Annotated in this window: 52 protein-coding genes, 5 pseudogenes and 1 riboswitch (2 of these 58 only partly in view); of the genes and pseudogenes, 30 read left to right on the top strand and 27 right to left on the bottom strand. The window is 73.5% G+C overall.

Going from position 1 to position 57111, the window contains the following annotated elements:
- A protein-coding gene (locus tag L6E17_RS01525) for a glycoside hydrolase family 6 protein (RefSeq protein WP_236238984.1) crosses the window boundary here: on the bottom strand, positions 1-523 show its 5' portion. Its footprint begins 443 nt before the window's first position; the window shows 523 of its 966 coding nt (coding positions 1-523); its start codon is at positions 521-523; the stop codon falls past the left edge of the window.
- Between the two features lie 296 nt (positions 524-819).
- Here L6E17_RS01525 and L6E17_RS01530 point away from each other — a divergent pair, with 296 nt between their 5' ends.
- From L6E17_RS01530 to L6E17_RS31320, 5 genes are all read left to right on the top strand, one after another.
- Entirely contained in the window at positions 820-1833 is a 1014-nt protein-coding gene (locus L6E17_RS01530) for a LacI family DNA-binding transcriptional regulator (RefSeq protein WP_236238985.1), read from the top strand.
- A gap of 149 nt (positions 1834-1982) precedes the next feature.
- On the top strand, positions 1983-3296 hold the full coding sequence (locus L6E17_RS01535) for an extracellular solute-binding protein (RefSeq protein ID WP_236238986.1): 1314 nt from the start codon (positions 1983-1985) through the stop codon (positions 3294-3296).
- 186 nt (positions 3297-3482) lie between these two features.
- Positions 3483-4487, top strand: coding sequence for a carbohydrate ABC transporter permease (locus tag L6E17_RS01540; protein ID WP_236238987.1), 1005 nt, complete (start codon positions 3483-3485; stop codon positions 4485-4487).
- Positions 4488-4607: 120 nt separating this feature from the next.
- On the top strand, positions 4608-5408 hold the full coding sequence (locus tag L6E17_RS01545; RefSeq protein ID WP_236239598.1) for a carbohydrate ABC transporter permease: 801 nt from the start codon (positions 4608-4610) through the stop codon (positions 5406-5408).
- 105 nt (positions 5409-5513) lie between these two features.
- The gene (locus L6E17_RS31320) at positions 5514-5738 is read left to right on the top strand and encodes a family 1 glycosylhydrolase (RefSeq protein WP_374108993.1); all 225 of its coding nucleotides are present in this window, start codon (positions 5514-5516) and stop codon (positions 5736-5738) included.
- Positions 5739-5804: 66 nt separating this feature from the next.
- Here the strand turns inward: L6E17_RS31320 and L6E17_RS01555 are convergent, their stop codons facing one another.
- Positions 5805-6530, bottom strand: a complete 726-nt coding sequence (locus L6E17_RS01555; RefSeq protein ID WP_236238988.1) for a TetR/AcrR family transcriptional regulator — start codon at positions 6528-6530, stop codon at positions 5805-5807.
- 172 nt (positions 6531-6702) lie between these two features.
- Here L6E17_RS01555 and L6E17_RS01560 point away from each other — a divergent pair, with 172 nt between their 5' ends.
- Positions 6703-8439, top strand: coding sequence for an amidase (locus L6E17_RS01560; protein WP_236238989.1), 1737 nt, complete (start codon positions 6703-6705; stop codon positions 8437-8439).
- Between the two features lie 107 nt (positions 8440-8546).
- Here L6E17_RS01560 and alaS read toward each other — a convergent pair whose 3' ends face one another.
- Genes alaS through tsaD form a run of 3 tightly spaced genes read right to left on the bottom strand, consistent with a single transcriptional unit; the run spans position 8547 to position 12873 of the window.
- Complete coding sequence (gene alaS, locus L6E17_RS01565; protein WP_236239599.1) at positions 8547-11189, bottom strand: alanine--tRNA ligase; 2643 nt, start codon at positions 11187-11189, stop codon at positions 8547-8549.
- Positions 11190-11194: 5 nt separating this feature from the next.
- Complete coding sequence (locus tag L6E17_RS01570; RefSeq protein ID WP_236238990.1) at positions 11195-11803, bottom strand: GNAT family N-acetyltransferase; 609 nt, start codon at positions 11801-11803, stop codon at positions 11195-11197.
- On the bottom strand, positions 11803-12873 hold the full coding sequence (tsaD, locus tag L6E17_RS01575; RefSeq protein WP_236238991.1) for a tRNA (adenosine(37)-N6)-threonylcarbamoyltransferase complex transferase subunit TsaD: 1071 nt from the start codon (positions 12871-12873) through the stop codon (positions 11803-11805). Before tsaD ends, L6E17_RS01570 begins: the two co-directional genes overlap by 1 nt.
- A gap of 702 nt (positions 12874-13575) precedes the next feature.
- Here tsaD and L6E17_RS01580 point away from each other — a divergent pair.
- Complete coding sequence (locus tag L6E17_RS01580; protein WP_236238992.1) at positions 13576-15411, top strand: thiamine pyrophosphate-requiring protein; 1836 nt, start codon at positions 13576-13578, stop codon at positions 15409-15411.
- A 15-nt stretch (positions 15412-15426) separates the two neighbouring features.
- Here the strand turns inward: L6E17_RS01580 and L6E17_RS01585 are convergent.
- A pseudogene (locus L6E17_RS01585) lies at positions 15427-15654 on the bottom strand (FAD-binding protein); the annotation flags it as partial.
- Positions 15655-15911: 257 nt separating this feature from the next.
- On the opposite strand from L6E17_RS01585, the gene L6E17_RS01590 reads away from it, so the two are divergent.
- Complete coding sequence (locus L6E17_RS01590; protein ID WP_236238993.1) at positions 15912-16616, top strand: nitroreductase family protein; 705 nt, start codon at positions 15912-15914, stop codon at positions 16614-16616.
- Between the two features lie 280 nt (positions 16617-16896).
- Here the strand turns inward: L6E17_RS01590 and L6E17_RS01595 are convergent, their stop codons facing one another.
- Positions 16897-17151 (bottom strand): WhiB family transcriptional regulator, encoded by a 255-nt coding sequence (locus L6E17_RS01595; RefSeq protein WP_236238994.1) that lies wholly within the window; start codon positions 17149-17151, stop codon positions 16897-16899.
- Between the two features lie 366 nt (positions 17152-17517).
- Here L6E17_RS01595 and L6E17_RS01600 point away from each other — a divergent pair, with 366 nt between their 5' ends.
- The 10 genes and pseudogenes from L6E17_RS01600 to L6E17_RS01640 all read left to right on the top strand — a co-directional run bounded on the left by L6E17_RS01600 (position 17518) and on the right by L6E17_RS01640 (position 21511).
- On the top strand, positions 17518-17796 hold the full coding sequence (locus tag L6E17_RS01600; protein ID WP_236238995.1) for a GlsB/YeaQ/YmgE family stress response membrane protein: 279 nt from the start codon (positions 17518-17520) through the stop codon (positions 17794-17796).
- A gap of 197 nt (positions 17797-17993) precedes the next feature.
- Positions 17994-18257, top strand: coding sequence for a gas vesicle protein GvpO (gene gvpO / locus L6E17_RS01605; protein WP_236238996.1), 264 nt, complete (start codon positions 17994-17996; stop codon positions 18255-18257).
- A 23-nt stretch (positions 18258-18280) separates the two neighbouring features.
- Positions 18281-18688 carry a gas vesicle protein GvpJ gene (gvpJ, locus tag L6E17_RS01610; protein WP_236238997.1) on the top strand — a complete coding sequence of 136 codons (408 nt, stop codon included), beginning with the start codon at positions 18281-18283 and terminating at the stop codon, positions 18686-18688.
- Positions 18685-19401 (top strand): GvpL/GvpF family gas vesicle protein, encoded by a 717-nt coding sequence (locus L6E17_RS01615; protein ID WP_236238998.1) that lies wholly within the window; start codon positions 18685-18687, stop codon positions 19399-19401. Before gvpJ ends, L6E17_RS01615 begins: the two co-directional genes overlap by 4 nt.
- 159 nt (positions 19402-19560) lie before the next feature.
- Positions 19561-19797 (top strand): gas vesicle protein GvpG, encoded by a 237-nt coding sequence (locus L6E17_RS01620; RefSeq protein WP_236238999.1) that lies wholly within the window; start codon positions 19561-19563, stop codon positions 19795-19797.
- Positions 19794-20108, top strand: a complete 315-nt coding sequence (locus L6E17_RS01625; protein ID WP_236239000.1) for a gas vesicle protein — start codon at positions 19794-19796, stop codon at positions 20106-20108. The genes L6E17_RS01620 and L6E17_RS01625 overlap by 4 nt, the downstream gene beginning before the upstream one ends.
- Positions 20105-20509 (top strand): annotated as a pseudogene (locus L6E17_RS30370) (GvpL/GvpF family gas vesicle protein); the annotation flags it as partial. The gene L6E17_RS01625 and the pseudogene L6E17_RS30370, both read left to right, overlap by 4 nt.
- Before the next feature lie 23 nt (positions 20510-20532).
- Positions 20533-21027, top strand: coding sequence for a GvpL/GvpF family gas vesicle protein (locus L6E17_RS30815; protein WP_308315830.1), 495 nt, complete (start codon positions 20533-20535; stop codon positions 21025-21027).
- On the top strand, positions 21024-21239 hold the full coding sequence (locus L6E17_RS01635; RefSeq protein WP_236239001.1) for a gas vesicle protein: 216 nt from the start codon (positions 21024-21026) through the stop codon (positions 21237-21239). Before L6E17_RS30815 ends, L6E17_RS01635 begins: the two co-directional genes overlap by 4 nt.
- Positions 21236-21511 carry a gas vesicle protein K gene (locus L6E17_RS01640; RefSeq protein WP_236239002.1) on the top strand — a complete coding sequence of 92 codons (276 nt, stop codon included), beginning with the start codon at positions 21236-21238 and terminating at the stop codon, positions 21509-21511. Before L6E17_RS01635 ends, L6E17_RS01640 begins: the two co-directional genes overlap by 4 nt.
- A gap of 568 nt (positions 21512-22079) precedes the next feature.
- Here the strand turns inward: L6E17_RS01640 and L6E17_RS01645 are convergent.
- A complete protein-coding gene (locus L6E17_RS01645) occupies positions 22080-22307 on the bottom strand; it encodes a DUF5133 domain-containing protein (RefSeq protein WP_236239003.1) in 228 nt (75 codons plus the stop codon).
- A gap of 1043 nt (positions 22308-23350) precedes the next feature.
- Between L6E17_RS01645 and L6E17_RS01650 the strand changes: the two genes are divergently transcribed.
- The 5 genes and pseudogenes from L6E17_RS01650 (at position 23351) to L6E17_RS01670 (ending at position 28341) form a co-directional block, all read left to right on the top strand.
- Positions 23351-24184 (top strand): hypothetical protein, encoded by an 834-nt coding sequence (locus tag L6E17_RS01650; RefSeq protein ID WP_236239004.1) that lies wholly within the window; start codon positions 23351-23353, stop codon positions 24182-24184.
- 310 nt (positions 24185-24494) lie between these two features.
- Positions 24495-24956, top strand: a complete 462-nt coding sequence (locus L6E17_RS01655; RefSeq protein WP_236239005.1) for an SRPBCC family protein — start codon at positions 24495-24497, stop codon at positions 24954-24956.
- Between the two features lie 674 nt (positions 24957-25630).
- A pseudogene (locus L6E17_RS01660) lies at positions 25631-26284 on the top strand (DPP IV N-terminal domain-containing protein); the annotation flags it as partial.
- 645 nt (positions 26285-26929) lie between these two features.
- Positions 26930-27747 (top strand): annotated as a pseudogene (locus tag L6E17_RS01665) (alpha/beta hydrolase family protein); the annotation flags it as partial.
- Positions 27748-27822: 75 nt separating this feature from the next.
- On the top strand, positions 27823-28341 hold the full coding sequence (locus L6E17_RS01670) for a Rieske (2Fe-2S) protein (protein WP_236239006.1): 519 nt from the start codon (positions 27823-27825) through the stop codon (positions 28339-28341).
- Positions 28342-28563: 222 nt separating this feature from the next.
- Here the strand turns inward: L6E17_RS01670 and L6E17_RS01675 are convergent, their stop codons facing one another.
- Complete coding sequence (locus tag L6E17_RS01675) at positions 28564-29574, bottom strand: LysR family transcriptional regulator (RefSeq protein WP_236239600.1); 1011 nt, start codon at positions 29572-29574, stop codon at positions 28564-28566.
- A gap of 277 nt (positions 29575-29851) precedes the next feature.
- Between L6E17_RS01675 and L6E17_RS01680 the strand changes: the two genes are divergently transcribed.
- The gene (locus tag L6E17_RS01680) at positions 29852-30985 is read left to right on the top strand and encodes an EamA family transporter (RefSeq protein WP_374108994.1); all 1134 of its coding nucleotides are present in this window, start codon (positions 29852-29854) and stop codon (positions 30983-30985) included.
- On the opposite strand, the gene L6E17_RS01685 is transcribed toward L6E17_RS01680, so the two are convergent.
- Complete coding sequence (locus tag L6E17_RS01685; RefSeq protein WP_236239008.1) at positions 30976-32307, bottom strand: aminotransferase class I/II-fold pyridoxal phosphate-dependent enzyme; 1332 nt, start codon at positions 32305-32307, stop codon at positions 30976-30978. The two genes, L6E17_RS01680 and L6E17_RS01685, sit on opposite strands and share 10 nt — an antisense overlap.
- A 35-nt stretch (positions 32308-32342) precedes the next feature.
- Between L6E17_RS01685 and L6E17_RS01690 the strand changes: the two genes are divergently transcribed.
- On the top strand, positions 32343-33068 hold the full coding sequence (locus tag L6E17_RS01690; RefSeq protein ID WP_236239009.1) for a pyridoxamine 5'-phosphate oxidase family protein: 726 nt from the start codon (positions 32343-32345) through the stop codon (positions 33066-33068).
- A gap of 406 nt (positions 33069-33474) precedes the next feature.
- Here the strand turns inward: L6E17_RS01690 and L6E17_RS01695 are convergent, their stop codons facing one another.
- From L6E17_RS01695 to L6E17_RS31325, 3 genes are all read right to left on the bottom strand, one after another.
- Positions 33475-34443: a DMT family transporter gene (locus tag L6E17_RS01695; RefSeq protein ID WP_236239601.1), complete on the bottom strand. Its 969-nt coding sequence runs from the start codon at positions 34441-34443 to the stop codon at positions 33475-33477.
- Between the two features lie 300 nt (positions 34444-34743).
- On the bottom strand, positions 34744-35757 hold the full coding sequence (locus L6E17_RS01700) for a DMT family transporter (protein WP_236239010.1): 1014 nt from the start codon (positions 35755-35757) through the stop codon (positions 34744-34746).
- Between the two features lie 23 nt (positions 35758-35780).
- Positions 35781-36458 (bottom strand): peptidase, encoded by a 678-nt coding sequence (locus L6E17_RS31325; protein ID WP_374108974.1) that lies wholly within the window; start codon positions 36456-36458, stop codon positions 35781-35783.
- A 196-nt stretch (positions 36459-36654) separates the two neighbouring features.
- On the opposite strand from L6E17_RS31325, the gene L6E17_RS01710 reads away from it, so the two are divergent.
- Together L6E17_RS01710 and L6E17_RS01715 are read left to right on the top strand one after the other, a co-directional pair.
- The gene (locus L6E17_RS01710) at positions 36655-36837 is read left to right on the top strand and encodes a hypothetical protein (RefSeq protein WP_236239011.1); all 183 of its coding nucleotides are present in this window, start codon (positions 36655-36657) and stop codon (positions 36835-36837) included.
- 433 nt (positions 36838-37270) lie between these two features.
- The gene (locus L6E17_RS01715) at positions 37271-38080 is read left to right on the top strand and encodes a PhzF family phenazine biosynthesis protein (protein ID WP_236239012.1); all 810 of its coding nucleotides are present in this window, start codon (positions 37271-37273) and stop codon (positions 38078-38080) included.
- Positions 38081-38382: 302 nt separating this feature from the next.
- On the opposite strand, the gene L6E17_RS01720 is transcribed toward L6E17_RS01715, so the two are convergent.
- Positions 38383-39120, bottom strand: a complete 738-nt coding sequence (locus tag L6E17_RS01720) for a CPBP family intramembrane glutamic endopeptidase (protein WP_236239602.1) — start codon at positions 39118-39120, stop codon at positions 38383-38385.
- A gap of 527 nt (positions 39121-39647) precedes the next feature.
- Positions 39648-41171 carry a glutamate-cysteine ligase family protein gene (locus tag L6E17_RS01725; protein WP_236239013.1) on the bottom strand — a complete coding sequence of 508 codons (1524 nt, stop codon included), beginning with the start codon at positions 41169-41171 and terminating at the stop codon, positions 39648-39650.
- A gap of 493 nt (positions 41172-41664) precedes the next feature.
- Between L6E17_RS01725 and L6E17_RS01730 the strand changes: the two genes are divergently transcribed.
- Positions 41665-42246, top strand: a complete 582-nt coding sequence (locus tag L6E17_RS01730) for a hypothetical protein (RefSeq protein ID WP_236239014.1) — start codon at positions 41665-41667, stop codon at positions 42244-42246.
- Between the two features lie 403 nt (positions 42247-42649).
- On the top strand, positions 42650-42856 hold the full coding sequence (locus tag L6E17_RS01735; RefSeq protein ID WP_308315807.1) for a DUF5999 family protein: 207 nt from the start codon (positions 42650-42652) through the stop codon (positions 42854-42856).
- Between the two features lie 226 nt (positions 42857-43082).
- Here L6E17_RS01735 and gcvP read toward each other — a convergent pair whose 3' ends face one another.
- Positions 43083-45968, bottom strand: coding sequence for an aminomethyl-transferring glycine dehydrogenase (gene gcvP / locus L6E17_RS01740; protein WP_236239016.1), 2886 nt, complete (start codon positions 45966-45968; stop codon positions 43083-43085).
- Between the two features lie 182 nt (positions 45969-46150).
- A riboswitch (glycine riboswitch) is annotated at positions 46151-46259 on the bottom strand.
- Positions 46260-46372: 113 nt separating this feature from the next.
- On the opposite strand from gcvP, the gene L6E17_RS01745 reads away from it, so the two are divergent.
- On the top strand, positions 46373-46744 hold the full coding sequence (locus tag L6E17_RS01745) for a PRC-barrel domain-containing protein (protein WP_236239017.1): 372 nt from the start codon (positions 46373-46375) through the stop codon (positions 46742-46744).
- Here the strand turns inward: L6E17_RS01745 and L6E17_RS01750 are convergent.
- From L6E17_RS01750 to L6E17_RS01800, 11 genes and pseudogenes are all read right to left on the bottom strand, one after another.
- Positions 46666-46941 (bottom strand): annotated as a pseudogene (locus L6E17_RS01750) (DNA polymerase IV); the annotation flags it as partial. The gene L6E17_RS01745 and the pseudogene L6E17_RS01750 overlap by 79 nt on opposite strands.
- Complete coding sequence (locus L6E17_RS01755) at positions 46901-48916, bottom strand: DNA polymerase IV (RefSeq protein WP_236239018.1); 2016 nt, start codon at positions 48914-48916, stop codon at positions 46901-46903. The gene L6E17_RS01755 and the pseudogene L6E17_RS01750, both read right to left, overlap by 41 nt.
- 82 nt (positions 48917-48998) lie before the next feature.
- A complete protein-coding gene (locus L6E17_RS01760) occupies positions 48999-49592 on the bottom strand; it encodes a MerR family transcriptional regulator (RefSeq protein WP_236239019.1) in 594 nt (197 codons plus the stop codon).
- A 216-nt stretch (positions 49593-49808) separates the two neighbouring features.
- Positions 49809-50282, bottom strand: coding sequence for a bifunctional nuclease family protein (locus L6E17_RS01765; protein ID WP_236239020.1), 474 nt, complete (start codon positions 50280-50282; stop codon positions 49809-49811).
- A 55-nt stretch (positions 50283-50337) separates the two neighbouring features.
- The gene (locus tag L6E17_RS01770; RefSeq protein WP_236239021.1) at positions 50338-51093 is read right to left on the bottom strand and encodes a MerR family transcriptional regulator; all 756 of its coding nucleotides are present in this window, start codon (positions 51091-51093) and stop codon (positions 50338-50340) included.
- A gap of 44 nt (positions 51094-51137) precedes the next feature.
- Positions 51138-52082, bottom strand: coding sequence for an FHA domain-containing protein (locus tag L6E17_RS01775; RefSeq protein ID WP_236239603.1), 945 nt, complete (start codon positions 52080-52082; stop codon positions 51138-51140).
- A gap of 238 nt (positions 52083-52320) precedes the next feature.
- Positions 52321-53094: a DUF881 domain-containing protein gene (locus L6E17_RS01780; RefSeq protein ID WP_236239022.1), complete on the bottom strand. Its 774-nt coding sequence runs from the start codon at positions 53092-53094 to the stop codon at positions 52321-52323.
- 5 nt (positions 53095-53099) lie between these two features.
- Entirely contained in the window at positions 53100-53432 is a 333-nt protein-coding gene (locus L6E17_RS01785; protein WP_071266610.1) for a small basic family protein, read from the bottom strand.
- The gene (locus L6E17_RS01790; RefSeq protein ID WP_236239023.1) at positions 53429-54358 is read right to left on the bottom strand and encodes a DUF881 domain-containing protein; all 930 of its coding nucleotides are present in this window, start codon (positions 54356-54358) and stop codon (positions 53429-53431) included. Before L6E17_RS01790 ends, L6E17_RS01785 begins: the two co-directional genes overlap by 4 nt.
- 110 nt (positions 54359-54468) lie before the next feature.
- Positions 54469-56964: a mannose-1-phosphate guanyltransferase gene (locus tag L6E17_RS01795; protein ID WP_236239024.1), complete on the bottom strand. Its 2496-nt coding sequence runs from the start codon at positions 56962-56964 to the stop codon at positions 54469-54471.
- 116 nt (positions 56965-57080) lie between these two features.
- Positions 57081-57111 carry the 3' portion of a CDP-alcohol phosphatidyltransferase family protein gene (locus L6E17_RS01800; protein WP_236239025.1) on the bottom strand. The gene runs 578 nt beyond the window's last position, so the window shows 31 of its 609 coding nt (coding positions 579-609); its start codon lies off the right edge, out of view — the gene reads right to left on this strand; it ends in the stop codon at positions 57081-57083.

The following is a 57111-nucleotide window of genomic DNA, read 5'->3' on the forward strand; positions in this document are numbered from 1 at the left end:
CGGCGAGGGCTCCGCCGAGCATGCCCTGGCGTTCGCGGATCTGGGCCTGGTTCAGGCACCCGTAGTCCGCGAGGGAGTCCGGTTCGAGGAGGACGACGGCCGGGCGGTCGGCGATTCCGCCGGCGAACTGGGCGATCCAGGTCGCGTAGGCGGACGGGGAGGCGGCACCGCCCCCGGAGTGCCCGCCGCAGGAGTCACGGAGATAAATGTTGTACGCCACCAGGATGGGGAGTTTGTCCGAGTGGTCGGCCGCTCCGACGTACGCACCCGTGGCGGTGCCGATGGTCCCGCTCCAGGCACCGAACCACCGGGCCATGGGCGTGTTGGCCACGGAGGCGTTGATGGCGGGCGCCCGGCCGTCACCGGGGTGGGCGGCGACCCACTGCTTCGCACTGGAGTTCGGGTCCACGTAGAACCCGCTGGTCATGGCGGTCGGGTCCGCCGCGTGGGCGGACGGGGCGGCGGTGAGCGCCAACGGCAGCGCGATGACGGCTGCCGCGAGGGCACGGATGCTGCGGCGCATGGCGGTACCTCGATTCCTGACGAGGGAGCGCCGCACGTTCTCGTCCCGAGCGGGCGGCGCACTGAGGTAGTGCGGGGGTACGGCACCCCTGAGAGTGGAAGCGCTCCCACTGGAAGCGATCCCAGCATGCACTTCGGCGCCCTGGGGTGTGGCCGGTATCGTGTGATGCCCTGTTCAACCTGTCAAGTGGGCGCGCTTGACCGGCACTTCACATCGCTGCGGGAAGGCTTTACAGTCGGGGAACTGGAAGCGCTCCCAGTCTTCCATGTGCTCTGGATGGACAGGAGAGGCGGATCATGGCCGAAGGCGTGTCACGCCGGCAGTCGACACTCGAAGAGGTGGCCGAACTGGCGGGCGTCTCACGGTCGGTGGCCTCCCGTGCCCTCAACAACGCCCCGCACGTCAGCCGCGCCAAGCGCGAGGCGGTCGAACGGGCCGTCCGTCAGCTCAGTTACGTGCCCAATCCGACCGCCCGCGCGCTGGCGACCCGCCAGACCGGCGCGGCCGCCCTGGTCGTGTCCGGGGAGGATCCCTCGATCTTCGCGGATCCGTTCTTCGCCCAGGTGATCGTGGGGGCTTCGGCCGCCCTGGAGGACGCGGATCTGCATCTCATGCTCTGCCTGGCAGCCTCCGACCGGGGCCGCAGGCGCGTGGAGCAGCTCCTGCGGTCCAAGGGCGCCGACGGTGTGATGCTGATGGCGCTGCGCGAGGACGACCCGCTGTCCCGCATGGCCGAGGAGGCGGAGATGCCCGTGGTGTTCGGCGGCCGCCCGGTCGGCTTGAACCCCCGCTGGTACGTGGACGTCGACAACGTCGGCGGAGCCCGCGCGGCGACCGAGTACCTGATCGCGGCCGGCCGGACCAGGGTGGCCACGATCTGCGGGCGTCTGGACACCGAGGTCGGGCGAGCCCGGTACCGCGGCTACCAGGACGCCATGCTGGCGGCGGGGCTCGAACCGTACCCCTCGGAGGGCGGCGACTTCACCGAGCCCAGCGGTGCCGCTGCCATGGCCGCGCTCCTCGCGAACCATCCCGACCTGGACGGGGTGTTCGCCGCCAGTGACAACATGGGGGCCGGGGCGCTGCGCACACTGCGCAAGGCCGGCCGCCTGGTCCCCTCCGATGTCGCCGTGATCGGCTTCGACGACCTGGACGTGTCCCGGATCGCCGACCCGCCGCTCACCACCGTGCACCAGCCCATAGAGGGTCTCGGCCGGGAGATGGCGCGGATGCTCGTCGCACTCGTCGACGGCCAGGACCCCACCCCTCTGATCCTCCCCACGCGTCTGGTCATCCGCGCCAGCGCCTGACGAGCCGGCCTCGCCGCCCACCCCGCGGCGAGGTCCCCTCAACCCTTCTTTGGGAGCGCTCCCAGGGTTTCCTCCGCGCCGACCGCCGACGAGGCGAGGCTCTGCCCGGCGCACCCCTCCCTCCCACCCTGACGCATCGAGGAGATGCCATGTCCCGCTCGTCCGTGCCGCCCACCCGTACCCGCCGCTCCCCGGTCCTCGCCCCGGCGGCCCTGGCCCTCGCGCTCGCCCTCACCGGCTGCTCGTCCCCCGGAGGCGGCTCCGCCTCCGCAGACGGGAAGATCACCCTGACCGTCGGCACCTTCGGGACCTTCGGATACAAGGAGGCCGGCCTGTACGACGCGTACATGGAGCAGCACCCCGAGATCGTCATCAAGGAGAACCCGACGACCGTGGAGGGCAACTACTGGACCGCGCTGCAGACCCGGCTGTCCGGCGGCGGACTCGACGACGTCCAGGCACTGGAGGTCGGCCGCATCTCCCTGGCCACGTCCGAGGACCTCGCCGACGCCTTCGCCGACCTGTCCGACGCCCCCGGCGTCGAGAAGGAGAACTACCTTCCCTGGAAGTGGGAGCAGGCCACCACCGAGGACGGCAGGACGATCGGGCTGGGCACCGATGTCGGCCCGATGGCCATCTGCTACCGCCAGGACCTGTTCAAGGCCGCGGGCCTGCCCTCCGACCCCGAGGCGGTCGGCAGGCTCTGGGCCGGCGACTGGGCGAAGTTCGTCGAGACGGGCAAGCGGTACCAGGCCAAGGCCCCCCGCGGCACCTACTTCATGGACAGCGCCACCGGGCTCTTCAACGCCGTCGTCTCCAGCAGCCCCGTCCAGTACTACAAGGACGGCGAGCTCGCCTACAAGGAATCGGTCGGCGTCAGGACCGCCTGGGACCTGGCCGTCGAGGCCGTCCAGGGGAAGACCAGCCAGGGCCTGAAGATGTTCGACACCCCCTGGCAGACCGCGTTCTCCAAGTCCACCTTCGCCACCACCGTCTGCCCCTCCTGGCAGCAGGCCAACATCCAGCAGTTCTCCGGCCCGTCCAACAAGGGCAAGTGGAACATCGCCCAGCCCCCCGCCGCAGGCAACTGGGGCGGCTCCTTCCTCGCCGTGCCGGCCTCCGGCAAGCACGTCGACGAGGCCAAGAAGCTCGTCGCCTGGCTCACCGCACCCGAGCAGCAGGCGAAGGTCTTCCAGAAGGTCGGCAACATCCCCGCCAACCAGGCCGCCCACGACCTGCCCGGCGTCGTCGACTACAAGAACCCCTACATCGGCCCCGACGCGGCCACCGGACGGATCTTCTCCACCGCCGCCCAAGCCATCAAACCCGCCGAGACCGGTCCCCGCGCCGGCGACCTGACCGGGGCGTTCGGCACCGGCGTCCAGCTCATGGAACAGAACGGCAAGAGCCCGGAAGAGGCCTGGAACGCCACCGTGCGCCAGATCGACAGCACCGTCCGGTAACGCTCCCGCCTCGCCCCGTGCCTCTCCCCGGCCGCCGTCGCAGGGAAGGGGGCCGGTCCACCGGGACCGGCCGAGGGGGCCGGCCCACCGGGAAGCCGGCCACGGAGGCCGGACCGCCCGAGAGCCGGCCGCCCCTCCCCCTCCCTTCCCGACGACACCGGCCGTGACCACCGAAGGAACCCGCCCGTGGCCTCCACGACCGCACCGAGCCGCACCGGCCCCGCCGACCGGCAGGACACCCCACCGCCCACCCCACGCGCCGCGGGCCCCTCGGCCTGGCGCAGCCGCCTTCACCGCTGGGACACCAAGGGCACCCCGTACGCCCTCGTCGCGCCCTTCTTCCTCGTCTTCGCCGCCTTCGGCCTCTTCCCGCTGCTCTACACCGGTTGGCTGTCCTTCCACCGGGTCAGCCTCTACAACGTCGACCGCGCCGAATGGGTCGGCCTGCGCAACTACGCGGACCTGTTCACCGGCCAGGTCAGCCACTACTTCTGGAACGCCCTCCTCAACACCTTCACCCTGGGGGTCCTGTCCACCGTCCCCCAGCTGCTGATGGCACTGGGTCTCGCCCACCTCCTCAACTACCGCCTCCGCGCCCGCGGATTCCTGCGCACGGCTCTCCTCGCCCCGTACGCGACCTCCGTCGCCGCGGCCACCCTCGTCTTCGCCCTCATCTTCAGCCCGGAGGGCGGCATGGCCAACTGGCTCCTCGGCCTGTTCGGGGCCGGACCCGTGCACTGGGAAGCCGGCCGCTGGAGCTCGCAGTTCGCGATCTCCGTGATCGTCACCTGGCGCTGGACCGGCTACAACGCCCTGATCTACCTCGCCGCCATGCAGGCCGTGCCGCGCGAACTGTACGAGGCCGCCGCCCTGGACGGCGCCAACCGCTGGCAGCAGTTCCTGCACGTCACGGTCCCCGCCCTGCGCCCCACGATCCTCTTCACGGTGATCGTCTCGACCATCGGCGCCACCCAGCTCTTCGGCGAGCCCTACCTGTTCGGCGGCCAGAGCGGCCATCAGGGCGGCACCGACCACCAGTACGAAACCCTGGGGATCCTCATGTACGACCAGGGCTTCCACTCCAGCATGCTCGGGCGCGCCAGCGCGGTCGCCTGGATCATGTTCGGCCTGCTGCTGCTCATCGGGCTCGTCAACGCGCTGATCACCCGCCGCCTGCGCGCCTCCCAGTGACGTGGAGTACGACATGACCACCACCACACCCCTGTCCGACCGCCCTCGCCGGACGGCGGCGCGACCGCCCGCCCGCGCCGGCCGGCCGGCGGCCAGCACCGGGCCGGGCCGCTCGCCCGCATCGTCCTCGGACTCGCGGCCCTGGCCTCGCTGTTCCCGCTGTACTGGACGCTGGTCGCGGCGTCCACCGACAGCCACGCGGTCGTCTCCAGCCCACCTCCGATACTGCCCGGCGGCAACCTCTTCGAGAACCTCACCTACGTCTGGCACAACGCCGGCGGGCGCGGCATGGGCGTCGCGCTGCTCAACTCCACGCTCGTCGCCGCGACCGTCACCGCCAGCACGGTGACCTTCTCCGTCCTCGCCGGCTTCGCCTTCGCCAAACTCCGGTTCCGGGGGAAGAAGGTCATGCTCGGCCTGGTCCTGTCCACCCTCGCCGTGCCCGCCCAGCTCAGCGTCGTACCGCTGTTCATCCTCACCAGGCACCTGGGACTGGGGAATCACCTCGGGGCGCTGATCCTGCCTGTCCTGGTCACCGCCTTCGGTGTCTTCTTCATGCGCCAGTTCCTCGCGCAGGCCCTGCCCACCGAACTCCTGGAAGCCGCCCGCGTCGACGGCGCCAACTCGCTGCGTGTCATCTGGCACGTCGTCTTCCCGGTCGCCCGCCCGGCGATGGCGGTCCTCGGCATGCTCACCTTCGTCCAGTCCTGGAACGACTTCCTGTGGCCGATCATCGTGATGAACGGCTCCACCAACCCCACCGTCCAGGTCGCCCTCGCCGGACTGGGAACCGGCTGGTCGACCGACTGGTCCGTGATCACGGCCGGAGCGCTCCTGGGCACCCTGCCCCTGCTCCTGGTCTTCGTGCTCTTCGGCCGTCACATCGTCGGCGGCATCACCCAAGGCGCCGTCAAGGGCTGACCCGCTCCTTCTCTCCGTATCCCAACCCCTCTGCCAACACGGAGGCCCCGTCATGCCCGCAACCCCGCCAACGCCCCCGTCACCGCGCCCGCGTCCGTCGACGGACTGCGCTTCCCGCCCGGCTTCCTCCGGGGCGCGGCCACCGCCGCCCACCCGATCGAGGGCGCCGTCGCCGAGGACGGCCGCACCCCCTCCCTCTGGGACGCCTTCTCCCGCGCCCCCGGCAAGGCCCGGCGCTACTGCTCCGACCGGTGCGCCACCCGCACCGGTGCGGCCGCGCACCGGGCGCGCCGGCGCCAGGTGGAGCAGGGCGTCATGCCGCGGGTCTGACGCCCCGAGTGCAAGGGTGCTCCTTGAGAGCGCGCGTTCGGTTCCGCTGACGGTCCACGCCGGTCGTCAGCCCTGGCCGGTGGGACGCAGCTCGCGTTCGAGGGCAGCCAGGGCGAACGCGTGCGGGGAGGCGTCCTGCCAGCGGGCGCGTCCGAACATCACGTCCTCGGAGAGACCGCTCAACATGGCCACAGCCCGGATGACGAACCCGGGAAGGTCCACGGCGGCGAAGTGTCCCAGGTCCCGGCCCTCACGGACGATGGCCTCCAGACGCTCGTCCCAGCCGTCCAGCAGCTCGGTGAGGATCTGCCGGCCTGCTTCATCGTGGCGCTGTGCCAGCACCTGCGTCCACAGCGCGTAGCGCTCGTCGCCCTGATGGCTCGGCAGGTAGAAGCGTACGAAGAGGTCCAGCTTCTCGGCGGGGGACGCGGCCCGCTCGACGGCCTTCCGGAACCGGGCCCAGAGGTCCGCCTGGCTCCATGCGAGGACTTCGAGCAGGAGCCGGTCCTTCTTGCCGAAGTGGTAGAGGATGTGCCCGGTGCTCATGCCGGCCCGCTCGGCGATGTCCGTCATCCGCAGGGCCGCCGTGCCCTTCTCGGCGATGACGCTGATGGCGGCCCGCATGGCCCGCTCCCGCGCCTCGTCCCCGCTGGGCTGACGCTTCCTGTCGATCGGGACCCGGGCCGCGGGTCGAGAGGCGGTGCCCCCGGTCCCGACGCTCCCCGCACCGGTCACGCCCCCCGGCGGGGGGACGCGGTCGGGCAGCGCGGGCCCGGTCTCTGTCGACGCCATGAGCTCACTCCAGGTCCGGAATCAAGGCTCCCAGTTTAGGTTCCCTGAATCTAGACTCTTAGTCTAGATTGAAAATCTAGCCAGTGCGCTGGGGTGTGTGCCGACCGGTTGTGCCCGGTCGCCCCGACTGGCCAGCGGCCCGCCTGCCCCATCAACCCCGGGAGACACCCTCATGACGCGCGGATTCGATGTCGTGGAGACCTGTATCGCCGACCTGCGCGCAGCGCTGGAGAAGGGCGAGACGACCGCGGTGGAGCTGCTCGACGCCTACCTCGCGCGGATCGAGGCGTACGACCGGCCCGGTACCCCCACCGCTCTGAACGCGATGGTCGTGATGAACCCGCGCGCCCGGGAGGAGGCGGAGGCGTCCGACGCCCGCCGCGCGCGCGGCGAGACGCTGGGCCCGCTGGACGGCATCCCGTACACCGCCAAGGACAGCTACCTCGCGAAGGGGCTGACGGCCGCATCCGGCTCCCCGGCGTTCGCGCACCTCGTCGCCCAGCGCGACGCCTTCGCCATCGAGCGGCTGCGCGCCGGCGGCGCGGTGCTCATCGGCCTGACCAACATGCCGCCGATGGCGAACGGCGGCATGCAGCGCGGCCTCTACGGGCGCGCGGAGAGCCCGTACAGTGCCGACTGGCTCACCAGCGCCTACGGCTCGGGCTCCTCCAACGGCTCCGGCACGGCGACGGCGGCGTCCTTCGGCGCGTTCGGCCTCGGCGAGGAGACCTGGTCCTCAGGCCGGGCCCCCGCCTCGAACAACGCGCTGTGCGCCTACACCCCGAGCCGCGGCGTGATCTCGGTCCGCGGCAACTGGCCCCTCGTACCGACCATGGACGTCGTGGTCCCGCACACCCGCACCATGGCCGACCTGCTCGAAGTGCTCGACGTCATCGTCGCCGACGACCCGCACACGCGCGGGGACCTGTGGCGCGCGCAGCCGTGGGTGGCACTGCCCCCGGCGTCGCAGGTGCGCCCCGCCTCCTACCCGGCCCTCGCACCCGCCGACACCGAGGCCGCGTCCGACGCGCTCGCCGGCAAGCGCGTCGGCGTGCCCCGGATGTACATCAACGCCGACCCCGACGCCGGAACGAACCCCGACGGAGGCATCGGCGGCCAGACCGGGCAGCGCATCGACACGCATCCCTCGGTGATCGCCCTGTGGGAAGCCGCCCGCCGTGACCTGGAGGCCGCCGGAGCCGAGGTGGTCGAGGTCGACTTCCCCGTGGTCTCCCGCTACGAGTCCGACCGCCCCGGAGCGCCCTCGCTGCTCACCCGCGGACTGGTCAGCCGCGAGTACCTGACATTCGAGATCGAGGACCTGTCCGCCTGGGCCTGGGACGACTTCCTGCGCGCCAACGGCGACCCGGCGCTCTCCACCCTGGCCGACGTCGACGGCGACCGCATATGGCCCAAGCAGGAGGGCGAGCTGCCCGACCGGTACGACGGCTTCGACGACACGATCAGCGACTACCCCCGCTTCGTGCGCGAGCGCCCGTACGCCTCCCTCGCCGACATGCCGCTCCTGGAGCAGGGGCTGCGGGGCCTTGAGGAGACGCGGCGCGTCGACCTGGAGCTGTGGATGGACGGGCTGGGCCTGGACGCGGTGGTCTTCCCCGCGGTGGCCGACGTGGGCCCCGCGGACATGGACGTGAACGTGGCCTCCGCCGACCTCGGCTGGCGCAACGGCGTCTGGGTCGCCAACGGCAACCTGGTCCCCCGCCACCTCGGCATCCCGACGGTGACCGTGCCCATGGGCACCATGGCGGACACCGGCATGCCCGTCGGGCTGACCTTCGCGGGCCGCGCCTACGACGACAACGCCCTCCTGGCCCTCGCGGCGGCCTTCGAGAAGACCGACAGCCGGCGCACGGTGCCACCGCGCACCCCGCGCCTGCCGGCGCAGTGACCTGACGGAGGCACCCGGGCTGATCGAACAGCCGACAGCAGAAGCGGGCAGCCGGCCGCACCAGGGGGAGGGCGTCGGCATGCGGCCACGCCCTCCCCGCGCTCGGATCAGCGGGCGCCGATCACGCGGGGCAGTTCCGCCAGGGTTTCGGTGAGGCGGTCGGCTGCCCCGCCGCCCTGCGCCAGCTGCGGGGAGCCGCCGCCACGTCCGCCGAGAAGCTGCCTGACCAGCGAGGCAGCGTTCAGGCCCGCCTCGCGGGCGGCGTCGTTCAGCGCGACGACGACCACGCCGGCTCCTGTACCGATGCCGACGGCGCCGGGAGTGCCGGCGGGCAGGCGGTCACGGACGGCGGCGGCCAGGGCCCGGGCCTCATCCGCTGCGCCCTCGGCGGTGGCGGTGACGACCTGAACGCCGTCCACGTCGACCGCGCCCCCGACGAGTTCGGCGGCGCGGGTGGTGGTGGCCTGCTGCTTGAGGCGGGCGTTCTCGCGGTCGGCGGCCTTGAGGCGGTCGAGGAGGCCGGCGATCTTCTCGGGGAGTTCGGCGCGGGGCGCGCCGAGCTGTTCGGCGATGCGGGCGACGAGGTCGCGTTCGCGGGCGAGGTAGCCGAAGCCCTCGATGCCGACGGCGGCCTCCAGACGCCGCATGCCCGCGCCGACCGATGACTCCGAGGTCAGGGCGACCGTGCCGATCTGGGAGGCGTGCTCGACGTGCGTCCCGCCGCACAGCTCGCGCGACCAGGCGCCGCCGATCTCGACGACCCGGACCTTCTCCCCGTACGTCTCGTCGAACAGGGCGAGCGCGCCGATCTCCTTGGCCTCGGGCAGCGTCATCCAGCGCACGCCGACCGGCAGGTCGCGGCGCAGGGCGCGGTTGGCGGCCTCCTCCACCTCGGAGCGGACGGCGGGGGTGAGGGCGCCGCGCCAGGGGAAGTCGAGGCGGAGGTAGCCGGGCCGGTTGTAGGAGCCGGACTGGAGGGCGGTCGGGCCGAGGATCTCGCGCAGGGCGGCGTGCAGGACGTGGGTGCCGGAGTGGGCCTGGCGGGCGCCGAGCCGCCACTCGGCGTCGACGGCCGCGTGGACGGTGTCGCCGGTGGCCAGTTCACCGGCGGTGATGCGGACCTGGTGGACGACGAGGCCGGGCAGCGGGCGCTGGACGTCGATGACCTCGGCCTCCGCGGAGGCGGCGGAGAGGAGCCCGGCGTCGCTGTCCTGGCCGCCGGACTCGGCGTAGAAGGGGGTGCGGTCCAGGACGACGGAGGCGATGTCCCCGGTCCGGGCGACCGGCACCGGTCCTTCGGCGCCGATCAGGGCGAGGACGCGGGACTCGGTGGTGAGGGCCTCCCAGGCGCGCCAGTCGGTCGGCCCGTGCGCGTCCAGAACGGTGCGCAGGGCTGCGGTGTCGGTGGCGCCGCCGGACTTGCGGGCCCGGGCGTCGGCGCGGGCGCGCTCGCGCTGGGCGTTCATCAGGGCGGTGAAGCCGTCCCGGTCGACCTCGACGCCCTGTTCGGCGGCCATCTCCAGGGTGAGGTCGATGGGGAAGCCGTAGGTGTCGTGGAGGAGGAACGCCTGCGCGCCGGGCAGCGAGCGGCCGCCGTCCTCCTTGACCTTGGCGACGGCGGTGTCGAGGACGGTGGTGCCCTGTTTGAGGGTGGCGCGGAAGGCGTCCTCCTCGCCGTACGCCTGATCCGAGATGCGGGCGAAGGACTCCGCTACCTCCGGGTAGGAGGGGGCCATGCAGTCGCGGGCGGCGGGCAGCAGCTCCGGCAGAGCCCGGTCGTGGAAACCGAGCTGGCGCATGGCGCGGACGGAGCGGCGCAGGATGCGGCGCAGCACATAGCCGCGGCCCTCGTTGCCGGGGGCGGTGCCGTCGGCGAGGAGCATCAGCGCGGTGCGGACGTGGTCGGCGACCACGCGAAGCCGCACGTCGGCCTGGGCGTCGGCGCCGTACCGTACGCCGGCGAGTTCGGCGGCGCGGTCGAGGACCGGGCGGGTCTCGTCGGTCTCGTAGAGGTTGTCGACGCCCTGCAGGAGGGTGGCCATCCGCTCCAGGCCCATGCCGGTGTCGATGTTGCGGCGCGGCAGCTCGCCGAGGATCGGGTAGCCGGACTTGCCGGGGCCTTCGCCGCGCTCGTACTGCATGAAGACGAGGTTCCAGAACTCCATGTACCGGTCCTCGTCGACCGCCGGGCCGCCCTCGCGGCCGAGGGCCGGGCCGCGGTCGTAGTACAGCTCCGAGCACGGGCCACAGGGCCCGGGGACGCCCATGGACCAGAAGTTGTCCTCGTCGCCCCGCTCGACGATCCGCGCGTCCGGCAGGCCGGCGACCGCGCGCCAGATGCCGCGCGATTCGGCGTCCGAGTGGTGGACGGTCACCCAGATCCTCTCGGGGTCGAGCCCGTACCCGCCCTCTGCCTGCGGCTTGGTGGACAGGTCCCAGGCGAAGGCGATGGCCTCCTCCTTGAAGTAGTCCCCGAAGGAGAAGTTGCCGTTCATCTGGAAGAACGAGCCGTGCCGGGTGGTCTTGCCGACCTCCTCGACGTCCAGGGTCCGCACGCACTTCTGCACGCTCGTCGCCCTCCCCCACGAAGGCGCGGCCTCGCCGGTGAAGTACGGCTTGAACGGCACCATCCCCGCGTTGACGAACAGCAGGGTCGGGTCGGGGGTGGGCAGCGGCGCGCTGGGGACGACGGTGTGGCCGCGGGCGGCGAAGTAGTCCAGGAAGCGCTGGCGGATGTCGGCGGTACGCAAGGTTCTCACTGCTCCGGTCGAAGGGATGCGAGCCCACGGGGCTCGAAGGGGCGAGGGGCGGCTGTGCGGGCCGGATGCCGGGGGCCGAGGAAGGCGGCATGGCCGGCTCCCCCGGGCGCGGGATGGGTGACCTGGGTCCAGCCCTCCCGCTCGTAGAAGGAGAGGGCTTCGTGAGCGGCGACCGAGGTCAGCAGCCAGCAGCGGCCGTCGGCCCGGTCCTCGGTCACCGCCGCCAGCAGTAGCCGCCCCAGGCCGACGCCGCGCGCATGCCGGGCGACTGCCAGCTCGTCCACCTCGCGGGCCCCGCACAACCACTCGGCTGTCCACGGCCCGCCGAGGGCGGCGGATACGCCTGGGTGACAGCGGTCTGCCGGGAACGGGTCAGGGGTCGTCCAGGCGGTCGCCCAGCCCAGGACGGTGCCCCCGTCGAGTGCGAGGGCGGCGGTGAAACCCGGCCGGTGCACGTCGTCCGCCAGCCGCTCCAGGTAGGCGTCGGCCCGCTCGGGCCCCTCGCCCCAGGGCGGGCCGCCGAACGCGTCCGCGTACACCGCCCGGACGCCTTCCGCGTACACCGGCAGCTGCTCGCCGGAGACCGCCCGGACGACGACGGCCATCAGGTCACTCCCGCGGCCGGGGCGGCGACCGGGGTCAGGGAGGCGTACTCCAGCGGCGCGGACGGGTCGATGGAGACGTCCAGCGGGGCGGGCTCGGCACCGGAGCGGACGAGGAGGTCGCCCACCGCCGCGATCATGGCGCCGTTGTCCGTGCACAGCGTCATCGGCGGCACCCGCAGCTCCACGCCGGCGGCGGCGCACCGACGCTCGGTGAGGGCGCGGACGCGGGAGTTGGCCGCCACGCCGCCGACCACGATCAGCGTCTTGACGTCGTACGCCGTGCAGGCGGCGAGCGCCTTGCGGCTCAGCACGTCGGCGACGGCTTCCTGGAGCGCGGCGGCACCGTCGGCGACGGGCACGTCGATGCCCTGGAGGCGGTGCTTCTCGACCCAGCGGGCTGCGGCGGTCTTGAGGCCGGAGAAGGAGAAGGCGTACGGGTCGTCACCGCCCCGGGTCAGCGGACGCGGGAAGTCCACGGCCCGCGGGTCGCCGTCCCGGGCGGCCCGGTCGATCGCGGGCCCGCCCGGATACGGCAGGCCGAGGATGCGGGCGACCTTGTCGAAGCACTCGCCCGCCGCATCGTCCAGAGTGTCCCCGAGATGCAGGATCGGGTCGCGCACCAGGTCCCGCACGAGGAGAAGGGAGGTGTGGCCGCCGGAGACGATCAGCACCACACAGGGGGCGGGCAGGGGTCCGTGCTCCAGTGTGTCGGCGGCGACGTGCCCGGCCAGGTGGTGCACCCCGTACAGCGGCACCCCGGCCGCGTAGGCGAGGCCCTTCGCCCCGGCCAGGCCGACCTGCAGGGCGCCCGACAGCCCCGGTCCGGTGGTGACGGCGACCGCGTCGATCTGCCCCAGCCTCAGCCCCGCCTGGTCAAGCGCCCCGATGACGACCGGGTTGAACGACTGGAGGTGAGCCCGGGCCGCGATCTCCGGCACCACACCGCCGAAGAGGGCGTGCTCGTCCATGCTCGACGCCACCACGTGCGCGAGAAGCTTCCCGTCCCGCACGATCCCCGCGCCGGTCTCGTCGCATGACGACTCGATTCCAAGGACGACCGGTCCACCCACTGCACCACTCCTTTTGCACTGCCATCGCACTTGCAATATATGTGCAATAAGAGCGCAGCGCGTCGCCCCCGGCAGTACGCCGGGACGCGGCCGGCGCGCGCGGCCACGGGGTGGACACCGCAGGCGCCCATACGACCGGGTCCCACAGCGACGCTCCGGGCCTCACCACCGATCCCCGGAGCGGCGATCAACACCTCCGCGACATCGCCCGCCACCCTCCCGCTCGACCGCATCCGCCCCCGCCGGCACGCCGACTCCGAGGACATCGTCGTCGTCTCCGCTCCCGCGCCCTCCAGGATCACGGCCTCCTGGCCGGCCACCGCAGCAACCACGACACCGTGACCACCGGCATCCTCGAAGTCACGGTGGGAGACCTGCTGCTCCGCGACGAACCCGCGGACCGCCTCGCGCACGAGGGCATCCCCCTGCACGAACCGACCGGTACGGGGGCGCGGCGACGCCGAACGCTGCGCGCCCCTACGGCCGGCTCACTGCCGTCGGCCGGTCGGCCGCCGAGAGCCGGCGCGCCCCCGGCTTCAGCCCCCTGCGGCAGGAGCGGGGACGCCGCCTGGAGCGCCCGTGCCGGCGGCGACGAGCGCCGTGGCGTTTGGCCCGGTCGCCGACCGGTAACCCGTCGGGTCCCCCGGTGCGGCAGGAGCCCGGGAGGAACAGGCGCGGCATCAGCGGAAGGTCGAGGGCGTCATGAAGGTATCCGACCACATCCTCCAGCGGTTGCGTGAATGGGGCGTGGACCACGTGTTCTCCTATGCGGGCGACGGCATCAACGGTCTGCTGGCGGCATGGGGACGCGCCGGCAACCAGCCGAGGTTCGTCCAGTCCCGGCATGAGGAGATGTCGGCCTTCCAGGCTGTGGGCTACGCGAAGTTCTCCGGCAAGGTGGGCGTGTGCGCGGCGACCTCCGGCCCCGGTGCGATCCACCTGCTCAACGGCCTGTACGACGCGAAGCTCGACCATGTCCCCGTGGTCGCACTGGTCGGGCAGACCAACCGCAGCGCGATGGGCGGCTCGTACCAGCAGGAAGTCGATCTGCAGAGCCTGTACAAGGACGTGGCCTCGGACTTCTGCGAGACGGCGATGGTGCCCGAGCAGCTTCCGAATCTGATCGACCGGGCGATACGCACGGCGTACGCCAAGCGGACCGTCACGGCCGTCATCATCCCCGCTGACGTGCAGGATCTGGACTACAGCCCGCCGTCGCACGCCTTCAAGATGGTGCCCTCCAGCATGGGGCTCAGCCACTACGCCCCGGTGCCCGCCGACACGGACATCAAGCAGGCCGCCGATGTCCTCAACGCCGGTGAGAAGGTGGCCGTCCTCATCGGGCAGGGCGCCCGAAGCGCCCGTGCCGAAGTGGAGGAGCTCGCGGACATCCTCGGCGCCGGTGTGGCCAAGGCGCTGCTGGGCAAGGACGTCCTCCCCGACGATCTGCCCTACGTCACCGGAGCCATCGGCCTGCTCGGCACCCGCCCCTCGTACGAGCTGATGCGGGACTGCGACACCCTGCTCATGATCGGCTCCAGCTTCCCTTACACGCAGTTCATGCCGGAGCTGGACCAGGCCCGGGCGGTGCAGATCGACATCGATCCGCACATGATCGGCTTGCGGTACCCCTTCGAGGTGAACCTCGTGGGCGACGCGCGCGAGACACTGCGCCGGCTGCTGCCGCACCTGCGCCGCAAGGAGGACAGGGCCTGGCGCGAGAAGATCGAGAAGGATGTGGCGCGCTGGTGGGAGGTCATGCAGCGCCGCGCCGCCGTCGACGCCGACCCGATCAACCCGGAGTACGTGGTGCACGCCCTCGACGGCAGGCTTCCCGATGACGCCGTCATCACCGCCGACTCCGGTTCGGCCGCCAACTGGTACGCCCGTCACCTGCGGCTGCGCGGTCGGATGCGTGGCTCCTTGTCAGGCACGCTGGCCACCATGGGGCCGGGGGTCCCCTATGCGATCGGTGCGAAGTTCGCCCACCCGGACCGTCCGGCCATCGCCCTCGTCGGTGACGGTGCCATGCAGATGAACGGCATGATGGAGATGGTCACGGCCGCCAAGTACTGGCCGCAGTGGTCCGACCCGCGGCTCGTCGTGGCCGTCCTCAACAACCACGACCTCAACCAGGTCACCTGGGAGATGCGGGCGATGGAGGGCGCGCCCCAGTTCGAGGAGTCGCAGGCGATCCCCGACCTGCCGTATGCGGAGATCGCGCAGCGCATCGGGCTGGAGGGGGTCCGGGTGGAGAAGCCCGAGCAGGTCGAGGCGGCCTGGGACCGGGCGCTGTCGGCCGACCGCCCCTTCGTCATCGACTTCCGCACCGACCCGGCTGTGCCGCCCATCCCGCCGCACGCGGACCTGGATCAGATCGAGGCCGCCGCCGCGGCGATTCTCCGGGGCGACAGCGACCGCGGTTCCATGATCAGGCAGGGCGTCAAGGCGAAGGTGCAGGAGATGCTGCCCGGTACCCGGCACCGGGAGGACCGGCCCGGCGCCGGCCCCGACGACAGCGCCGGCGGGAAACCCTGAGTTCGGGTGCGTGGCGGGCCTCGGCCCGCACTCCGGGCCGTGCTCGGCGGGCTGCCGGTGCAGACCGTCCGGCATGATGCCCGGTTCGGCGACGCACCGCCGCCGCTCGGCGTCCACCGGCACCGGCCGGTTGCAGTACTTGTGCCAGTCCACGACGACGGCGGTGTTGCAGCGCTCCCCGGCCAGGCTGGTGCCCCCGCCCCGGGACAGCAGGGGCACGTCGTGCTCCGGGCACACCGCCACGGACCATGGACCTCCCGCCCCAGGACGTCATCACCAAGGGCAACGTCACCGTCCGGGCCAGCGCGTCACCTCGCGTGGAAGCCGCGCACTCTCGCCGCCGCCCCACCGTCGCAGCCGGCTCCGCCGGCCTCCGCGGATGACGGGAACTGCCGGCCGGAACACGGCCATCCCGGCCGGCGGGTCACAGATCCACGGGTGCGGCTTCCTGTCCGTCCTCCCCCTTGGAACCCGGGGCCGGTGACACCAGACTCTCCTTCATGACAGCCCACATCGAAGAGCGCTGGGAGCCCGTCCACGGCGCCCCCTACCGTCCGGTCCCCTACCGCCCGGAGCGGATGGAGCCCGCCGAGTCCCTCGCGCGCTCGGCGGAGCTGCGCGACCGGATGCGGCAGCGGCGCACGGTCCGCCGGTTCTCGTCGGACCCCGTGCCGGAGCAGGTCGTACGGGACGCCATCGCCTGCGCGGCCACGGCTCCGTCCGGTGCCCACCAGCAGCCCTGGACCTTCGTCCTGGTCCGCGACCAGGAGATCCGCGGGCGCATCCGCGAGGCGGCCGAGCGTGAGGAGCGGATCTCCTACGACGGCAGACTCGGCGAGGAGTGGCTGGCCGCCCTGCGTCCGCTGGGCACGGACGCGGTGAAGACGCACCTCACGGACGCCCCGGCGCTGATCGTGGTGTTCCAGCAGCGGTACTGGCTGGCTGAGGACGGCGAGCGGCGGAAGCACTACTACGTGGACGAGTCCGTGGGCATCGCGGTCGGCATGCTGCTGACCGCCCTGCACCTGTCGGGCCTGGCCGCACTGGTCCACACGCCGAGCCCGATGCGCTTCCTCTCCGAGGTGCTGCGGCGGCCCGAGAACGAGAAGGCGTTCGCGGTGATCCCGGTGGGTTACCCGGCGGAGGACTGCCAGGTGCCGGACCTGAAACGGAAGTCGCTGGACCAGGTGATGGTGGAGGTCTGACGGAGCCCCCGGCGGCCCCGACCCTCCCCGCGGGGAACGGCCCCGCCCGGCCTGCGGCTCCGGCGTGTCCGCGACTCGGCGCGGACTGCGGCCTCAGCTCGTCTGCGGCTTCAGCTCGTTGCGGCCGGGACTCGGTGCCTCACGGCGGGCGTGCTTCCGCAGTGCCGAGCGAACGCCGCCGCCGTGCGCCTTGCGTATCAGTCGCACGGTCGCGGCAGTCGCTCCCGGTAGCACCGCCGCGGCCGCGCCGCGGCGCCTGCGCCGGTCACCCCCGCGCGGATCAGCCGGCCTTCCGCTGGGCGCGGGCCGCGCGCCGGCGCAGGGTGCGGCGTTCGGCCTCGTCGGCGCCGCCCCAGATCCCGTGGTCCTGCCCGGTGTCCAGGGCCCAGCGCAGGCACTCGCTGCGGACGGGGCAGCGGTGGCAGATCCGCTTGGCCTCCTCCGCCTGCATCAGGGCGGGAACCCCCGTGCCCAGGGGGAAGAACAGGTCCGGGTCCTCCTCACGGCACACGGCCGCCAGTCGCCAGTCCTCCACGGTGGACCTCCTCACTCGTCAGTCGGTGTACGGCTTCAGGACAGGACCGCACTGTGTGCGCCTGACCGTCTCCACCGCATTGAAACGGCCCCGTTCACGCTTCGGACGGGATCGGGCGAAATCGCCCCGCCGGCACCGTCCGTGCGCTACGGGCGGTGTCTGGGGGCGGTGGAGCGGCACCGCCGGGACCACCGAACGCGCCGCGGCGATCGGCGACTCGACGACTCGACGACTCGACGACTCGACGACTCGACGACGTGCGGGAGACGCCTCCGACACGCGGGAGGTTTCGAATCGGCGGGAGCGCGCAGGCGTTGAGAAACCCCGATTGTCCAGTTTGCCGCACAACGGTGAAGGAGAAATCTCATGGGCGTCATCGCGTGGATCCTCATCGGTCTTCTCGCCGGGCTGATCGCCAAGTCCCTCATGCCGGGTCGCGACCCGGGCGGCGTCATCCTCACGATGCTCCTCGGTATCGCCGGCGGTCTGCTCGGCGGCTGGCTCGGCAAGGTGCTCTTCGGCGTCGACTCCATCGACGGGTTCTTCGACCTGTCGACCTGGGTGGCCGCCATCGCGGGTTCGGTGATCCTGCTCGCGCTCTACCGGCTGTTCAGCGGCCGCACCTCCGCCGGCCGGCACGGCTGAAGCGCCCGCCGACGGCCGCCGACCGCCTGCTGCGCACCGCTGCGGCGCCCGGTCCGCTCACCCCAGTGACCGGTACGCCTCCCCTGACGGACCGTACGCACGACCGCCGCCCACGGGTGGGCCCCGGGCGCGCCCCGGGGCCCGGCCCGTACGGCGACCGGTACGCGTACGCACGAGACGGCAACCCGGAGCCGACCATGACGAACACCTCGGACATCCTGCGCCTGGCCTGCGAGGAGCTCACCCGGCTCACCGGGTGCCCCGCCGAGACCGTCTCCTCGTTCGAACGCGCGGACGGCAGATGGCGGTTGACCGTGGAGGTCCTGGAGCTTCCCCGGGTCCCCGACACCGTCAGCCTCCTCGCCACGTACGACGTGGAGATCGACGGCGAAGGACAGCTCACGTCCTACCGGCGCATCCGGCGCTACGAACGCGGACGGGCGGACGAACACGTCCGCTGACCACTCCCAGGAGGGATACGCACATGACCGTCGCCACACGCACTGGTCCCGCCGGCGCCGTCGGCACCGGCGGGTCCGGCGGCACGAGCGGGCTCTACGACGTCCTCGAACTGGTCCTGGACCGGGGGCTCGTCATCGACGCCTTCGTCCGGGTCTCGCTCGTCGGCATCGAGATCCTCAAGATCGACGTACGCGTGGTCGTCGCCAGCGTCGACACCTACCTCCGGTTCGCGGAGGCATGCAACCGCCTCGACCTGGAGGCCGGCCCCCGCAAGGACCCGGGTCTGCCCGAACTGGTCGACGACATCACGGAGTCCGGGGCCCAGAGCAAGGCCAAGGGCGCGCTGCAGGGGGCGGCGCAGTCCCTGTCCGAGAGCCTGGGCGGCAGCCGGTCGTCGTCGTCGCGGCGCAAGGAGGAGGAGAAGAAGTGACCACGTACGTCTACGGGATCGCCCGGGGCACCCACCCGGGGCTTCCGGAGCGGGCGGACGGCATCGGGGACCCGCCGCGTCCCGTGCGCGTCCTCGACGGGGGCGCCCTCGCCGCGCTGGTCAGCGACGCCCCGGAGGACCTGCGGCCCAAGCGGCGCGACCTGCTCGCGCACCAGGGCGTCCTCGCCGGTGCGGCGTCCGGGGGGACCGTGCTGCCGATGCGGTTCGGTTGCGTCGCGGAGGACGACGAGGCGGTCATCGCCGCCCTGCGCGACCGCGAGGAACACCATCTGGAGCGGCTCCGCGCCCTGGACGGCAAGGCGGAGTTCAACGTGAAGGCGGCGCACGACGAGGATGCGGTGCTGCACCAGGTCCTCGCCGAGGACGCGGACCTGCGGGAGCTCGGACGGCGCAACCAGGAGGCGGGCGGCGGCACCTACGAGGAACGGCTGGCGCTCGGCGAACGCGTCACGGCCGCCGTGCAGCAGCGCGCCGAGCGCGACGCGGTGCTGGTGCGCGAGGCGCTGGAGACGGCTGCCGTCGGGTGCCGCCCCGGCCCCGAGGGTACGGGCGGCCTCGCGAACCTCTCCTTCCTCGTGGACCGCGCGGGCGCCGAGGCCTTCACAGCCGCCACGGAGTCGTTCCGCGAGCAGCACCGGCACGTCGTCCTGCGGGTGACCGGCCCGCTGCCGCCGTACAGCTTCGTGGACTGAGCGGACGAGCCCGGCGGCGCCCCCGCGGCGCGGCGATGCGGCCGCCGCGGGAACGGCAGCAGCCGCCGTGCGACGGAGCGGCGGTCGGAGACGGAGACACAGAGGAAGCCGCGGCGGGCAGAGCGGCGGTCGGAGACGGAGACACGGAAGGAGCAGCGGATGGGACTGCTGGGAGAACTGCTGCTGCTGCCCGCCGCGCCGCTGCGCGGCACCGCCTGGGTGCTGCGGCAGGTGGCCGCCGAGGCGGAGCGGCAGTACTACGACCCGGCGGTCGTGCACCGCGAACTCGGCGCCCTCGCCGCCCGGCTGGAGGCCGGCGAGATCGACGAGGCGGAGTTCGACCGCCGGGAGGACGAACTGCTCGCACGACTGGAGAAGGGCGGTCGGCAGCTGTGACGACTCCCGGACGGCTCCCCTACCCGTACGCCCACGAACGCGGTGGGACGGACCTCGCCGACATCCTCGAACGCGCCCTCGACAAGGGCGTGGTCATCGCGGGCGACATCAAGATCAACCTGCTCGACATCGAACTGCTGACGATCCGGCTACGCCTCGTCGTCGCCTCCGTGGACCGCGCGAAGGAGATGGGGATCGACTGGTGGGAGAGCGACCCCTCGCTCTCCTCGCACGCCCGCAGGGGCGAACTGGCCCGGGAGAACGAGGAGCTGCGACGCCGGCTCGCCGAACTGGAGGAGCGCACCGTATGACCACCGCCCCCGAAGCGTCCCTGCGGTACGTGTACGCCGTGTGCCGCCCCTTCGACGGGCTCCTGCCCGAGGGGGCCCACGGGATCACCGGCGAGCCGCCCCGCCTGGTCCACCACGGCGGACTGGCCGCCGTGGTGGACGCCGTGCCCGCCGAGGACTTCGGCGAAGCCCCCCTGCGCGACCTGCTGGGCGACCTGGACCGGCTGGCCGCGCTCGCCCGCTCCCACGAGGCCGTGATGGCCGCCCTCACCACCGTCACCTCGCCCCTGCCGCTGCGGCTCGCCACGGTGTGCCGGGACGACAGCGGGGTGCGCCGGCTGCTGGAGCAGGGCCATGACCGGTTCGTCAGCGCCCTGGAACGGCTCGACGGCCGGGTCGAGTGGGGTGTGAAGGCCTACGTGCCGCAGGACCCGCCGGCCGCCCGGTGCCCGGCGGTCGCCCCGCACCGCGGACGGCGGCCCCGGCCGGGCAGGGGCCCGAGCCGGCGCCCCGTGCGGAGGAACCGGCATCGCGGGGAGCGGCCTCCGCGGGAGCGGCCTCCGAGGCGGCGACCTTCGCGGAGGCGGGGGCGCCGGGCGCGGAGGGTGGTGGACGGGCGTTCCTGCGGCGGCGGTTGCGGGAGCGGCGAGGGCGCGAGGAGGGCCTGCGGCGTGCCGAGGAGACGTGCCGCCGACTGCATGACGTCTTCTCCGCGTACGCCGAGGAGAGCGCCGTCCACCCGCCGCAGGACCCGCGCCTGTCCGGTGTCACCGGGGAGGCGAACGTCCTGAACGCCGCCTACCTCGTCGCCCGGGAGCACTGCGAGGGCTTCCTCGCCCTCGTGGACCGGGCGCGGGCCGAGCACGGCGGCGTCCGCGTGGAGGTGACCGGCCCCTGGGCGCCGTACTCCTTCGCCGGGACCACGGAGGACGCCGCATGACCGGCCGCACCGCCGATCCCGTCGACAGCGCCCTGGGCCGGCGCAGGATCGCCCTCGTCGACCTGCTGGACCGGCTCCTCGCGGGAGGGGTCGTCCTGACCGGGGAACTCACCCTCGCCATCGCCGACGTCGACCTCGTCCGCGTGGACCTGAGGGCGCTGATCAGCTCGGTGAGCACCAGGGTCCCCGCCCCGTGGGGGCCGCCGGCATGACCGCACCGCGCCGCCGTCTCGACATGGACCCGGACACCGTCGAGCAAGACCTTGCCCGGCTCGTGCTCACCGTCGTCGAGCTGCTGCGCCGGCTGATGGAGGGTCAGGCGCTGCGCCGCGTGGAGAGCGGGGACCTCACGGAGGAGCAGGAGGAGCGGATCGGCCTGACGCTCATGCTGCTGGAGGACCGGATGGAGGTGCTGCGCTCGCGGTTCGGGCTGGAGCCCGAGGACCTCAACATCGACCTGGGACCGCTCGGACCGCTCCTCTGACCCGCCGCCTTCGGCAGCCACCGGGGTCGAGATGCCCTGCCCCCGCGCCACTGACACCGGCGGCCACTGACGCCCCACACACTGGCCCCCCACACTGGCACCCCCCACGCGGATGCCGGCGGCCCCCTGACACCGGCATCCACCTGCATCGGCAGCCGCTTGAGGCCGTCATCCGCTCCCGTCGGGAGCCACCGGGGGTGTCGCCGAGGTGTCACTGAGGTCCTCACGCAGCGAGGTCGGCGTCCAGCGAGCCCCGGCCCTCCGGGGTCGGTGCTCCAGGGCCGGACGTCACCGGGCCGGGACCCCACCGGCGGACTCCGCTGGGCCGGACCTCACCGCAGCGGATTCCGTTGGCCGGTGCGGATTCCTTCGGCCGGTGCGGATTCCGTTGGGGCGGACGCCTCCCCGTTCGGAGCCTGCGGTCGCGGCAGATCCGTGCGGGTCCCGTGACCGGCGCGCGCCGATGGGCGGTCCTGCGAACCGGCTCCGCTCGCAGCGGCGCCCCCTGCACCGGAGCGGGGGGGAGCACCGGTTCAGGGGGCGCCGGTCGGGCCGGACCGCCGAGGCGTCAGGAGACCAGAAGCGAGTCGTCCTCCGGCCGTGCCCCGGGCAGCCGGTGCCGGGCGGCCACGAGCGCCGCGTCCACGTCCCGCGTGCCTGTGGAGACGCACAGCGTGTAGGCGACGTCGGCCAGCCGCTGCCGCACCCTTGGGCCGCCGTTCTCCGCGTCGAGCGCGCGGAGCGCCTCGTACTCGTCGATCAGCTTGGCCAGTACCGCCGGATGTGCCATCAGCACAGGCTCTCTCCTTCCACCGAACCGAGGGGTCGTACGCCGTGCTCCGCTACCCGGCTTCCGCCCCGGCACACCAGCCCCACGCGATCCTGCGCGGCCGCGGTCCGCCCGGGGCCGGCGGAGCCCGCGCGCCCTCGCCGTGAAGGGAGCGGCGGCACCGCCTCGGGGCGGCTCCGAACGCCGGCGTTTCGCCCCATCGGGCCAGCGGGGCCGGTCCCGGATGGCGCAGTCCGGCGAACTGCGCACTAGTTGGATGCAGGTGCCCTGATGGGCACGGCACGAGTCCCCATGGTGGACGCCTACGGGATGTTCCACGATCGGAGCCAGAGACATGACCCCGGACCCTTTCACCCATCCCGCGACCGACGACATAGAACGGACCGCAGGGGCCTCCCTGACGGTGGATCCCGGGCCCGCAGTCCCCTCGCATCCGGCTCCCCACGCGCCCCGCCCCCAGGAGGCACCGCCCGTGGCCGCGGCCCCCGCCGGTCCCGCACGTCCCGACGCGCCCCCGCGGCCCGCGGCGGACGGGAGCGGGATCGCGCGGAAGCAGGAGGCCCCACTTCCCCCGCGTACGGCACCGCACACGCCCTCCACCGCGCCGGACCCGGCCGGCGCCGCACACCACGACGCCTCTCCGGCCCACGTCAGGGCCGCACACCGCGACGCCGCCGCCCCGCCCCAGGTCAGGGCCGCACACCCCGATGCCGCCCCGGCCCCCACCAGGGCCGCGCAGCCCGGCACCGCCCCGGCCCCGGTCGGCGCCGCACACCACGGCACCGCCCCGCGCACCCCGACACCACGCCGCGGCCCCCGGCCGAGCAGTTGGCTCCCGTCAGGGAGCACCGGCCCGAGGCCGTTTCCGGACCCGCGGAGCGGCAGCTCGCCGAGCCCCGGCGGCCGCGGGCGGGCACGGAACCGGCCGCTCAGCCGACGCCGAGGGCGCGACCCGCGCCGACGGCACGTCCGGCACCGGCGGAGGCGCGTCGGACGCCGGCGACGAGGCGATCCACACCCTGCTGTGGACGGCGGCCACCGAACGCCCCGTGCAGGAGGTCGCCGTGCTGGTCGCCCGGCTCAACGAGACGGGACAGGTGTCCAGGCCCGCTGACGAGGCGCTGCGCGCCGCCGCCGTCTCCCGGCCTCTCGACGAGGTACGGCAGTTGGTCTCCCTGCTCACCGAGTCGGGTTACGACCTGCGCCAGGCGGAGACGACGCTGCGTGCCGCGGCCGTGGGCAGGCCCATCGAGGACGTCGTGGCGCTGGTGAACATCATCGGCACCGACGCAAGCCACTGGCGCTGCACCGGCGGTGGCGAGCAGGAGCGTACGGGCGGGCAGGAGCAGAAGGAGCGGGCGCAGCCCGAGCAGGCCGCCGTGCCGGTCCTCTCGGGCTCCGGGAAGCCCCGGCGCGGGCTCACCCGGTGGATGAGACCGCCGCAGGACGGTGCCCCGGGTGAGGGCAACGGCAGTCCGAGCGCCTCCTCGGCGCTGCGGTCGATGGTGCGGTGGCCCGCGGCGGTCGCGCTGGCGGCCTGCGGCCTCGTCCATCTGCCCGCGGAGGTCGCAGGGCTGCGTTCGGAGGGGTCCTCCGTGACGTCGGCCTTCCTGCTGACCGTGCTGTGCCTGGCGTGCGCCGCCTGGCTCGTGGGGCGGAACACCTTCATGGCGTGGACCGCGGCCGCGGCGGTCGGCACCGGTGTGCTGGTCCTCCACGTGCTGGCGGGGTTCCGCCCCGTCGCCCTGCTCGACGGCAGTCTCAGCGCGGCGTCCGCGTGGGCCACGGGGCTGGCGCTGCTGAGCGGGGTGGTCGTGGTCGGCCTCGCCGGCTCGGTACTGATGCGCGGCGTCAGGGAGGCCGGAGTCACGGGCGCCACCTGATCGGCACCGGCCGCTCGGCCGGCAGGCCGGTTGCGGCCAGTCCGCCGCTGCGGCACACCGCGTGCGGGAAGCGGTCGCCTCTCCGGAGCGGCCGCTTCCCGCACGTCGCACGGACCGTGCAATGCCGTACCTCGGCGCGTGTTTTCGCAGGTGCGGGTCGCCGGAGCGGACGAGGGCGTGCGCGGTGGTGACCGTGCCGCCTGACGAAAACGACATGCATAACGCGCCGCAGCCGGGTACCCGGAGCGAGGTGGAATGCGCGGCGTGACGCCGCGCTGCCGCAACCGAGCGAGAAGTCGAGGAGTCACTGATGAGCACGGCCAAGGAAGCCATCGAGGTCGAGGTCCCCCTCCATACCGCCTACAACCAGTGGACTCAGTTCGAGGAGTTCCCCCAGTTCATGGAAGGCGTCGAGGAGGTCGTCCAGCTGGACGACCGCCACAACCACTGGACCACGAAGATCGGCGGTGTGCGGCGCGAGTTCGACACCGAGATCGTCGACCAGCTTCCGGACGAGCGGATCACCTGGCGGACGGTCGGCGGCGACACCCGCCAGAAGGGCACGGTCAGCTTCCACCGCGTGGACGACACGCACACCCGCGTGGAACTGGTCATGGACGTCGAGGCGAGCGGCGTCGCGGAGAAGGCGGCGAGCCTGACGGGCACGATCGACCGCCGTGTGAAGGGTGACATGCGCCGCTTCAAGGAGTACATCGAGAACCGGGGCGCCGCGTCGGGGTCCTGGCGTGGCCGGATCAAGCCCGGCGACTGAACGCCCGCGCCCCCGTGCCCGGCGCGGAAGAACCGCTGGAGACCGCTGGAGACCGACTGCGCGCACCCCTTCGTACGGCCTGAAGGACCGCAGAAGGCCGACGGAGGCCACCGGAGCCCGTGGCCCGCGATCCGCCCCCGGCCCACCGACGAACGGTGGGCCGGGGGCGGCTTCGTGTCACGGCACGGCACGCCGAGGTCACCGGGCACCGAAGCTCCGGGCCCGCGGTGCGTACGCCCACGCGCGACCCTGCCCGCCCATGATGCGGCCGTGCAGGGCCACAAGCGGTTGCGCGCGGCCGTGTACCGGCCCGCCCGCGCAGCCTGACGGGGTGTCATTCTGCATGGATGACCCAGACACCCGTTCCTCCCTCGCCTTCCCCTGCCCACCTCCCGCCTTCCTCGACGGCCCTGGCCGACCCGGGGTTTCCCCGCGTGTTCGCCCGCAGCCGCCGCTTCTCCCTCGGCGTTCCCGGCCGGTTCACGGTCTCACCCGACGGCGCCCGGGTGCTGTTCGTCCGCACACGTTCCGGCACCGATCCGGTGGGCTGCCTGTGGGTGTACGAGAACGGCGGGGAGCGGCTGCTGGTCGACCCCGGGACGCTGGCCGGCGGAGGCGCGGACGGCGAGGAGTTGCCGGAGGAGGAGCGTGTCCGCCGGGAGCGCGCGCGGGACATGGCGTCCGGCATCGTCGCCTACGCCACCGACCGGGACGCCGGCCTCGCGGTGTTCGCACCGGCCGGGGTCCTCTGGGCGGTGCGGACGGACGGCGGCGTCCCGTGGCGCATCCCCACCGCGGGCCCCGCGGTGGATCCCCGCCCCTCTCCGGACGGCTCGCGCGTGGCGTACGTGTCCGGGGGCACCGTGCGGGTGGTCGGCACCGACGGTGCGGGGGACGCGGCCCTCGCGGTGCCGGAGTCGGAGGATGTCACGTACGGTCTGGCGGACCACGTCTCGGCGGAGTCGATAGGGCGTACGCGCGCGTACTGGTGGTCTCCCGACAGCCGCGCCCTCCTGGTGCTGCGCGTCGACCAGGCGCGGGTGAGCCGCTGGTACCTCGCGGATCCGGCCGATCCCGCCCGGCCGCCGCGGGTGCTGCGCTATCCGGCGGCGGGCACGGCGAATCCCGAGGTGACGGCTCACGTCGTGGCACTGGACGGACGGCGCACCCCGGTGCGCCTCCCCGCGGAGGCGGAGCCGGAGGGCCACCCGGAGGGCGAGTGGACGGATCCCCGGTTCGAGTACGTCACGGCGGCCGGCTGGGACGGGCACGGCCCGTACGTGGAGGTGCAGACCCGGGACCAGCGCACCGCCCTGACGGTGGCGGTCGATCCGGGCACGGGCGCGACGCGCCCCCTGCACAGCCGCCGGGACGCGGCGTGGGTGCCCCTCCTGCCCGGCACGCCCGCCAGGACCGCCGCGGGGTCGCTCGTGGTGCCCGAGGTGCACGGCGACACGTACGGGCTGCGGGTGGGTGCCGCGGCGGTCTCGCCGCCGGGCGTGCAGGTGCGGGAGGTCCTCGGTGCGGTGGGTGAGCGGGTGTTCTTCACGGCGAGCGAGGACCCGGAGGAGACGCATCTGTGGACGTACGCGCCTGGTGAGGGCTTCCGCCGGGTGACCCGCGAGCCGGGCGTGCACACGGCGGCGGTCGGCGGTGCCGCCGTGGTGCTGTCGTCCACCACCTGCGCGGGCCGCACGGTGACGGTGGTGGGCGGCGGCGACCGGACCGCGGACCGGAGCCGGACCACGGAACCCGACCAGAGGACAGGACACGACCAGAGGCCAGTGCACGGCCAGAGGACAGCGCACGGCCAGAGGACAGTGCTCGGCCAGGGGACGGCGCACGGCCAGAGGTCAGGTCATGGCCGGAAGAGCGGTCATGGCGAGAGGACAGTTCCCGACTGGACGACAGCGCCCGACAGCACCACCCGGCGGGACGGAAGCCCGCAGCGCGACGCGGGGCCCGCGGACCCCGGCCGCCCGGCGGGCCGGATCGCCGTCCTCGCGGAGGACCCGCCCTGCCCCCGCGGCCCGTCCATCTGTCCTCGGGGGCGCGGGACCTGCGCAGCCACCTGTATCTGCCGTCCTGGTACGTCGCCGGGTCGGGCGGACCGCTGCCCGTGCTGCTCAGCCCGTACGCGGGGCCGGGGCTGCAGCTGGCCGTCCGGGCGTACGGCTGGCCCAGCACGGTGGCGCAGTGGTTCGCCGAGCAGGGCTTCGCGGTGCTCGTCACGGACGGGCGCGGTACGCCCGGGCGGGGCAGGGCCTGGCAGACGGCCGTGCGCGGCGACCGGCTGGGGCCCGCGCTGGAGGACCAGGTCGAGGCGCTCCACGCGGTGGCGGAGCGGTATCCGGGACTGGACCTGGGCCGGGTCGGCATCAGGGGCTGGTCGTACGGCGGCTACCTCGCCGTCGGGGCGGTGCTGCACCGGCCCGACGTCTTCCACGCCGCGGTCGCCGGCGCGGCGCCGGCGGACCGGCGGCTGTACGACACGCACTGGGAGGAGCGCTTCCTCGGCCACCCGGAGGTGACGCCGGAGGCGTACGCGCGCTCGTCGCTCGTGGCCGGGGCGCACCGGCTGAGGCGACCGCTGATGCTGGTGCACGGGCTTGCGGACGACAACGTGGTGGTGGCCCACACCTTGCGGCTGTCGTCGGCGCTGCTGGCGGCGGGGCGACCGCACACGGTGCTGCCGCTGCCGGGAGCGACGCACCGGGTGACGCGGGAGGAGGTGGTGAGCGGGCAGCTGGCGCTGGAGGTGGAGTTCCTGAAAAGGTCCCTCGGCGCGTGAACGCCCCGGAAGTCCGCTCCGTACCCCAGGGTGACGGCTGAAGGACTCAGCACAGGGAGCGGAAGGGGTCGGTGCATGGCCGCAAGGAGCGGGGCAGTACAGGGACCGGGCGGGCCGGTGGGCCGCCGTGCGGTCGTCACGGCGGCGGGGACCGCGGGGCTCGTCGCCGTCCTGGCGGCGTGCGGGGGCGCGGACGGCACCGGATCCGGCACGGCGGGCGCGGGCAGCGGTCCCGGTGCGGACGCCGGTTCGGGTGGTGCCCCGGCGGACGCGTCCGGCGGCACCGGCGCCGGGTCGGGAGGCGGCGGCAAGGTGCTCGCGAAGACGGGTGACATCCCGGAGGGCGGCGGCAAGGTGTTCGCCGACCAGGGTGTGGTCGTCACCCAGCCGGCGTCGGGCGAGTTCAAGGCGTTCTCCGCCATGTGCACGCATCAGGGCTGCGCGGTGAAGGACATCAGCGACGGGGTGATCAACTGCCCCTGCCACGGCAGCAAGTTCGACGCCGCGGACGGGAGCGTCAAGGCCGGTCCCGCCACGACCCCCCTGGCGCCCGCGTCGATCACGGTGGAGGGTGAGTCCATCATGCTGGCGTGAGGGGACGGGCGCCGTGTGGCGCCCGCTACTGCTCCGGCTGGTCGGCGGCCGGGACCCGGTGGGCGCTCCGAGGGTCGGGGCGCCCACCGTCGTGCGTGCGTGCGCCCCGCTCGCCGGTCGGCGGCGCGGACGGTGAGCGGGGCGCCGCACGGCACTGGAACACCCCTGCCGGTCGCGCCTCGAACGGCCCGACGGCCCTCTGGGTGCCGGAGCGGGCGGCGGTCAGTCGGGCGTGCCCGGGTCGGCCGAGCCGGAGGCGCGACCGGCCGAGCCCGCATCCGAGTCCCCCGGGACCGAGGCACGATGGACCGAGCCCGCATCCGAGTCCCCCGAGCCCACGGCCTGTGCGGCGTCACGCAGCGCCTGCACCGTGGCCCGGACCGAGGGACGCCGGTCGGCGTCGGCGCGCCACACGGCGTAGATGTGCCGTCGCATCTGCTGCCGTACAGGTACGAGGACGACGCCGTCGGGCACGGGCCCGCGGCCGAGCCGAGGTGTGACGCACACGCCCAGCCCGGCCTGGATGAGGGCGAGCTGCGTGTGGTGCTCGCCCGCGAAGTGGGCGATGCGCGGTTCGATGCCCTGGGAGCGCAGGGTGAAGACGAGCCACTCGTAGCAGAACTCGCCCTCGGGCCAGGAGACCCAGTCGTCGTCCGCGAAGTCCTCCAGGTCCACGGCGTCGCGCCGAGCATGGCGGTGGGTGGCGGGCATCGCCACGTCGGCGGCGTCGTCGAGGAGGTTGGCGTGGTTCAGCCCCGCGGGCACGGGCAGCCGCTTGTTGCTCCAGTCGAGGACGACGGCCAGGTCCGCGTCGCCGCGCAGGACGGCTCGGACGCTCTCCTCGGGTTCCAGCTCGCTGCTGCGGACCCGCAGGTCCGGGTGGGCGCCGCGAAGAGCGGTGACGGTGTGGGGGAACAGACCGCGAGCGGCCGTCGGGAAGCCCGCCAGGCGGACCTCGCCGACCACCTGACCGCGCTGGGCCTCGATGTCCGCCTGGGCGAGCTCGACCTGCGAAAGGATCCGGGCGGCGTGGACGGCGAGGAGCTGTCCCGCGTCGGTGAGCCGCACGCCGCGCCCGTTCTTGGCGACGAGCTGCTGGCCCACTTCCCGCTCCAGTTTGGACAGCTGCTGTGAGACGGCGGAGGTCGTGACGTGCAGCCCTTCGGCGGCGCCGCTGACCGAGCCGTGGCGGGCGAGGGCGTCGAGCGTGCGCAGGCGCTCCAGGTTCAACATGTAAGTCATACTAACCAAAGCCCTTGAGGAAAACTCACTTGTCCTAAGAGATCGTTGCGGTCATCGTGGTCCCATGCCGACCACGCCCCGCCCTCGCCCGCCCCTGCCCGCCTCCCGTACCGCCTCCGCGCGGACGCCCCACGCGCGGCCCGCCTCCCCGCGGACCGCTTTCCCCCCGACCGCCCACAAGCGGACGGCCACGGCTCGGACTGCCTCTTCTCAGGCTGCTTCCGGCCGGACGCCCAACTCCGGCCCGGGTGGCGACCGGGGGCCGCGGCTGCCGCGCGTGGACTGGCGTGTCCGGTTCGCGGCGCTGGCGCTGGTCTGGGGCTTCAGCTTCCTGCTCATCAAGGTGGGCACGCAGGGGTACGCGCCGTTCCACGTCACCTTCGGGAGGCTGCTGTTCGGTACGGCGGTGCTGGCCGCGGCCATGGCGGTGCGGCGGACGGGGCTGCCGCGCGGCGCCCGCACGTGGGGGCATCTGGCGGTGGCGGCGTTCTTCCTCAACGCCCTGCCGTTCTCGCTGTTCGCGTACGCCGAGCTGACGATCCCGTCGACGCTCGCGGGGATCTGCAACGCCACCTCGCCGCTGTGGGGCATGGTCCTGTCGCTGGTCGCGCTCTCGGAGGACCGCCCCACTCGGAGGCGTGTGGCGGGGCTCGGGGTCGGCTTCCTGGGCGTGCTGACCGTGCTCGGGGCCTGGCAGGGGTTCGCGGGGGTCGACGCGGCGGGGACGGCCATGGCGCTGGGTGCGTCCCTGAGCTACCCGGTCGGCTGGATCTACGTGCGCCGGACCCTGGCCGGCCGCAGCGAGTCGCACCTGTCGCTGACCGGAGCGCAGTTGATGCTGGCGACGGCGCAGGTGGCCGTCGCGACCGCACTGTCCAGCGGCGTTCCCACGGCGTTCCCGGTGGTTCCGCTGCTGGCGGTGGCCGCGCTGGGCGTGCTGGGCACGGGGGTCGCGATGCTGGTCCAGTACGGGATCGTCGCCGAAGTCGGCCCCACGACCGGTCAGATGGTCACGTACTTCGTCCCGGTCATCGCCACGGCGGCCGGCGTGACCCTGCTCGACGAGCCCCTCGCGTGGAACACCCCTGTCGGAGCCCTCATCGTGCTGGCCGGCGCGGCCCTCACCCAGAGCCGCGGCACCACCCGCCGCGTGACGGGCCCGATCGGCCCGGCACCCGCCGTCCCCGCTCCCGGCACACAGGCCCCGCACACACCGGATCCCGGCATATCCGCGTCCGGCTCCACCACCACCGCCGTACCGCCCGCCCCCTCGGGTGCCGTCGCCGTGCCGCCCGCCACCGCGGGCACTTCAGCCACCCCGCCATCGGCCCCCGACGGCGACGGCACCGGCTCCGGCGCGCTCGCCCCCTCCCCCACCGGCCGCGGCGCGCGTCAGCCGTAGCTGCGGACCGCCACCGGCCCCGCCGCCGCCGCGACCGCCTCCGCCAGCTGCTCGACGTCGGCCGGCGTCAGCGAGGAGACGGTGAGCCGCACCGCGGGGCCGGACACCACGCGGAACCGGGCTCCTGGGGCGACCGCCCAACCGGCGTGCAGCAGCCGGGCGACCACGCCCGTCTCGTCGGCGACCGGCACCCACACGTTCATCCCGCTGCGCCCGTGCGCCGCGACCCCTCGTGCCTCCAGGGCCCGGATCAGGGCGTCGCGCCGCTCGCCGTACGCCCGCGCGAGCGCGGCCCGGTCGACGGAGCCGGAGCGCCACAGGTGGACCACGGCCCGCTGGAGCAGCCGACTCACCCACCCGGGTCCCAGCTGCTGGCGTCCGGTGACCCGGTCGACGGTGACCTCGTCACCGGTGAAGGCCGCCACGCGGAAGTCGGGACCACAGGCCTTGGCCACGGACCGGACGAACGCCCAGTGGCGGGTGGAGCCGGCCAGCGGATGGACGGGGAGGTCGACGAAGCCGTGCCCGTGGTCGTCCTCCACGAGCAGGACCTCCGGGTACGCGGCCAGGACGGCGCGCAGTTCGGCGGCGCGGGCAGCGCCGACCGCGGCGCCGGTGGGGTTCTGCGCCCGGTCGGTCACGATGAGGGCCCGCGCGCCGTCACGCAGGGCGCGTTCCACCTCGCCGGGCAGGGGGCCGTCGTCGTCGAGCCGTACGGGCACGACCCGGAGCCCGAGCGCCGGCACGAGGTCGAGCACGCTGCCCCACCCGGGGTCCTCGACCGCCACGGCGTCACCGGGCCGCAGATGGGCGCCGAGCACGCGCTCGATGACGTCCAGCGAGCCCGACGCGACGGCGACGGGACCGGCCGGCACCCCGTCGGCGTCCAACGCGGCCCGCACGAGGTCCGCGAACTCCTCGTCCACGGCCGACAGCCCGTACAACCCGGGTGCCGCGTCGTACTCGCGCGCGGCGGCCGCCAGGGCGTCGGAGAGCCGCGGGAGGAGCGTCGGGTCCGGATTGCCCTCGCCGATGTCCCGCACCCCGGCGGGCGCCTCGATCCGGAGGGTGCCCCGGGCGGTGGTGGCCGGTCGCGGCCGCACGCGGGTGCCCCTGCGCCCGGCGGTCTCGATGACGCCCCGCTCGCGCAGGGTGCGGTAGGCGGCAGCGACGGTATGGGGATTGACGCCCAGTTCCCTCGCCAACTCCCTCATGGGCGGCAGGTGTTGGCCCGGCGCGAGCGCACCCGAGCCGACGCCGCGCTCCACGCTGGCCGCAATCTCCGATGCACGGGACCCTTCGATCCGATAATCTCCTAGCACAATCAAGATTATGCACTAGCACAATAGGGGATGTCATGTCGGAAGCAGTACCGCCCTCCTCCTCCGCCTCCGCCGCCTCCGTCGGCACCGCCGCCGCGGGACGGTACGAGCCGACGGACCGCACCGTCCCGGCGCGCGCCCGTGAGCGGGCGTCGTACGACAGGGAGCTGGTCCACGCGATACTCGACGAGGCGTACGTCTGCCACCTGGGGTACGTGCGCGACGGCGCCCCGGTCGTCCTGCCGACCCTGTACGGCCGGGTGGGCGACCGCCTCTACGTCCACGGTTCGACCGGGTCGCGGCCGCTGCGGATGGCGGGCGGACGCAGCGAGGACGCGCCGGGGCTGGCCGTCTGCCTGACGGTGACCCATGTCGACGGGCTGGTGCTGGCCCGCTCCGCCTTCCACCACTCGGTGAACTACCGCTCCGTCATGGTCCACGGCACCGCGCACCAGGTCACCGACCCCGAGGAGAAGCGGATCGCGCTGGATGCCCTCGTCGACCACGTGGTGCCGGGCAGGTCCCGGGACTCGCGCCCGGCCGACGCCAAGGAGCTCGCGGCGACCGCGGTCCTGCGCCTGGACCTTGCCGAAGTGTCCGCCAAGGTGCGCACCGGAGACGCCAACGACGAGCCCGAGGACCTGGGTCTGCCTCACTGGGCGGGCGTCGTTCCGGTCGCGGTGCACCACGGCACGCCTGTCGCGAACCACGACCTGCGGCCGTCCGTGCCGCTCCCCGGCTACCTCGCCGCACCGCGCTGAGCCGGGCGACGGGCTGCACGAGCGCGAGCGCCCCGGGCGTCACCAGCGACGCGCCGGTCAGCAGGTGACGCACGTGAGGCACCCGGCTACGGGGGGGACCGGCGCGACAGCGAGTCGACGGGCCCGGATACCGGCCCACCGGCCAGGCGGCGGGTGGGCCGGTCCCGACCACCGCCCACTGCCGTCCGGCCCGACCACCGGCCACCGGCCTCCGGTCACCTGGCCCGGCCACCGCCCACCGGCCGCTCAGCCCGATCGCTGCCGACCGGTCCGGCGGACCGCCCGGCCCCGCCAACGACCACCCGCCCGGCGGCAGATGGAACGGTTCCGGACACCGGCCGCCCAGCGCGGCGGCAGGGCGACCCGAGGCAAGGCGACCGGGCCGGGCACCGGTTTCCGCGCGCCGCTATGCGGCGACCGCCTCCGCGCTCCTGCGCCGTACCACCGCGAGCCTGGTCTCGGCGAACGCGAGGCCGGAGACGGCCGCGAGCAGCAGCAGCGTCCCGGCGACGGTGGCGGCCGTCAGCCGCTCACCCAGCAGGGTGACCGCGATGACCGCCGCGCTCACCGGCTCCAGCAGCATGATCACCGACACGGTCGCGGCCCGCACCACGGCGGCACCCGCGAAGTACAGCGCGTAGGCGAGCGCGGTCGGCACGGCCGCCACGTACGCCAGCAGCGCCGCCACCTCCACGTACTGCGCCGTGTACGGCAGCAGCCCCTCCGCCAGGGCGAGCGGCAGCAGCCCGACCGCGCCGATGGCGAACGCCCACGTGCTGGTGGCCAGGGCGTCGCCGCCGCCCCCGTCCCGGCCCAGCCACCGGGTGATCAGCGTGACCGCGGCGTACGCGGCGGCCGACAGCAGGGCCAGGGCCACCCCGGCCGGCCGTACGGAGCCCGAGCCGCCGCCGAGGACCAGCACGACCAGCCCGGCGAGCGCCCCGGCGACCGCTGTCACGCCGCCGGCCCCGAGGCGCTCCCCCATGGTCAGGCGTGCCCCGAGCGCGATGAGGACCGGCCCGGCGCCCAGGGTGACGACCGTGCCGACGGCCAGTCCCGTCGCCTCGACGGCCGCGAAGTACGCGCTCTGGAACACGGTGAGGCCGACGCCGGTACCGACGATGCGCAGCGCCCTGCGCCGACGCGGTTCGGTGCGGGCGGCGCCGTCCCGCGCCGCTTCCGCATCCGCGGCTCGGCCCCTCGCGGCGGCGCGGCCGCGGCGGCGCAGCGCGAGGACACCGGACATGAGCAGGAGTCCGCCGACGCAGCGCCAGAAGGACAGCGCGAGCGGGCCGATGTCGCTGATCCGGTACACCAGCGAGGCGGCGGCCCCGGCGGTGCCCCAGGCGATCCCGGCGACGATCAGGTAGAGCAGCGCCCGCCCGACGGAGGCCGGAGCGGTCCCGCGGGCGGCGGAGTCCGCAGCGCCCGTGCGGACGGCCCGGAGCTCACCGGCTTCGGGCGCGGCAGTACGAAGGGAGTGGTTCGACACGTGACTTCTCCTGGAGGAGACGAGGGAAAGGCCGCTGGAGCGCGCGTGGGCGCGCCTGGTTCCGCGTACGGGCAGCGGCGTTCCGCTCGGGGCGCAGCCCGAGCCGGGTCCTCTTCAGGAGTGCGGCGCCGCCCGCCTCAGGCGGCGGGCGGCGGAAGTACGGTCGCGTGCATGCCCGGCACTCTACGGCGCGCCCTGTCCCGCGGACAACCGCCCCTCGCCCTGCACGGGGGCCTGCCCGCCCGGGCGAGCGGCGTCGGCGGGCGACCCGGCCACGGGCCCCGACGGTGCCGTGGGCTTGGGCGACTGGGCGATGAAGGCACCGACCAGGACGAGGACACCGCCCGCGATCTGCGGTGCGGACAGGTGCTCGCCGAGCAGCACCCACGCGAGCACCGTGGCGACGACCGCCTCCAGGCAGGCCACCACTCCGGCCACCTGCGGGGAGAGCTTCCGTACGGAGATGATGCCGGTGACGTAGGCCAGGACGGTCGCGATCAGCACGATCCAGGCGAGCAGCGCCCAGGCGGGCACGCTGGAGCCGGCCACCGCGGCGGCGCCGAGCAGCACCTCGGCGTCCATGCCCCAGGGCCGTGCGACGACGGTGAGGACGACGGCGCCGATGAGCAGCCCGTACGCGATGACGCCGAGCGGGTCCGCGGGTTCGGTCCCGTCACCGCCGTGGTCGGCGAGGATGAAGTAGCCGGCCTGGCAGAAGGCCGCGCACAGGGCGAGGACGAGGCCGACGACGTCGAAGCCGAGCCCGGCCCAGACCTCCACGACGCACGCGAGGCCGCCGACGGCGAGGACCACGCCGAGCGCTGCGGCCCGGGTCACGGGGCGCCGCTGGACGAACCGGACCCAGCCGAGGACGAGCGCCGGGCCGAGGTACTCGATGAGGAGGGCGACCCCGACGGGGATACGGGACAGCGCGGCGAAGTAGAACGCCTGCACGCCGGCCACGGCGAACAGCCCGAATCCGGCCAGCAGTGCGGGCCTGCGGCGCAGCAGGTCGCGGTGGCGCCAGGCCACGGGCAGCATGACCAGTGCCGCGCCCGCCACCCTGAGCCACACCACGTGCAGCGGGTCGAGGCCCGCCTCGATGAGCGGCTTCGCCGCGACACCTGATCCACCGAACGCGAACGCCGAGGCCAGGGCGAGTCCCAGGCCGACGTTCCTCACCTGAGCCGTCTGCATCGGCACATGATGGCAGGCAGCAGTCAGGAGCGTAAAGGCAGTGACACCTGTTGAGACGGCGGCCGCCGCAGCGCCTCTTCCCGGTCCGGAACAGCAGCCGCCGCAGCGGGCCCAGCGTCAGGCGCCGCCTCCCCGCGAGGCGCCGGGAACGGCGTCGGAACGGGCGCCGCGCACGGAGCCCCGTCGGCCGGCCAGGCGCAAGCGACCCCCGCCCGCCGCAGCACGTCGACGGCCCGGCACGCCGGGTCGGAGGTCATCGCGGCGAGCAGGTCGAGCGCGTCGGCCCGGGCGGCGCCGCGCGCCCCGGCCCGCCGGAGGGCGCGCCTGGCCGCGGCCGCCGCGGCGGGCGACCACCCGGACCAGCCGGTCGCGCAGTCGTCCTCGGGTGACGTCAGGCCCGCCTCCTCCGCCGACTCCTGCCAGCGCAGGCCGTAGCCGATGCTGCGCTGCACGAGGTAGCCGAGCACGCGGGCCGTCTGCGCCCCGTCGCCGATGGCGGCCCGTACGTCGGGCACCGACTCCAGCAGGGAGTGGAGGAGATGGGCCGTGTCGATCTGGTGATCCCCGGCACGCGCCGCCCGGCGCCTCGCACCGGAGACGGCGGCGGCCAACTCGGCGGTGAAGCCGGGGTGGTCCCCGGCATGGCGGCCGCCCGGCGGGCCGGGGGCCGCTCCCGGCGCTTTCGGGGTGGAGCTGTGCACACTTCCACCTCATCAGCCGCGGCGGCCCGGTGTCGTCGCCGCGGGGAACCATGTGCGCGTCCCACGCAGGTCGGGCGCCACCGCTGTCCTCTCCTCCTCAAGGAGGAGACCGAGTGCCGCTGCTCGCGGGGCGCGCGCCGACCCGCTGCGCGCCCCGGAGGCAACCACGGCGGCCGGGGCGTTCGTCTCGCCCGTTGTGTTCTGGATGGTCTCCCTGCTCGCCCTCGACGGCCGGCAGTACGTCTACCGGGTGTACGCCCCGGACGACGCACGGCCGGGCGACCTGTTCTGGGCGGCCTTCCACTGCCACGACGAGGAGCAGCGCCCGCGGGCCTCGGACGCCTTCGACTCGGCCGAGATCTGGCGGGCGGTGTGCTGACCCGCCGGCCCCCGCCCCGGCAGCCCGGGACGCCCCACCGCCACGCCCCACCGCCCTGCCCCACCGCCATGCCCCACCGCCCTGCCTCACCGCCACGCCCCACCGCCCTGCCCCGGCGGCCCGGGACGCCCCACCGCCATGCCCCGCCGGCCCTCGGCGGCCCGGGACGCACCGCCATCACCTGGCGCCCCCTGAGCCGCCCGCCCCCGGTCCCCCGCATCCGTGAGCAGTCGACGCCTGCACGGCCGCGCCCCCGCCCGCCCCGACCGCCGACAGGGCCGCGCCCCGCCCGCCCCGACTGCCGTCATGGCGGGCGAGGGGCCTGGATCCATCCGCGCGCCCCGTCCAGTGGTGCCGGCCTCCCCCGCCGACCGGTCCAGTCGCCGCGGATTGGCCTTGGCCGCATCTGCCGCGGCGCCTCTACGGTCGGTCCATGCGTATCCGAATCGTCGACGCCTTCACCGACCGCCCCTTCTCCGGCAACCCCGCCGGAGTGCTGCTCCTCGACTCCTTCCCCGACGACGGCTGGCTGCAGCGGGTCGCCGCGGAGGTCAACCTCTCCGAAACCGCCTTCGCGCACCCGCTGCCGGAGGGCGGCGACGCCGACTGGGCGCTGCGCTGGTTCACCCCGGTCGCCGAGGTCGACATGTGCGGCCACGCCACCCTCGCGACCGCACACGTCCTGCGGACCACCGGCCAGGGCGCGGGCACGGTGCGGTTCGCCGCGCGCTGCGGGATCCTCACCACCGAGGACGGCGGTGACGGCGCGATCACGATGGACTTCCCCACGTCGTCCCTGACCCCCGTGGAGACCCCGCGCGGGCTCGCCGAGGCGCTCGGCGCGGAGGTCCTGTCCGTGCACGACACCTCGGAGCACGTGGGCGACCTGCTCGTGGAGCTGCGCGACGAGGCGGCCGTGCGGTCCCTGGCACCCGACCTGGCCGCGCTGGCCGCCCTGTCGAAACGGGGCGTCATCGCCACGGCGCCCGCGGCGGACCCGGCGGGCGGCCACGACTTCGCGTCCCGGTGCTTCTTCCCCCGGCTGGGCATCGACGAGGACCCGGTCACGGGCAGCGCGCACACGGCGCTGGCACCCTTCTGGGCGCGGCGGTTCGGCCGGACGGAGCTGACGGGCCTTCAGGGCGGGTCCCGCACCGGTGTGGTGCGGACCGCGCTGCGCGGCGAGCGCACCCTGCTCACCGGGCACGCCGTGACGGTCCTGGACGGCGCCCTGCTCGCCTGACCCCGAGCCCGCCACCGGCCCGCGAGGGGCCGATCGACCGCCCGCCGCCCCGAGGGCCGCAGGTCCGCCGCCTGCGCCGCAGGGACGGCGGGCCCACTCCACCCCCACCTCGGGATTTCGGGGCCCCTGCCCCGCACGACGTGGATCGCAGGGCCGCTGCCGCCACCCGGGAATGCGGCGCTCCCCGCACCGCGAGCAACTGCGCTCCCGACCGCCTCACGCCGCCGACCGCGAGCCCGCGGTGCCGCCGCCTGCCGTACGGGTACAGCAGGCGGCGGGACACCGGCGGCCGGGCGGCCCCGTCACGCGGTGGGCAGCCAGCCCACCTTCCCGGCGAGCAGCCCGTACCCGACGAAGGCCACGATGTCGAGCAGCGCGTGCGCCACCACCAGCGGCCCGACGCGCCCCCAGCGCCGGTACAGCCACACGAAGACCACGCCCATCACCACATTGCCGACGAAGCCTCCGATGCCCTGGTAGAGGTGGTACGAACCGCGGAGCACCGAGCTCGCCACCAGCGACGCCGTCGGCGACCACCCCAACTGGTCGAGCCTGCGCAGCAGGTAGCCGACGACGATGACCTCCTCCACCACGGAGTTCTGGAGCGCGGAGAGGACGAGCACGGGGTACTTCCACCACACCTCCGGCAGGTTCTCCGGCACGACGGTGAGGTTGAAGCCGCCGGCCCGGACGATCAGGTAGAAGGCCAGCCCGGCGCTCCCGATACCGGCCGCGACCAGCGCACCCCGCCAGAGGTCCTGCCACGGGGCCCGCCGGTCGAAGCCGATGGTCCGCAGCCCCGCGCCCTCGCGCAGCAGCAGGTGCGCCACCAGCACGACGGGAACCAGCGCGGTGGCGATGCCGAAGAGCTGCAAGGCCAGGTCGAGCCAGGGGCGGCCCGGAGCGAACGAGCTGTTGAGCCGGGCCGCCTGTTCGCCGAGGCCTTCCGGCTTGGTCAGTGCTCCGACGAAGCGGATGAGGGAGAGCACCGCGCTGGCGCCGAGCGACAGCGCGAGCACGATGAGGGTCTCCGTCCGCAGGGTCCGGCGCGCCGGCTCCTCGACCGTGTCCGTGAATCCCGGTGCCCCGCCGGTCCGTTCCTTGCGTCCTGCCCGCACGCCGCGCCGCCTTCCGTCCGTGATCTCGCGCCGTCCAGCTTGCCCGACGCGGCGCCGGGAGGGGGCCGCGGGGCGCGGACGAACTCCGGCGCGGACGAACTCCGGCCCGGACGCGCACCGCCCACGCAGGCGCACGGGGGTCACGGCCGCGGTGGCGATGCGGCCCCAGTCGCCCGCGCACCCCGCCGCCGGCCCCGCCCGACACGTACGGAGCCGCCGGCGTGCGCCGACCGCAGACGGATCGCGCCCCAGCCGTCCGGGCAGCCCTGCGGCACGCCGGACCGGCGGGCACCAGCGAGCACCGACAGGCACCGACAGGCACCGACAGGCACCGACAGGCACCGACAGGCACCGACAGGCACCGACAGGCACCGACAGGCACCGCGAGAAACACCTGCCGTGCCGCGAAGACACGGCGGCCGGCGGACCCTCCTGCGGCCGGCGGCAGGTCAGCGCGAGCGCTGCGGGCGGGGCCCGGGGCAGCTCACCGGCCAGGTGTGCACCGGCTCGCCCCGCAGCGACAGCTCCTGGTAGCGCCGCGCGGTCGCCGCCAGCGCGGCGTCCCGCTCCAGTCCCGCCTCGACGGCCCGGTGGAAGGTCTCCACCTGCCACGAGGCGCCGTTCACCCGTCGGCGGCACCGCTCCTCGATCACACCGAGGGTGCGGTCCCGGTCGGCCGGCTCGACACCCCAGGCGTCCAGCCCGGCGGCGGCCAGCGGCAGGAGCTCGTCGCGGACCAGCTTGACCGCGGGGACGGCGCTCACCCCGCTGCCGCGCCCGGGACGCGGCCACCGCAGTTCGGCGTCCAGGCCGTGGCGGCAGGCCGCATCGAAGTTGGCCGCCGCGTCGCTGAACGGCATGCGCTTCCACACCGGTCGGCTGTCCTCGGCGAGCGCCCGCACAAGCCCGTAGTAGAAGGCGGCGTTGGCGATCACGTCGTCGACGGTCGGCCCTGCGGGGAGCACCCTGTTCTCCACCCGCAGGTGCGGCACGCCGTCCACGACTCCGTACACCGGCCGGTTCCAGCGGTAGACGGTGCCGTTGTGCAGGACCAGCTCGTGCAGGGCGGGGGTGCCCCCGTCGTCCAGCACCCGCAGCGGGTCCTGCTCGTCGCACAGCGGCAGCAGCGCGGGGAAGTACCGCAGGTTCTCCTCGAACAGCTCGTACGCCGACTCCACCCAGCGCTCGCCGAACCAGGTCCGGGGCCGCACGCCCTGCGACTTCAGCTCCGGCGGCCGGGTGTCGGTGGCCTGCTCGAAGAGCGGCGGCCGGGACTCCCGCCACACCTCGCGGCCGAAGAGGAAGGGGGCGTTCGCCCCGACGGCTATCTGCACGGCGGCCACGGCCTGGGCCGCGTTCCACACATCGGCGAAGCGGCCCGGCGTGACCTGCAGATGCAGTTGTACGGAGGTGCAGGCGGCCTCCGGCGTGATGGAGGCCGCCGTGCAGCTGAGCCGCTCCACGCCGTCGATCTCCAGGGAGAAGTCCTCGCCGCGCGCCATGAGGATCTGGTCGTTGAGCAGCAGGTACCGGTCGCCGGACGAGATGTTGGCGAGGTCCACGTCCTGCCGGGTGAGGGTCGGCAGTATGCCGATCATGACGATTCCCGCGCCCAGTTCCTCGGCCTTGCGGTGCGCGTAGCCGATCCCCGTGCGGAGTTCCTCGGCGAGCTGCGAGAAAACATGGCCGCCGAGCCGGTGCGGCGCCACGTTCAATTCCACGTTGAACATCCCGAGCTCCGTCTGGAAATCCCGGCTCGCGATCCGCTCAAGCACCGCGCCATTCATCATCCGGGGCAGCCCGTCGGGCCCGGCCAGATTGAGTTCGATCTCGATGCCCATGAGATTGCGCGGCCGGTCGAAACGACGCTCGGCGAGCAGCCGCTCCAGCGCCTCCAGGCACTGCCGCAGCTTCCGGCGGTACGACTGCCGATCCGCCAGGTCAAACGCCGCCGCCACGACCTTCTCCCCCATCGAAGGGTCCCTCCTCGCGTGGGTGGCACGCGGCACCGGCGCTCGCGTCCGGGACGATGATGCCCCGTCGGGCCGATCCGTAACGCCCGTGCGGGCCGCCCTTTGCCACTAGGCTGGCGCCGACGCCCTCCGGCACATTCCGGAGGCATGGATCTGCTAGCACATCACCTCCGGCGGCATGGTGAAAAACGCCGACGAGATCCAGCCGTCCGCGCCGCGAATGACCGGCCTGGTAGCAGCACCGAAACGTGGGGCGAATAGCCGGAAATACCCCTGAAACACGGGCGTGAACAAGGCGCGCTAGCGTCTTGACCGGATTATCGGCATCGACTAGCGGAAACCTGCCGTGAACATGTGTCGTATAAACTCCGCGCAGAGGCCGAGAATCGGCGCCGGGCGTGGCGCCCCGGGCGCCTCCTCCGCCCCGCTGCTGACAGCGTCGTCCGCACCCACCCGCGCATTCCCGTCTGTCTCGAGTGAGAGGCGACCCACCATGCCGCTCCATGTCTCCCAGCCCCCTGCTGCTGCTTTGCACGCCGTCCTCACCGCGTTGGGATCGCCGGCGGCCCGTGAGGCCGGCACCCCCGCCCTGCGGTCCGTCCCGGGTCCGCTGAGCGCCGACGCCCCCCTGCCGGTCCACGTGCTGGCCACCGCCCCGGCCGGGGCGGCGCCGAGCACCCGACTCGTCGGGTGGCGCTTCCTGATCCGCGGCGGCGAACTGTCCCTGGCCGCGGCGGACGTGGCGCCCGCGGCGGACGGCTGGGCCTTCTCGCACTTCTGCGAGGGGCCGTACGTCGCCTCGACCGAGCGGGCCCTGCGCCAGGCGGAGGGGTCGCAGGCCCCCTGGCAGGCCCGGCTGCTGTCGGTGCCCGACCTGTACATGCTCACGCTCTGGCTGCACGGCAACACGGAAGCGGACCCCTCCGCGGGGTCGCCGGCTCCCGAGGACATGCTGATCCCCCTGGCGCCGGCGCCGCCCGGGATCGCCGCCCACCGCCCGCACCGGGTGGCCGACCTCCTGCCGCGGCTGGCCGTACGGCTCGCACCGCCCCCGCTCCTCGGTTCCACGGCCTGAGCATCAGCGCGGCCGCACGCGGGAACGACCGGCACAACCGGGCACCGGCAGGCCGTGAAGACCCGTCGGGCCCCGAGGCCGCCCCGGTTCCCTGCCCAGGGCGGCCCGTCACAGCGGTGCCCCGCGTCCGCCCGGACGCGGGGCACCGGCGCGTTCCGGCCCTGGGCCAAGCGGACTAGTTCACTGCGGCCACTGCGAACCACCCGAAGGGGTGGGGGGTTTGCGTTGAACCATCCGTGCGGGTGACACGTCCTTCAGCTGTAGGACGAGCTGTCGCGAAATCCCTGCGGAAACACGCCCGTGGGGCAACACTGGGAACGGACCAACCGAAAGACGGGGGGCGGCCATGAACACCGCGTCGAGCCGCAGGACAGACTCCACACCGCAGCGAAAGAACCCTCCCATGTGCCAGCACCAGCCACTCTGCCCGACCGCTGACTCCGCCGACCGGGAAGCCGCCCGGGTCGTGGCGCACCATCCCGAGCAGGGCTGGAGCCTGCTGTGCAACGGCGTCCTCCTCTTCGAGGACACCGGCGAGCTGCTGCCGGACGGCCAGATCATCGCGCCGCACCGGCCGCTGACGGCGACCCGGGTGACCACGGCCGCGTAGGCGTACGGCCGGGAGGCCGCCATGGCGAGGGGCCGGTCCGGAGGTGACACCTCCGGACCGGCCCCTGTGCGTCCGCGGCGGCCGACCGGTCACCGCTCAGGGCCGGACAGCAGATCCGTACGAAGGCCCGGCCGCGACGGCCCTCCTGCGCACGCAGGCCCGGCCGCGACGGCCGCTCTGTCCGCCCGCAACCCGGCCGGACGCTTCGCCCGGCCGGGCACCGCGATCAGCCGTCGTACTCGTCCAGCGGCGGGCAGGAGCAGACCAGGTTGCGGTCGCCGAAGGCCCCGTCGATGCGGCGGACCGGCGGCCAGTACTTGTCCGCGGCCGCGACACCGGCCGGGAAGACGGCCTCCTCGCGGGTGTACGCGTGGTCCCAGGCACCGCCGAGCGCGGCCGCCGTGTGGGGGGCGTTGCGGAGCGGGTTGTCCTCGGCGGGCCACTCGCCGGTGGCGACCTTCTCGATCTCGGCACGGATCGCGATCATCGTGTCGCAGAACCGGTCGAGCTCCGTGAGGTCCTCGCTCTCGGTCGGCTCGATCATCAGGGTGCCGGCCACCGGGAAGGACATGGTGGGCGCGTGGAAGCCGTAGTCGATCAGGCGCTTGGCGATGTCGTCCACGCTGACGCCGGTCGCCTTCGACAGCGGGCGCAGGTCGATGATGCACTCGTGGGCGACGAGGCCGCCCGGCCCCGTGTAGAGCACCGGGTAGTGCGGCTCCAGGCGCTTGGCGACGTAGTTGGCGGCCAGGACGGCGACCTGGGTGGCGCGCTTGAGGCCCTCGCCGCCCATGAGCCGGACGTATGCCCAGGAGATCGGCAGGATGCCCGCCGAACCCCACGGGGCGGCCGAGATCGGGCCGACGCCGGTCTCCGGGCCGGCGGCCGGCTGCAGCGGGTGGTTCGGCAGGTACGGGGCGAGGTGCTCGCGGACCGCGACCGGGCCGACACCGGGGCCGCCGCCGCCGTGCGGGATGCAGAACGTCTTGTGCAGGTTCAGGTGCGAGACGTCGCCGCCGAACTTGCCCGGCTTGGCGAGGCCGACCAGCGCGTTGAGGTTGGCGCCGTCCACGTACACCTGGCCGCCGGCCTCGTGGACCTGGGCGCAGATGTCGGCGACGTGCTCCTCGAAGACGCCGTGCGTCGACGGGTACGTGATCATCAGCACGGCGAGTTCGTCACGGTGCTTCTCGATCTTGGCACGGAGGTCCTCGACGTCGACCTCGCCGTCGTCGGCGGTCCTGACGACGACGACCTTCATACCGGCCATGACGGCCGACGCGGCGTTGGTGCCGTGCGCCGACGAGGGGATCAGGCAGACCGTGCGCTGCTCGTCGCCGTTGGCGCGGTGGTAGGCGCGGACCGCGAGGAGGCCGGCCAGCTCGCCCTGCGAACCGGCGTTGGGCTGGATCGACACCTTGTCGTAGCCGGTGACCTCGGCGAGGCGCTCCTCCAGCTCGCGGATCAGCGTCAGGTAGCCCTCGGCCTGCTCGGCGGGCGCGAAGGGGTGCATCTGCCCGAACTCGGCCCAGGTCACCGGCTCCATCTCGGTGGTCGCGTTGAGCTTCATCGTGCAGGAACCGAGCGGGATCATGCCGCGGTCCAGGGCGTAGTCCCGGTCGGCGAGCTTGCGCAGGTAGCGCAGCATCGCCGTCTCGGACCGGTGCGCGTGGAAGACCGGGTGGGTGAGGTAGGTGTCGCCGCGCAGCAGCCCCGCGGGCAGCGCGTCCTCGGTGGCGGCGTCCAGCGCGTCGATGTCGCCGGACACGCCGAAGGCGGCCCACACGGCGGCGATCTGCGGGCGGCCGGTGGTCTCGTCGCAGGAGGCGGAGACGTGGTCGGCGTCCACGAGGTGCAGGTTGACGCCGCCCTCGCGGGCCGCGGCGACGACGTCGGCGGCCTTGCCCGGCACGCGCGCGGTGACGGTGTCGAAGAAGGCGTCGTGCAGCAGCTCGACACCGCCGGCGCGCAGTCCGGCGGCGAGGATCGCGGCGTACCGGTGGGTGCGCTGCGCGATCTCCTTGAGCCCCTCGGGGCCGTGGTACACGGCGTACATGCCGGCCATGACGGCGAGCAGCACCTGGGCGGTGCAGATGTTGCTGGTGGCCTTCTCGCGGCGGATGTGCTGCTCGCGCGTCTGCAGGGCCAGGCGGTACGCCTTGTTCCCGTCGGCGTCGACGGAGACGCCGACGAGTCGGCCCGGCAGGCTGCGGGCGAAGGCGTCGCGGACGGCCATGTAGCCGGCGTGCGGGCCGCCGAAGCCCATCGGGACGCCGAAGCGCTGCGTGGTGCCGACGGCGATGTCGGCGCCGAGCTCGCCGGGGGAGGTGAGCAGGGTCAGCGCGAGCAGGTCGGCGGCGACGGTGACGACGGCGCCGAGCTCGTGGGCGGCGTCGATGAGCGGCTTGATGTCCCGCACGGCGCCCGAGGCGCCCGGGTACTGCAGCAGCACGCCGAAGACCCCGCGTTCGGCGGCCTCGGCGGGGATGCCGTCGCTGAGGTCGGCGACGACGACCTCGACACCGGTCGGCTCGGCGCGGGTCTCGATGACGGCGATGGTCTGCGGCAGGGCGTCGGCGTCGACCAGGAAGACGCCCTTCTTCACCTTGCCGACGCGCCGGGACAGCGCCATGGCTTCCGCGGCGGCCGTGCCCTCGTCGAGCAGCGACGCACCGGAGGTGGGCAGTCCGGTCAGGTCGGCGACGACGGTCTGGAAGTTCAGGAGCGCCTCGAGGCGGCCCTGCGAGATCTCCGGCTGGTACGGGGTGTAGGCGGTGTACCAGGCCGGGTTCTCCATGACGTTGCGGAGGATGACCGGCGGCGTGAAGGTGCCGTGGTAACCGAGGCCGATCATCGGGGCGAGGACCTGGTTGCGGTCCGCGAGGGAGCGCAGTTCGGCGAGGACCTCGGCCTCGCTGCGGGCCTCGGGCAGGCCGAGGGCCTCGGCGCTCTTGATGACGTCCGGCACCGCGGCCGCCGTGAGCTCGTCGAGCGAGCCGTAGCCGACCTGCGCGAGCATCTTGGCGCGGGCCTCGGCGTCGGGCCCGATGTGGCGCTGCTCGAAGGGGGTTCCTCGCTCCAGCCGGGAGAGCGGAATGCGGTTGGCGGTCATGTACGGGGGCCTCCTGGTCGTAGCGACCTGCGAGGGGCACCGCGGCGCGGGTGCCCGGACGGCCTCCCCCTCTGTCATCTCAACCTGAGAGCTTCGCCGCGACCCGCCCTGCGGGGCGGGACGGCTTTCACCGTCGGTGAGAGCGGGTGCCGTCCGACGCCCGCCCTGCTTTCCAGAGTGACCTCGTCCGTGCGGTACAGGGGCCTGAGAGATTCCGGGGAGGATTTGCTCCTTCGGCGCCCCCGAAGGACCGGTTTCGGTCTTTCCGGAGGACTCTCCCGCACAGGGTCAGCAGCCATTGCCAGCCTACCAGCGGTGTTCCCGGCCGATCCCTCGAGTGGCCGACGTCACGGTTGTGCATTTTCGTAGTATTTGAGGACCAGTTGCGACCGGCTGGAGGGCCCGTGCAGACCGATATCGATCCTCGCACGCTGATTGGGCGCAAGGCATACGACCGGGACGGCCACAAGATCGGCACGGTGGACGAGGTGTACCTGGACGACGCGACCGGCGAACCGGAGTGGGCGGCGGTCCGTACCGGCCTGTTCGGCCGCGACGCCTTCGTACCCCTGGAGCCCAGCCGGGTGGTGGACCAGGCCCTGCACGTGCCGTACGAGCGCTCCCTCATCAAGGACGCGCCGGACTTCGGCGTCGGGCGCCACCTGTCGCCCGAGCAGGAGCTCCAGCTCTACCGCCACTACGGGCTCGACCTGCCCGGCTCCACGGGCCCTTCCGCGGACAGGGACTTCGGCAGCGTCGCCGACGGCGGCGACTGACCGCCCCCGGGCACCAGCGGCAGAGGTTCCGAGGGCCGCAGTTCGGGATCGTCCGTCCGGAACGTCCGTACGCGTCCCGGCGCGGAGCCCGGTTGCTCGAAACGCACCGTGACCCGCCCCACTCCGCTGCCCTGCACCCATCCCGCTCCGTACCGGTCATGCCGCACGTCCTGCCCCGGCGTCCACCGCCGCTCCCCCGCACTGTCCCGTACGCCCCCTCCCGTGTCGGCGGGCCCACCGCCGGCCCCGGCTCCGCCCGCTCCGGCACGCTCCGTGATGACGGTGGAGCCGCCCGGGCCCGCTCCGGCGCCCGCGCCGGCAGAACGGCCCGGCCCGGCACCCTCCCGTGTCGGCGGGTCCCCCGCCGCCCCCGCCGACCCCGGCCGCACCACCCGAGGGCACCACCGCAGAAGGCCCACCCGCACCGAACCCACCGGCTCCCGGGCCTGCTGCTCCGGTACCGCCCGCCGGCCGGGCTCCCGCGTCCCCGCCGCGCGCCTCGCGGCCTCCGCCCGCCGCCGAAGGGCCCGCCCCGGCGGCCCCCGCACCGGCGCCGCGTTCCTCCACCGGCTCCGCAGCGGCACCCGGGTCCGGGCCGGGGAAGGCAGGACCGCGCCCCGGCTCCCCGCTTCCCCCGTGCACAGCGCGCATCTCCCCCGGCCCGCTTCCGCCGGGCCCCCGCCCGTCCTCCCCCGCCTCCGGTGGCACCCCGCCCGCGTGCAGTTCCCGTGCGGGACCGTCCGGCTCCCCTGCCGCGCCGCCCGCCCCGGGAAGCCCCGCGGAGGCGGGACGCCCAGCGTCGGAGCCCTGCTCCCACCCCGCCGTGCCACCTCCTCCGTACGCCTTCCGGTTCGGCCCTCTGGCTGCCACGGCGCCCCCGGTCCGGCGCTCCCGAGCCGCCGTCCCGGGCCACGGCACGCCCAGCCGCCCCACCGCCCCACGTCCCCCGCCGCCCCGAGCTGCCTCCACCTCCTCCCCTCGGCCACTGCGGCCGGGAGCATCCCAGGACTCCTCCGCCGCAGCCGCGGCCTCTCCGGCCCCGCCCGCCGCACCCCTGGTCTCTCCGGCCCCGCCCGCCGCAGCCCGGGCGGCCTCCTCGGCCGCGGCCTGGGCGAACAGGTCCTCCTGCGTGTAGTCCGCCAGCCCGGACACGCCGACACCGAGCAGCCGGACCCCGCCGGTCGTGTCGACCGCGTCCAGCAGCCGCGCGGCCGCCTCCCGGACGACGGCCGGGTCGTCCGTGGGACCGCGCAGGGTCTCGGACCGCGTCAGGGTCGAGAAGTCGTACCGACGGACCTTCAACACGACGGTGCGCCCCGACCGGCCGGCCGCCCTCAGCCGGCCCACGCACCGCTCGGCAAGCCGCTCGACTTCCCACCGCACCCGGGCCCGGTCGTGCAGATCCACATCGAAGGTGTCCTCCACGGACACCGACTTCGCGTCCCGCTCCCCCACCACGGGCCGGTCGTCCTGCCCCAGCGCCATCGCGTGCAGCGCCGCGCCGTGGGCCCGGCCGAGCAGCCGGACGAGCTCGTCCTCTCCCGCCTCCGCCAGGTGGGCCACCGTCGTCATCCCGGCCCGCCTCAGATGCTCCTCCGTCGCGGGGCCCACCCCGGGCAGCGTCCGCACCCCCATGGGGGCGAGCAGCTCCCGCTCCGTGCCCGGTTCGATCAGCACCAGGCCGTCCGGCTTGGCCTGCTCCGAAGCGATCTTCGCCAGCATCTTGGAGCCGGCGAGCCCCACCGAGGCGGTCAGCCCCGTGGCCGCGACGATGTCCCGGCGCAACCGCTCCCCGACGGCCCGCGCCGCCCCCGCGTCGCACGCGGACCCCCCGGCCTCCAGATCCACGAAGGCCTCGTCCAGACTGAGCGGCTCCACCAGCGGCGACAGCCTGCCCAGCAGCTCCATGACTCGCATGCTCACCTCGCGGTACAGCGCGAAGCGGGGCGTCAGATAGGCGGCGTTCGGCGCCAACCGCCTCGCCTGCCCCATCGGCATGGCGGAGCGCACCCCGAACCGCCGCGCCTCGTACGACGCCGTGGCCACGACCCCGCGCGGCCCGAGCCCGCCCACGACCACGGGCTTACCGCGCAGGCTCGGCTTCGCCGCCTGTTCGACGGCGGCGAAGAACGCATCCATGTCCAGATGCAGGATCGTCGGCGCTGCTCTCACACCATCGATGCTGCCGCACCCCACTGACAACGGCCCCGCACACCCGTACGAGCCTCGCGGAGGGAGCGCCGCCGCGGGCCCCTCAGACCGCCCTGTCGCGTCTGCGGCGCGCCAGCTCGTCGGTGGGGTTGTTGCCGATCAGCGTCTCGCCGGTGTCGACCCGCTCGCCGTGCAGCTGCGACAGCGCCGCCTCCACATCGCGCCACACCACGCCCACCGCGATGCCGAAGATGCCCTGGCCGCCTTGGAGGAGGTCGACGACCTCGTCGGGCGAAGAGCACTCGTACACCGTGGCACCGTCGCTCATCAGCGTCATGCGCTCCAGGTCCCGCAGGCCCCGGCCGCGCAGGTGCTGCACGGCCGCCCGGATGTTCTGCAGCGCGACACCGGTGTCCAGGAACCTCTTGACGATCTTCAGGACGACGACGTCCCGGAAGCTGTAGAGCCGCTGCGTGCCCGACCCGTACGCGGGCCGCACGCTCGGCTCGACGAGCCCCGTACGGGCCCAGTAGTCGAGCTGGCGGTACGTGATGCCGGCCGCCGCGCAGGCCGTGGGGCCGCGGTATCCGACGAGGTCGGTGGCCGGGTCGGGCGTCTCCTCTGAAAGCGGATAGGGTGCGCCACCTGCCGGGCTCCGCCCGGGGAGCGCTCCCGCCGTACCGTCGCCGCTGCTCATCACGCCGACCCTCCGTCCTTGACCTGCCACATCGACGGTAGGCAGTCCCCAGGGGTGCGTCAACGATCGCCACACTCGCCACGCCGAGTGATAATCACCCTGAGAGTGGTTTGGCGTGTCCTGATACCGGGAAACGCTACTCGAATGCGCTGAACGCGCCGACCGTGCGCCCTCCGCTACCCGCGCCCCCCACGTCTGCGGGGACCGGGCGGCACCTCACTGGTTGCTGGAGCCGAAGTCCTCGGGGGAGATCTGGTCGAGGAACTCGCGGAACTTCTCCACCTCGTCCTCCTGCTCGTCCGGGATGGCGATCCCCGCGTCGTCCAGTACACCGTCACTGCCGAAGATCGGCGTTCCGGTGCGGAGCGCCAGCGCTATGGCGTCGGACGGCCGGGCGCTCACCTCCACGCCGCTGGCGAACACCAGCTCCGCGTAGAAGACGCCTTCCCTGAGGTCGGTGATGCGGACCTCGGTGAGCTCCTGGCCCACGGCCTCCAGCACGTCCTTGAACAGGTCATGGGTGAGCGGCCGTGCAGGCGTCATGCCCTGCTGGGCGAAGGCGATCGCCGTGGCCTCACCGGGACCGATCCAGATGGGGAGGTACCGGTCGCCTCCCACTTCGCGCAGGAGCACGATCGGCTGGTTGGACGGCATTTCCACCCGGACACCGACAACATCGAGCTCGTTCACACAGCAACCCTAGGACGACCCGGACCGGTTTGGGTAGTCGGGGCCGTCCCCCAGGTCACGGAAACCGGACGCCGAGGGCCGTTCTGACCAGGGCGGCGTGCAGCCGCACCGACAGCGCGGCCAGTTCCCGGGCGGTCGCCTCGGCGTGCGCCCGGGTCTGCGGGTTGCGGTGCCGGCGCAGCGGTGCCACGACCTGCTCGACGAGCCCGGCCTCACGGTCGGCCGCGGCCTTCATGGCCCGCAGGTGCCGCGGTTCGAGTCCGTACCGCCCCAGCTCTGCGACGAGCTTCGCAACGGTGACCGCCTCGGCGTCGAAGCCCCCGTCGGGGAGCTCGGCGACCAGGCCGTACGACTCCCAGACGGCGAGCTCCTCCTCGTCCGCCTCCACGGCGGCGAGGAGCTCGGCGCGGCCGATCCTCGCCGCCGTGGGACGTGACTGCTCCGCCTCCCACGGGGGAACACCCTCCTGGCGCTCACCGGGCGGCCCCTGCCCCTGGGCGGGCAGCTGGACCTGCTCACCGCGCGCGAGGGCGTCCAGGTGCCCCCTGATCACCTTCAGAGGCAGGTAGTGGTCCCGCTGCATGCGCAGGATGAGAGCGAGCCGCTCCACGTCCCGCGGGCTGAACTTGCGGTACCCGGACGCCGTCCGCTGCGGTTCGACGAGCCCCTCCGCCTCCAGGAACCGGATCTTGGAGATGGTGACCTCGGGGAACTCCTCGCGCAGCTGGTTGAGCACCGTACCGATGCTCACCAGCCGATCGCCCGCGTCGGCGGCGCCGTTCCCGGCACCGCCTGTCGGTGTTCGCAGCATGGACCTTCCTAGGGGGGTCCCCCCGAACGGGTCCGGGGGGAGGGTCAGACTCCTGGCTGGCCGGCGAAGAAGACCAGGCGGTACTTGCCGATCTGCACCTCGTCGCCGTTGTGGAGGACGACCTGGTCGATCGGCTCCCGGTTGACGTAGGTGCCGTTGAGGCTGCCGACGTCGGCGACGGTGAAGCTGCCGTCCGCGGCCCTGCGGAACTCCACGTGGCGACGGGACACGGTCACGTCGTCCAGGAAGATGTCGCTCTGCGGATGGCGGCCCGCGGTCGTGAGCTCGCCATCGAGGAGGAAGCGGCTGCCGACGTTCGGACCGCGCCGGACCACGAGCAGCGCCGACCCCTGAGGCAGCGCCTCCACGGCGGCCTGCGCCTCATGCGACAGCATCGGCAGGGGCGTCTGGCCGGTCGCCTCGGCGTCGTACGCCTCAAGCCCCGAGATCGAGATCGTGGAGGTGGTCTCCGAGGCGCGCTCCGCGGGCGCGCCGCCGCGCAGGGGCGCACCGCAGTTGGAGCAGAACCGACTCGCCTCGGCGTTGCGGTGGCCGCATCGCGCACAGACCGGCATGGACGTGCCCTCCTGCCGCGGCTGACCCGCGTGGACGCTGGTCGCGTACGGATCGGAGGAACCCCCTCCAGCCGTACCCGGGGCTGCTGATTCCCCGAAACCTATGCGGCCGGGACCAGCAGGGTCAACAGAAGACGCGCCCTGCTCGTCGGCAATGCCACCACCCGGCCCAGCGACCTCGTCGCGGAAGAGCGGACGCTCGCCGCCCTGCTGCCCCTCCTCGCTCTGGCCGTGCCGCGGTGCGCGGTGCTTGGCCTTGTCGCCCTCACGCGCGCTCTTCCCGAACAACTTCCCAAACAACTTCACGGGCGATTCCCCTTGAACGAAACAGACCCGCCCGTGGGGCAGGACGAACCCTGAACGAACACACCTGCCGACCCGGACACCTGCACAACGTCCGTATCCACCAGACAGTTTCCACCACGCACCACGACAGTGGTGCGGCGACCCCCCGCGACCTCTCGACCGGGGCGGCCACTTCCGGATCCGGCCGGGCCCACGACCCGGCACGCCGCGGCCTCCCGTGACCCCGGCTGCACCCGGCGTCGCCACGGCACCGCGGTCACGGGAGCATCCCCCACGTTTCGCCTCCCCTGTCCGGCCCGGCCACTCGGGCATTCCCCCGCCGTACGACCCCCATGCACCTGTCGCCTCACGGTGATGACGACCGAGCGTAGTCAGGCCGCTCCGCCGGTCGCAAGGCATCCACGACGATCTTCTCCGACCGCGTCACCGTGGCCGTGGCCTGCTCCTTCTCCAGACTCTGCACGATGCCGCCCGGGATGTTCAGGGCGGGCTCCAGGTCCTGCGGTTTGCCGATGACCTTGAAACGGTACGGCGCGCGGACAGCGCGCCCGTCCACCTCGACGGCCCCGGCCTCCCCGGTGAAGTAGCTGCCGGCCACCACCCGGACGTCGTTGACCTGGATGGCCTCCGCTCCGGCCGCCCGCAGCTCCTGGATCGTGTCGAGCAGCTTGTCCGGTTCGACGGCCCGCAGGGGGTCGTCGATGTCCAGGGTGATGCCCGGCCCCTCGGCGGCCACGGTACCGGCCAGCACACCGAGCTGACGCTCCCTCTCCTCGGTCTGCCTGCGGGCCTCTTCCGCCTGGTCGGAGCTGTTCTCCAACTCCCGGCGCTGGGCGTCCAGCCGGGTGCGCTCGTCCTCCAGCCGCTCGGTCCGGTCGTCGAGCTCGTCCAGGATGCGCACCAGGTCCTCCTGGCGGGCGCCGCGCAGCGCTCCGTCGTCGCTGGTGGAGCGCACCTGGATGGCCAGGCCGAGGCCCAGCCCGAAGAGCAGCAGGGCGACGACGAGCTGCGCGCGGGTCACCCGGGGCGGCCACAGCCCTGCGACGAGCCGCTGCCTGCCGGTCTTCTCGGGGGCCTCCGGAGGCTGCGGCGCTGCGGGTGGTGTCTCGTGGTTGCTCATCGGTCTCACGCCCGAAACACATGGCGCCGGATGGCGGCCGCGTTGGAGAAGATGCGGATACCGAGGACGACGACCACACCGGTGGAGAGCTGCGAGCCCACGCCGAGCTGGTCGCCGAGGAACACGATCAGGGCGGCCACGACCACGTTCGACAGGAACGAGACCACGAAGACCTTGTCGACGAAGATCCCGTCGAGCATGGCCCTGAGCCCACCGAAGACCGCGTCCAGCGCGGCGACCACGGCGATGGGCAGATAGGGCTCGACCACTGCGGGGACCTCGGGCCGGATCAACAGTCCGACCACGACTCCCGCGACGAGGCCCAGTACGGCGATCACGATATGCCCTTCCCTGTGTCGGCCGTGCCCTGGCCGTCGCCGCTGCCGGCTCCGGTGGTCCTCGGCTGTGCTGTACGTACGATCAGACTGGCCGCCGCCGGCAGGCTCACCCGCTCCTGGGCCACGATGCTGCTGCTGATGCCGAAGTTCTCCTCCAGCGCGTGCAGGTAGCGGCCGTCGGCGCTGTCCTGGAACCGGGTGCTCAGCCGCTTCCCGTCCCCCACCGCCAGCACCGTGTACGGGGGCACCAGCGGCTTGTTGTCGACCAGTATGGCGTCGCCCGCCGCCCTGATCGCGGACAGGGCCGTCAGCCGCTGCCCGTTGATCGCCACGGCCTCGGCTCCCGACTGCCACAGCCCGTTGACGATCCGCTGCATGTCGCGGTCCTGGACCCGGCCGGTGTCGGTGAAGCTGCTGCTCTCGCGCGGGCCGTCGCCGCCCTGGTCGGCGCCCTTCGCGTCGTCGACGACGAGCTTGACGCCGGGCCCCTCGACCGCGGTGGCACCGGACAGGAGTCCTGCCAGCTCCCCCTGGTCCCCGCCGTGCTCCCGCAGCGCCTCGCGCTGACGGCCTGCGACGTCGTCGCGCAGTTCCTCGACGGCGCCTTCCAGGTCCTCCACGGCGGTGGTCTCCGCCTGGATCCTGTCGATCAGCTCTTCGCGGTCCTTGGCCACGACGGGCGCGGATATCCATGTCTGCGCGGCACCGAGGGTGACCACGGCCGCGGTCAGCGCCAGTCCGGCCGCCAGCCCCAGCTTGGCCCGCAGGGTGCGGGGCAGCCGCCCGCCGTCGGCGGCGCGGCGGGCGGACGCCTCGGCGTAGCCCTCATCGAGCGCGTGGTCGATGACGTTCGTCAGCAGCGACATGGACGCGTCGGGGCGCGGAGGCGGGGAGCCGGTGCTCCGAACGGGGGGCTGCTGGGACATGCCGCACATCGTCGCATGTCGGGGCGGCTACCGCCGAATGGCCCCACCGGTGTGCCGGGCAGCCGTCGAAACGGCTGCCCGGCACACCGGTCAGGGCATCACGATCCGCTTCAGCGACCTGCGCTGTCGACCACCGCCGCCCACTCGTCGAGCAGGGCCTGCGCGGACGTGTCGTCGGGCCCCTCGGCCCACAGATGGGTGACAGCTTCCGCCGGGTCCGGCAGCACCAGCACCCACCGCCCGTCGGCCTCCACGACCCGCACACCGTCGGTCGTGTCGACGTGCCGGTCGCCGGCCGCCTCCACCACCCTCCGCATGACCAGGCCCTTCACCGCCCACGGCGTGGCCAGGTCCCGCCGCAGGACGTGCGCACGCGGGATGCGGGCGTCGATCTGGCTGAGGGTGAGCTGGGTGCGCGCCACGAGACCGATGAGCCGCACGAACGCGGCCGTCCCGTCGAAGACGCTGCTGAACTCGGGAACGATGAAGCCGCCGCGGCCGTCTCCACCGAAGATGGTGGACTCCTCGCGCCCGACCCGGGTCAGGTCGTCCGGGGACGTCGTCGTCCAGTCGACCTGCGTGCCGTGGTACGCGGCGACCTGCTCGGCGATCCGGGTGGTGGTGACCGGCAGGGCCACCCGCCCGCTGCGCCGCTCCGCCGCGACGAGGTCCAGCATGACCAGGAGCGCGCGGTCGTCCTCGATGATCCGGCCCCGCTCGTCCACGAGGGAGAGCCGCTCACCGACCGTGTCGAACCGCACGCCGAACGCGGCGCGTGCGGACGCCACGATCTCCCCGAGCCGTACGAGTCCGGCGCGGCGCGACTCGGCGGACTCGGTGGGGCGGGACTCGTCCAGACCGGGGTTGATGGTGAGCGAGTCCACGCCGAGCCGGCCGAGGAGGCTGGGCAGGACGAGCCCGGCGCTGCCGTTCGAGGCGTCCACGACGACCTTCAGGCCGGCCTCGGAGATGCCGGTCGTGTCGACCCTCCGCAGGAGGGCGCCCGTGTACTGGTCGAACACGCTGGACGGGAAGCTGAGGTCGCCGATCTCACCGGGGAAGGCCCGCCGGTACTCCTGGCGGGCGTAGACCCGGTCCAGCTTGCGCTGTCCCGCCTGCGAGAGGTCGGCGCCACGCTCGTCGAAGAACATGATGTCCAGCGAGTCCGGTACCCCGGGCGTGGTGCGGATCATGATGCCGCCGGCGCTGCCCCGTGCGGTCTGCTGGCGGGCGACGGGCAGGGGGACGTTCTCCAGGTCCCGTACGTCGATGGCGCTGGCCTGGAGCGCCGAGATCACGGCGCGTTTGAGGGCCCGGGCACCGCGGGAGTGGTCACGGGCGGTGGTGACCGTCGCGCCCTTCTTCAGCGTGGTGGCGTACGCGCCTGCGAGGCGTACGGCGAGTTCCGGTGTGATCTCGACGTTGAGGATCCCGGAGACGCCGCGGGCGCCGAAGAGGTGGGCCTGGCCGCGTGACTCCCAGATGACGGAGGTGTTGACGAACGCGCCCGCTTCGACGGTCTTGAACGGGTAGACCCGCACGTTCCCCTGCACGATCGATTCCTCGCCGACGAGGCACTCGTCGCCGATGACGGCGCCGTCCTCGATCCGCGCGGCCCGCATGATGTCGGTGTTCTTGCCGATCACGCAGCCGCGGAGGTTGCTGTGCGGCCCGATGTAGACGTTGTCGTGGACGACCGCCTTGTGCAGAAAGGCGCCGCTCTTGACGACCACGTTGGAGCCGATGACGGTGTGCTCGCGGATCTCGACGTCGGCTTCGACCTTGGCGTAGTCCCCGATGTACACCGGCCCGCGCAGGACCGCGTCCGGGTGCACCTCGGCTCCTTCGGCGACCCAGACCCCGGGGGAGATCTCGAATCCGTCGAGCTCGACGTCCACCTTCCCTTCGAGGACGTCCGCCTGGGCCTTCACATAGCTCTCGTGGGTGCCGACGTCCTCCCAGTAGCCCTCGGCGACGTAGCCGTATACGGGCTTTCCTTCCTTCATCAACTGGGGGAAGACGTCTCCGGACCAGTCGACGGGTACGTCAGCCTCGACGTAGTCGAAGACTTCCGGCTCCATCACGTAGATGCCGGTGTTCACGGTGTCGGAGAACACCTGGCCCCAGGTCGGCTTTTCGAGGAAGCGCTCCACCTTGCCTTCGTCATCGACGATGGTGATGCCGAATTCCAGCGGGTTCGGCACTCGGGTCAGGCACACCGTGACGAGGGCGCCCTTCTCCTTGTGGAAGGCGATGAGGTCGCTCAGGTCGAAATCGGTGAGCGCGTCGCCCGAGATGACGAGGAAGGTGTCGTCCTTGAGCGCGTCTTCGGCGTTCTTGACGCTGCCGGCGGTGCCGAGTGGCTTCTCCTCGTGGGCATAGGTGAGCTCCATTCCGAGTTCTTCGCCGTCACCGAAGTAGTTCTTTACCAGCGAGGCGAGGAACTGCACGGTAACAACGGTCTCGGTGAGTCCATGCCGCTTGAGCAGCCGCAGCACGTGCTCCATGATCGGTCGGTTGGCGACCGGCAGCAGCGGCTTGGGCATGCTCGACGTCATGGGGCGAAGTCGGGTGCCTTCGCCTCCGGCCATCACGACGGCCTTCATGTCGGAAGCGTCCTCCTTGCAGAGATGACGATCTAGCCGACCTCACCTGTCCGAATCCTTGCGCTCATACGTCGCACCGGCGCCGGCATTACTGCCGGGCGCCGGGACAGACAGGCTCAATCGGCTGCGGTATCCGCTTTGACTAGT

Source organism: Streptomyces sp. CC228A, from assembly GCF_021390935.1.
Taxonomy (GTDB): domain Bacteria; phylum Actinomycetota; class Actinomycetes; order Streptomycetales; family Streptomycetaceae; genus Streptomyces.

Coding starts and splice junctions, on each gene's coding strand:
- L6E17_RS01675 (WP_236239600.1), bottom strand. CDS start 29,574: ATGTTGAACCTGGAGCGCCTGCGCACGCTCGACGCCCTCGCCCGCCAC.
- gvpJ (WP_236238997.1), top strand. CDS start 18,281: ATGACCGTCGCCACACGCACTGGTCCCGCCGGCGCCGTCGGCACCGGC.
- L6E17_RS01700 (WP_236239010.1), bottom strand. CDS start 35,757: ATGCAGACGGCTCAGGTGAGGAACGTCGGCCTGGGACTCGCCCTGGCC.
- L6E17_RS01535 (WP_236238986.1), top strand. CDS start 1,983: ATGTCCCGCTCGTCCGTGCCGCCCACCCGTACCCGCCGCTCCCCGGTC.
- L6E17_RS01620 (WP_236238999.1), top strand. CDS start 19,561: ATGGGACTGCTGGGAGAACTGCTGCTGCTGCCCGCCGCGCCGCTGCGC.
- L6E17_RS01780 (WP_236239022.1), bottom strand. CDS start 53,094: ATGAGCAACCACGAGACACCACCCGCAGCGCCGCAGCCTCCGGAGGCC.
- L6E17_RS01795 (WP_236239024.1), bottom strand. CDS start 56,964: ATGAAGGCCGTCGTGATGGCCGGAGGCGAAGGCACCCGACTTCGCCCC.
- gvpO (WP_236238996.1), top strand. CDS start 17,994: ATGACGAACACCTCGGACATCCTGCGCCTGGCCTGCGAGGAGCTCACC.
- L6E17_RS01655 (WP_236239005.1), top strand. CDS start 24,495: ATGAGCACGGCCAAGGAAGCCATCGAGGTCGAGGTCCCCCTCCATACC.
- L6E17_RS01790 (WP_236239023.1), bottom strand. CDS start 54,358: ATGTCCCAGCAGCCCCCCGTTCGGAGCACCGGCTCCCCGCCTCCGCGC.
- L6E17_RS01725 (WP_236239013.1), bottom strand. CDS start 41,171: ATGGGGGAGAAGGTCGTGGCGGCGGCGTTTGACCTGGCGGATCGGCAG.
- L6E17_RS01530 (WP_236238985.1), top strand. CDS start 820: ATGGCCGAAGGCGTGTCACGCCGGCAGTCGACACTCGAAGAGGTGGCC.
- L6E17_RS01715 (WP_236239012.1), top strand. CDS start 37,271: ATGCGTATCCGAATCGTCGACGCCTTCACCGACCGCCCCTTCTCCGGC.
- L6E17_RS01555 (WP_236238988.1), bottom strand. CDS start 6,530: ATGGCGTCGACAGAGACCGGGCCCGCGCTGCCCGACCGCGTCCCCCCG.
- L6E17_RS01770 (WP_236239021.1), bottom strand. CDS start 51,093: ATGCTGCGAACACCGACAGGCGGTGCCGGGAACGGCGCCGCCGACGCG.
- L6E17_RS01560 (WP_236238989.1), top strand. CDS start 6,703: ATGACGCGCGGATTCGATGTCGTGGAGACCTGTATCGCCGACCTGCGC.
- L6E17_RS01670 (WP_236239006.1), top strand. CDS start 27,823: ATGGCCGCAAGGAGCGGGGCAGTACAGGGACCGGGCGGGCCGGTGGGC.
- L6E17_RS01640 (WP_236239002.1), top strand. CDS start 21,236: ATGACCGCACCGCGCCGCCGTCTCGACATGGACCCGGACACCGTCGAG.
- gcvP (WP_236239016.1), bottom strand. CDS start 45,968: ATGACCGCCAACCGCATTCCGCTCTCCCGGCTGGAGCGAGGAACCCCC.
- L6E17_RS01735 (WP_308315807.1), top strand. CDS start 42,650: ATGTGCCAGCACCAGCCACTCTGCCCGACCGCTGACTCCGCCGACCGG.
- L6E17_RS01570 (WP_236238990.1), bottom strand. CDS start 11,803: ATGGCCGTCGTCGTCCGGGCGGTCTCCGGCGAGCAGCTGCCGGTGTAC.
- L6E17_RS01600 (WP_236238995.1), top strand. CDS start 17,518: ATGGGCGTCATCGCGTGGATCCTCATCGGTCTTCTCGCCGGGCTGATC.
- L6E17_RS01590 (WP_236238993.1), top strand. CDS start 15,912: ATGACAGCCCACATCGAAGAGCGCTGGGAGCCCGTCCACGGCGCCCCC.
- L6E17_RS01580 (WP_236238992.1), top strand. CDS start 13,576: ATGAAGGTATCCGACCACATCCTCCAGCGGTTGCGTGAATGGGGCGTG.
- L6E17_RS01730 (WP_236239014.1), top strand. CDS start 41,665: ATGCCGCTCCATGTCTCCCAGCCCCCTGCTGCTGCTTTGCACGCCGTC.
- L6E17_RS01760 (WP_236239019.1), bottom strand. CDS start 49,592: ATGAGCAGCGGCGACGGTACGGCGGGAGCGCTCCCCGGGCGGAGCCCG.
- L6E17_RS01635 (WP_236239001.1), top strand. CDS start 21,024: ATGACCGGCCGCACCGCCGATCCCGTCGACAGCGCCCTGGGCCGGCGC.
- L6E17_RS01690 (WP_236239009.1), top strand. CDS start 32,343: ATGTCGGAAGCAGTACCGCCCTCCTCCTCCGCCTCCGCCGCCTCCGTC.